The organism is Stieleria varia (genome assembly GCF_038443385.1).
In the GTDB taxonomy this organism is placed as follows: Bacteria; Planctomycetota; Planctomycetia; order Pirellulales; family Pirellulaceae; genus Stieleria; species Stieleria varia.
On the sequence record NZ_CP151726.1, the window covers coordinates 6,458,898 to 6,516,568 of the forward strand.

The following is a 57,671-nucleotide window of genomic DNA, read 5'->3' on the forward strand; positions in this document are numbered from 1 at the left end:
GGCTGCCTGATTGTTTGGCCTTGTCCAAGTCTCGGCGGAACTGAGCACGGTCTTCGCTATGGATGCACTGGATCAGATCCTGCAGCATCAGCTTGGAATCGCAATCGCAGCGAAATACTTGTTGGGCGCGATGATTGCAGAAAACCTTCGATTCGTCGCCGTTCCAGGCGACCGACCAAACAATCTCAGTGACACGGTCCAGGATCTGACGAACCGACTCCAGAGGCGCAAGAGGGCAATCTGCGTGTGGCTGTGAATCGCTCATGAACCCGGTTCCAACGGAGGAGTTGACGCCCTCCATTGTACTTCAGTCCCGAGGGTCGCTCACCACAGGCCTCAATGCTGCCGCAAAAACCCCGGACCACGACGGATTCTGCGGTTTGCAACGAGTCGATGACGCCAGAGTGAGCCGTGGGCCGTAAGTCATCGGGGGTGCGGTAGGCCCGGCCGCTTACGAGAGCGTCGCGGCTCACTCGATCAACAGGCCGCTAAGCGCGGATTGGCACGAAAACAGTCTGCACATATCAGCCGCCACGCGATAGCGTCCGGTTCTCACGCCTCTACTCGGGAACCGGACGCTATCGCGTGCCGGCTGATGAATATCCAGGCTAACACGCCAACTCGCATCGGTTGCAGCATCATCGCGCCCTCCGCCAACAAATGGTTCAGGCTACCGACCGTTCGCCCCTGACGAAATACCCAACTCGACTGCCCACCACTGCAGATAGTCATCGTCGGAGATCGCAGGGTTCAAGCCACGTTGTTTCATGGCCTTTTCGTAGTAGGCCGTCTTTTCTTTCATCAACGCAACCATGTCGACCGTCTTGCTTTCGTCAATTGCCCCCGTATCCCCGGTCTGGTCAATCCAGCGATCCAGCTCCTGACGTAATCGAGCTAGCGTCGCTTGATGGCGTTCCTCTCCAGCGAGATTGTGCATTTCGTTTGGATCGGCGTTCAAGTCATAGAGTTCCTCTGCAGGACGCGTCTCCGCCATGAACGGAGCGTCCCATTTGCCTTGCTCGTGCAGCACCTTCATCAACGTGACGACCGGATACGAGAGCTTTTTGTAGCTGCTGAGTTGTAAATACGGTCGATCGGGATAGTAATTGCGAATGTATTTGAAATCTCGTGTGCGAACACAACGGATTCGGTCCACCGCATCGCCACATCGATCACGCGCCGCAAACAGCTTCTCGTGACCAACACTGGACAACAGACTCAAACCCGGCAGTCCCGGTTGGGATATCCCTGCAGCCGCGAGCGTGGTGGGCATCAAATCCAGCAGCGAAGTAAGCCGGTCGTCAGATTTCCCCGCTGCGATCTTGCCCGGCCAACTCACGATCAACGGCGTATGCAGCCCGCCGTCGTAGAGCCATTGTTTACCACGCACGTGCGGGCGACCGTGGTCACCAAAGAAAAGCACGAGTGTGTTCTCACGAAGCCCTTCGGCCTCCAGTCGATCGAGTACTCGGCCGACCTTTCGATCCAATTCTTCGATCGATGCCAAGTAATCTGACCAGTCAGCCCGAGTGATGGGATGTTCGGGATAGTAAGGTGGGATCGGTGCGTCAGAGTGAATCCGATCGGACTTCACGAAGGGTCTGTGCGGCTCCTTGATTTGAATTTGAGCAAAGAACGGTTGTTCCGGTTGACGCTGCGACCAATCGTTGCCGTCAAAGAATTCTTTGGAGTCATAGACAAAGTTGAAATGCGACTTCGCAACCTTCTTGTCATTTGCCAGCCCATGACCGTTGCTGACGAAATACCCCGCTTGTCGCATCAAGCCCGTCACCGTGGGAACGGACTCTGGCAGCGGTTGCTTGTCACGGGTGTTGTGATGCTGGGCATTGATCTCGATCTGATAACGACCGGTCTGAAAAGCCGTTCGGGACGATGAGCAGACCGGAGCGGTAGAGAATGCGTGTGTGAAAAGGGTACCGTTGGCAGCGAGTCGATCGATATTGGGAGTAGAAACGGAGGGATAACCGCAACACCCCAGTTCCGGACCGAGGTCATCCGCAATGATCCAAACGACATTGGGTGGCGTCTCTGCAAAGGAGGTGTCTATCGCAGAGCTCAACGTCAGGAAGACCAGGGCGGAGAGAAGACAGAGGCTTTGAGTTTTCATGTAGCGGTTCCTTCTGTACGTCAGCCTTTCCAGGCTGACATGCGCTGAGTGTCAGCCTGGAAAGGCTGACGTACATTGAGGCTGACGTACATTGAGGCTGACGTACACAAATCTCACTCTGCGGTGGGGACGGTTTCCATGAAGCCGATCATCATCTCATCCCAGCTTTGGTCTCCCCAGCCGACTTCGCGTCCCGGGTCGGGGTTGCTGAGATTGGACCCAGAGTTGTCGTACCACGCGGTACACTCGACAACGGTACCACGCGGCAATTTCTTTGGTTCCGCCAAAACGTACTTGAGCTGCCAATTGAAATCGTAGCGAGGAATGTCCAGCAGGACTTCTCTCTCTCCGTTTGGAAAGCGTGCTTCGTAGCGAAATGCTTTGCCCCGCAGATGCATGTGCGGCGTCATGCTCAACAAGGCCTCATCTTCCTGGACTTTGTATTTCGCTCGGACTTCGTAGTCGTCGTCGTGCGCTGGAATCTGGAACTTTGTGTTGACCGCGATGCGTCCGATCAACGGTTTCTGGACCTTTTCTTTCTCCGTGAAACAAACGCCGACGTAGCTCAAATCGGTTTGTTCGGTTCCGTTGGGCGTGTAGTGCAGTTCAAACAACAGCTTACTGCCGGCTTTGACGTGAACTGCGACCCCGTCTGGGCAGACCACAGGCAGGCTGCCGGGGGCGTAACCCGCCAAGACTTGTTCCAAATCCACGTCTTTCTTTCCCGGCGGAATGACGAAAGCGAGAATGTGGTGGACGACCGCGACGTTCTGCGGTCGCGCTTCCGTCGCCACAATGTATTTGTCTTCGTCCCAACCGGGATCGACAACGAAGCGTTGGTAGTCCACGACGCCCTGAGCGGGAACGGTGAACGGTTCTTTCCGCATCTGAATGACTTGGTCAGGTTCGGGAATCTTCCATCCGGCAACAAACTGAGGTGGTTCAGGCAGATCCGCTGCGTCGCCTTCGGGCATCCCATTGTCGATCCAAGTCACGATCAGCTCTCGTTCACGCTCCGACAATCTTGCATCGTTGGCGAACCGCCCATGCTCAGGATTGGCAAACCACGGGGGCATGCGATTCTCATCGATGACTTCGATGATGGTATCCTCCCACCCCATGACGTCCTTGTAGGAGGTCAATGTAAAAGGAGCAATTTCGCCCTCGCGATGGCAGCTCACACATCTAGCGTTCAGGATCGGCGCGATGTGTTTGGTAAAAGTGATTTCGCCGGATGGCTCGATCGGTTTGACACGCCCGATATGGCAACCGACAACATCCGTTCGCGCACTGGAGATGTCCTTGCCTGCAAGCAATTCGTCGATCGCAATGGCCAAGTCATTTCGCATCGGAGCCTCGCGACTGTAGCCGACGCCATACTGATCGTCGATTCGACCGTGATAGCGAATCACACGCTGACGATCCAGCAAGAATACTTCGGGTGTTCGCGAGGCACCAAAGACGTCCGCGACTCGATTACCAACATCTTTGAGCATCGGAAACGGAATGTCGAATCGGTTCTGGTACGCCAGCAATTCCGTCATGCTGTCGTGCTTGTTGCTGTTGATGCCGATGATTGTGACGCCTTGCTCAGCGTACTTGGTTTGCAACTGGGCGAGACGACGACCGTACAGCTTTGCCAGGGGACATTCGGTGCCCAAGAAAACGACGGCGATCAACTCTCTGTCGTCAAAATCGCTCATTGCAACCGGTTTGCCATAACAGTTGTCCAGCGCGAAGGATTCGATTCGCTTGCCGATCGGCGACGGTCCTGCCTGCCAAGCCGTGCAGATGGAAGAACACACCAGCAACAAAAAGACGGCAACGAGCGAGCGGGCATACACAGAAAGGAACTCCGATTCGTGTTCAAGACGTCTGGTTTAGAGAAGATGAAATGATGATACCGGCAAACTTTTTCAGCAGTCGGTCGGCGTTGAAAAAACGCTGACAGCGTGCGGAAACCGCCCGTCTCCTTAACCGAATCTTAACAATCCGAGGTTTGATGCACAATGCTCGCGGGTGGTGCGGGTTATGCGGCGTCACATTGGCAATCTGGATGCATCACGCGGGTCGTAGTTGTTGGGTTCGGGTGATGGATGATGCTGCACAGGTGGGTGGGGACGATGCTATCAGACTCGAAACGAGAGGTTCGTCAAGTGAAATCTTCACATCTGGGTCGATGAAACGTTTGGATTAAGAAACCCGAGATTTCGGCGTTTTTAATATTGTTATTCCAAGAGTCAGTCTTCGGTGGGCGTCGAACGGATTCGACGCGGAACACTCTTGCTGAAACCATGGATGGTTCATCACGATGAAAGTATTTGAATTCTGGCGGTGGCGCAGTGTCGCTGCCGCACTCGCATTCACTGCAGTCGGTTCCGTAGCCGTTGGGGCGGACAACGATCTGTTGGGACTTGTCTCTGGGTCCAATGCGCCGATTTACGAAACGGCGTACTTGTTCGGCGAGGACACCGAGGAAAACTCGGACGGTGAAGCCGATGAGAAGGACGACGAGGATGATGAAGCCGTCGTGCCGTTGAAGGACTACCAGAAACTGCTCGAACGAGTCGATGGCTTGGAGGAGTCCTGGGAAGGCTACCAAGAAAAGCTCAAGGACGAAGCGGACGCGAAAAAGAAGAAACCGGAGTTCAAGATCAACGGCCGAGTTCACTTGGATAACTGGAATTTCCTGGACTCCGACGCTGGAATCAACTTCCTAGAGTCAGGAAACCCCGTTGATGACCCGGAGAATCGATGGGATTTCCGTCGTATCCGTCTGGAGATCGCTGGTACCGTCCCCGGAAACATGCTTTACCGGATCCAGATCGACTTTAACAATCCAAGCTCTGCCGAGATGAAGGACGTCTATCTCGGTTTCAACAACCTGCCGAACAACCAAACCTTCTTGATCGGGAACCAGAAACGACCGATCGGTTTGGATCACCTTAACAGCAGCCGTCACAACGTATTCGCCGAGCGTCCTTTGGCCGTTGAGACATTCAACGAAGACGCTCGTCGCTTGGGTGCCTGTATGTACGGGCACAACGATAGTGAGTCGATCAACTGGCGTTATGGCGGCTTCTTGCTGGAGAACATCAGCACCGACGGACGCTACCGCGGCGACTTCCACGAAGCCGGTTTGTACGGTCGATTGGCTGCCAGCCCCTGGTACGACGAAATCAGCGGCGGACGAGGCTATTACCACTGTGCGGTCGCCGGCTCTTTCAATGCTGTCGATGGAGACGGAACAACCGACCTGGATCAGAACTCCAACGAAAGTCGTTTCCGGACTCGTCCCTTGGCACGCAGTGACTCACGATGGTGGGACACCGGGCGAATTTTGGGCGCCAACAACTACGAGCAGCTCGCATTCGAATCGATGCTAAACATCGGCGCCTTGCAAATCACTGGCGAATACATCAGCACTTGGCTGCAGCGTGATGCCGTGGGCGGATTCAACGGCGAAGACTTGCACTTCCACGGAGGATACATCTTTGCCAACTACTACTTGACTGGCGAACACGTTCCGTTGGATCGTACTTCAGGTACGATTGACCGAGTCAAACCATTCGAGAACTTCTTTCTGGTGGATCGCTGCAACGGCGGTCGCGGTCGAGGCATGGGAGCTCTGTCGCTTGGTCTGCGAGCAGACTACCTGGACCTGAGTGACTCCGACATCCGTGGAGGTGATGGGTACGCTTTGACGGCAGGTGCCAACTGGTACTGGACCGCTTACTCCAAGGTGCAAGCAAACCTCATCACTGGCGAAATCAACAATGCCGGTCAAGGACGATCGGCGGTACCATTGGCAGCAGGGGTTGACGGCGATTTCTCCATCCTTGGCTTCCGCTACATGATTGATTTTTAACCCCAAATTGAACATCAATCGTACCCGAAATAGCAACTCACTCACGGAAGGTGAATAACCCATGTCTCTCAAAAAATTGACCCTGGCAAGCGCCCTGTTTGCTTTGACGCTCTGCATGGGCGTCGCTTCGACAGCCACGGCTGGCCAACTGCTCGATCAAACCGGTTGCCAATGCTGCCCCGTTTGCGACCATGTGTGCAAACTGGACGCGGAAGAAATCGAAGTGGAGAAGACCTGCTTTAAAGTCGAATCCAAGGCGATCTGTATCCCTCGCGTTGTGTTTCCTTGGCAGAAAGCCAAGAAGCAACAGTGTGCGTCGTGCGACTCCTGTAGCGGTCGCGGCTGCACCGCATGCGTTCACAACGGAGCCCGCGTCCGCAAGGTCTGCGTGCTGAAGACCGAAAAGTACAAGTGCCCCGCGTGCAAGTACACTTGGTCGGCTGAAAAGAAAGACACCTGCGGCGGTTGCTGTGGTAACGCATCGTGTGATGGTGACTGCGGACATGCGTGTGACAGCGGGTACAGCGTCCCAGTTGCCCCCGATTCGATCATGCAAGAGCCAACGATGGAGGCACCGGTTGCACCCGTTCCCGCCGTCGAACACCACGAGTACGGTCTGGAACCAGTCTCCCTTGAGCCGACGCCGGTAGCGACGCCATAGTATTCGTCGCAACCACGGTTGGCAGTTGTGCAGACCCTCGAACAGCCGAAGTGCACCAGCACTTCGGCTGTTTTCGTGATCGACATGTAGCCGCGTCTCTCCGAGACGCGCGGTAATCAATTGTCGCTCGACTTTCCAAGTCGATAGCGTTCTCCGCTGTACGTTGTCGACTCGGAGAGTCGAACGACAATCCGCAAGCGGCAACTTATTAATCGCACGTCCCGAGAGGCTCGGCTATGTGGGAACAGCGTGGAAATGACCGAGAACCAATATTCAGCCTCGTCACGTCAGCTTTCCACACCGCCGACGTGTAAGATAGCGGCGAAGTGATTCTCTTCGTTTCCAACAGGTGAACATCGCCATGTGCGGTCGTCATTGGCTACTGCTCGTCCTGCTTGTCTGCATCGTGATTGGAGGACAAGTCTGTAGTAACCAGTGGCCAACCACGGTTCGTGAGATTGCATCGACCGACAACGGGACGCTCTTTGCCGTCGTCATGGACGCGACGGAAAGCGTCCAAATCTGGCGTTTGGATAACGATCTGAGATCAAAAAAGAAGATTCTCAGTTTAAATGCTCTACCGCAATCCTTGCAGACAAATGCAGATGGCACCTATGTTGCTTGGCAGTATCGCCATTCACTGATCGTCTTTGACACCCAACTACTTCGACGGACCTGTGACATATCGGTGCCCCCGATCTCGAAGTGTCGCTTCACTCAGGACGGACGGCATTTGCTGGTGGTTTATCCAGTAGACAGTTCGACAGTTCAAGTAGCGATCCACTCCGCCAGTCGAGGAGAATTGACTCAGGGGCTTGCCGTCACTGTCAGTCCGCCTGGCAGCGCCATTCAGCAGGTCTATCTTGGCCACGATGAGTGCAGCATCCATTTCAGCAATGGCGACGTTAAAGAAGTCATATTCTCAGACGGAACGCTTGCCGAGTCGACGGGACCAACGCGTTTCAAATCTCGCCATGGGCTGGAGCCACTGTATGTCTACGGTCAACGAAGATACCGTACCCTCGCTGACACTCGGATGCGTGACCGGTGGTCCGATGGCAACGTGATCATCTTGTCGAAGCAGACTTACTGGGCTTCCCAAGAACTTCGCGTGATCGACCCTGTCAGTCAGGAAATCCTGCATGAAACCAGTATTGGATTGAAACCGATTGTCAGAAGCCTGCTTTTCGCTTCGGTGAGTTTTGCATCGGTGCTGTGGATCTCGATTTGGATGCGCACGCGTTTCAAATCGGGATCAAGAGTCTCGCAGGTTTACGACTACGCCCAACTCTGCGTCCTTTTTTCGCTCCCTGGATTTTCCAGTTGGGGAGCCTTTGTTCCTGATCAGGTAGCGACCGCAAAGATGTGGCAACTCGCGTTGTTTCCTGCTGCAACACTCACTTGGTTGGCATACTTGCGGCTGCTGGCAGGGAAAGGTCAAGCATTTCGGCGGGGAGTGTATCTCGCGTCAGGACTCTTGCCCTGCCTGATCCCTCTCTTTGGAACTTTGTTGCTCTTGCGTGTTTCTGGGGTGCGATCACCTTTGGATGACGATGGCCCAAGCGATCATGCAGGCGGGGAAGAACCGAGTGAACCCAAGATGCTTCGATTCGGTATCGGAGACTTGTTGATCGCGACCACCGCCATTGCGTTGTTTTTTGCATGTGGGCGAGCAACGCTTGAGGCGATACCACAAAGTACTTTTGTCTCAATAATACTGTTGTTACCGCTCGTGTTGAGTTTGTCCGATCGTTTCTCAGTACTGACGTTGCTTGTTCTCTGCCCTATCATCTTGTGGATCTCGTGTTCGCCTTCATTTGTTTACAAATGGCCACTCGTCTACATGTTGATGGTAGTAGCTTGCTTCTCGCTTGGGGCCTTTCGTGGATATGCGGCGCGGCTGGTTGTTGGACAGCTCTGAGTATACCTACCGAGGTGAATCTCCTGGTCAGGTCTCCTCCGTCGCGGACACTTCTGCATCTCGAGAATGTCCGGCGGCCGGAGTCTCTGATGGGGCTGTCGCTGTCATCAGATCGAGCCCCAATTCCGCTAGCTTGGATGCATGAGCCGTCCAGTCGACGACGTGGGGTGAACTAATAGGATTTTCGTCGGGGAAGATTCCGAGCGAAAGTTTTCGGACTCGGTCATGCCGCAGTTGAGCGTTCACCAGTGGCATGTCCGACTCGCCTCGTTGCGTCTTTTCCGACTCTTGCGTCTCCCAAAGACAGGCGATGCGGTGCAGTGCGACCACTCGAAACCAATGCCAAGGCGACTCCACACGGACTTTGGTTGTGCACCATTGCCAGTCGGAAAATCGCTGCAACTCTTCAGGCAGAATCAAAAAGCAGCGGATGCATTTTTTGCGGACGACCTGCCGATCCTCACAGGTCATCGCAAATAGCCATGTCCTACGTTCAAACGGCGTGATGGCCATCAATCCAGCGATATGCCCCGCTGCATCGTTGAGCACCTCAAATCCCAAGGTGCCTTCTGTTTTCAGGATCGGATCATGGAGTGTCGTGCCGTCGGCCAAAACCTTCATCTGATCGCGCGCGGCGGGATTGTCGTACAGCGACTCCAGCGTGGTTTTCGGTGCGATGTTTCGAAACACCAATGTCAGCGCGTCTTCATCGGCGATGGGACAAAGCCGATGCATTTGAAAGATCACATCGTCTGTATCACCGCTCTTCAATCGCTGTAGGGCATTGAGCCGCTTGCGGAACAACAGAAACCAGCTCGCAGCAAACCCGGCAAGAAACCCGAGCATCTTTCCCAAGAGTTCGGGCAACAATCGAGACCACTCCAGGGTCGAAAGCCATTCCAGTATTGCCTGCATGATGTGGGCCGAAATCGTGGGAGAAGAAGGTTACGGCCGTAATGTAAAGAGAATCGCCACCACTCGCTACACTGTCGATACCGTTACGTGGGGCAGGTATGCAACCTGCCGCCTGCAACATTGGCAGGTTGCAAACCTGCAGCACTTTCACTCTGACGTCTTATCAGTACGGCAGTTCTCTCAAGTACAAATTCTTGAAGAAGAGTTCGCTGCCGTGATGTTGCAACTCGATCTGGTCGCTACGGAACACCGGCGTCAGACCGGACTTGTCCCAATAGTTTTCCAGCGTCACACGATCAACGATCTGTTTTCCGTTGAGCCAGATACTGACTTTCTCTCCGACCATCCGAATGAAAAACGTGTTCCATTGACCGGGCGGGTTGTCGGCCAATATCGTGGGTGAATTCCGTGATCGCTTGTTGTTCCACAAACCGCCCGAACCGAGATTGCGTCCGTTCTTGTACGCCGCGACCCACTGCTGTGGCGTCTCGGGCAAGCTTTCGCCGTTCTTGACTCGCGCATCCCAGGGGTCCCAGATTTGAACTTGCGGGGTGCCACGCAAGTAGATCCCGGAGTCGGCACCTGGCGGTATTTTCCAGTCGACGTAGAACTCAAAGTCGCCGTAGTCACGCTCCGTACAGAGACTTTGTCCCTTGCCATCATAGGTCAGCAAGCCATCCACGACGGACCAGTGTTCGCGCATCTGCTCATCCGCCTTGGCTTGCGCTTGCTGCAGTGCCTCACCTGTTAGCGCCCGACGTTCGTTCGCATTCTTGTGCGCAAGTCCTTTCCAGCCGGTCAGATCAGCACCGTTGAACAGAGCTTTGAAACCGGGCGGCGGCGTATTGTCCGTTGCGTTCTTGATCAGTGGCTTGGCTTTGGACAAATCCGCTAGTTTTAACTCGCGAAACTCGACGCGATCACTGTGTCCGGCAAAACACAGATGACCACTGGTATTCTTCATTCCGGGATGCTTTCCCCCATCCACTGGCGTTGTGTTTTCCAGGAATGCATCGACGATGACGGCTCCGTTGAGAATCACCATCACGTGGTCGTCGACTGCGATGATCGTCTCGGTATTCCACTGTCCGACGGGTTTCAGGTATCCCGTTTTTGCCGGGACGATTCCGTAAATGGATCCATGATACTGCCACGGTTTCAGCCAACTGAGCCTGCGTGTTTGACCGTTCTCCATTTTGGCATCGCCCTGATAGCGGGTGCCGTCGTGGTCCAAGATCTGAATCTCCATCCCGTCTGTCGCCGCATGGCCGCCTTGAGGGACTCGGATTCCGATTCCATTGTTGCCGCTTTCCTCCAACTTGAACTCGAACTGAAAAGCAAAGTCGGAGTACTGTTTCTCAGAGAACAGCGTCTTGCCGCCTTTCTTGCATACCAGCGTTCCGTTTTCGACCGTGTATCCCTCGGTATCGCCGATCCAACCGCTCAAGTCTTGTCCGTTAAAAAGACTGGTCCAGGTGTGTTCGTTCTGCAAAATGGCGAGTGGACGTTCCGCCGCGACGAGGTTCGGGTCGGTGGGTTGGTTTTGAGCGGACACATTGGTCGCGAAGACGACCATGAGGACGATGAAGCGTAAGCAATGACTGGTCAATGGTTTCATGTTCAATCTCCGTGATATTCGCGATGCAGTTTCTCAGCAGTGGTTTTTAAACGTTCCAGGATGTCGGGTTTCGTACCGACAAGTTCAACGTTTTCGTTGGGGTCGGAGGCGAGATCAAAGACATGCTCGGTACCGTCCGGCTCGTGCACGTATTTCCAATCCCCCTCGCGTAGAGCGGACCAGTTTCCGCGTCCCAATTCGCTGTGACGCCCGGTTTCCCAGAAAAGTGTTCGTGATGCGATCGACTTTCCCTCCAGCAGGTGATCCGTCAAATCAATCCCATCTTGAATTTCACTCGGCGGGGTCGCTTTGGCGATTCGGCACAACGTCGGCGAAAGATCCAAGCTCGAGGTGACTTGATCGCTGGTGCTGCCGGCTTTAATCTTCCCCGGCCATCGCATCAGGCACGGAACCTTCAAGCCGCCGTCGAACAAAGTGGCTTTCTGACCACGCAGCGGATCATTGTTGCCACCGTATGTCGGGTCGCCTCCATGATCGGTCAAAAAGATCACGAGGGTGTCGCGATCCAACCCGGTCTGCTCCAGCGTCTGTAGGACTTTGCCCACACCGTCATCCAACGAAACCACCATCGCGGCAAACTCGCGTCGAATCTTATCGGTGATCGGACCGGTGCGTTTCAAATCCGCCGCTTGTGGTTGCATGAGATTGACGGTTTCCTGATCCGCAGGGCTCCAGCCTTTGCCGAAATGCGGCGCGTTGTAGGCGAGGTACAGAAAGAATGGCTCTGTTTCGGCTGAGCGAGCTTTCAAGTAATCGACCGCTGAGTCCGTGATCAGTTCCGTTGCATAGCCGACTTGGGAGACATGCTGCGTGCCCTGATACCAATCCGGAATGATTCCGTACGTCATCGTGAAATAGTCGATGCAACCACCTGTGTGGCCCGTGAAATGATTGAACCCATGATGAACGGGCAGGTACCGAGGATCACCGTGCCCTAAATGCCACTTGCCGATCAGTGCCGTGTCGTATCCGACATCACTGAGCGACGCGGCAATGGTTCGTTCGTCGTCGTGTAGTCCTCGCGATTTGTCTTTCTCGCTCATGAACATCAACGCCCCCAGCAGCCCATCGGCGGAGCGTGATGGATTCTTGCCCGTCATTAATCCGAATCGAGACGGCGTGCAGATCGACGATGCAGAATACCACTGCGTCATCTTGATCCCGTCGCGAGCGATGGAATCGATGTTGGGAGTCGGAATCTCGCTCCCGTAGCACCCCACATCGCCCACGCCCTGATCGTCGGTAAAGATCAGCAGGATATTGGGGCGCGAATCATCTGGGCTATTCGCGTCTTCTGCGGTGGACGCGGAGGCGTGGGAAAAGACGCACCAAAGCAGTGCGGTGACCAGGATCACTTTGGGCATGGACATGAGGCGGGTGCCGCGTCGGTGGGAGAGACAGGATTTGAGCGGTGCCCAAATTCTACTCGCTCCAACGGTGCCGTGCTCGCGACCGCCGTCGAATTCGGCATCACTGCGTCAGCGGGTCTCGGTCGATCGTGGCATCGACATCCTCTGCTGCTTCGTCAACCTCTTGTGTCGCAGAATTGATCGCGTCCTTAGACTTCTCCACCAAAGCCGACGTGTCGTCTTTCACTTTGTCTGTGTCCACCCGGATCGTAGGATCTCCATCTGGAGAACTGAATTGAATCCAGCCGATCACAACTGCGATCAACACCAACACTACTATCAGTAGAACAGCACGCATGGTTCCGACTCCGGGTTCGGGAAAGGGGGGGGCAGAGGAGGCGACAGTTTCATCGACCCTCGCGCTGCCGTCGACAAATGCAACTGTTGCGCCATTTCCCAAGACACGGCACAGGGTTTGCGATCCACAGCAACTGCGATCCGCGTAGACCAAGCCGCATTTCGTCCACGCGTTCCATTGACCATCCAATCAACGAACCATTGAATGCCCCGTACCAAGGCCGATCTTGCGACATTGACAGCAGTCGCCCAATTGCTCGCCGTCGTCCTGATCGTCGCTGCCCTTTTCTTCGCTCGCGACGTGTTCATCCCCCTCGCTTTGGGACTACTGCTCTCGTTTTTGCTGAGCCCGATCGTCAATCGACTGCAGAATCATGGAATCCCCAACGTGATGGCGGTGGTTGCGACAGCCGCGTTGGCCTTCGTGCTATTAGCCGGAGTGTTCACAATGATTGGCAGGGAATTGACCACGCTGGTCGGTGACCTGCCCAGGCACAAGCAAGAACTAGTCACAAAAGCCCGCGGGCTGGCAGGCATGACATCAGGTGTCGGGGGCAAGCTCGGCGAATTGGCGTCGGAGGTGACCGAGGCGATGGAAACCGAAACGGACTCCGCCGACTCCGAGACGAGCGAGCCGACGATTCTGCAAGAGTGGACGGACCGGCTGTTGCCTGAAACCACTCAAGCGGACAGCAGCGTCAACGACGGCAGATCGACGAAGACGCCGCTCTATGTCAAACAGGTGCAGGACGACCTGCCCTTGGCAAACTGGGCCACCACGGCTGGAACCGTCCTTGGGCCGCTCGCCACGGCAGGTTTGGTGACCGTGTTCGCTCTTTTCATGTTGATCCACCGAGAGGATCTGCGGGATCGTATCATCGCGGTCATCAGCAACGGCAACTACGTCACGACCACGGAAGCGCTCGATGAGGCCGCCAATCGAATCAGCCGCTACTTGATAGCTCAATCGATCATCAATACGAGTTACGGCATCGTTCTCTCGATCGGACTGGCGGTGATCGGAGCCACACTGACCGAATCCGGGACGTTTCCCAACGTGGTGTTGTGGGGAGTTCTCGCAGCCTGTCTGCGTTTCGTTCCGTATCTCGGTCCCACTGCGGCGGCTGTCTTTCCTGCTGCCATGGCATTGTCTGTCTTCCCAGGCTACAGCGTCTTTATCGCGGTGGTGGTTCTCATCACGTTCATGGAACTGATCAGCAACAACGTGCTTGAGCCCTGGTTGTACGGTAGCAGCACTGGAATCTCCGCCGTCGCCGTCATCGTGGCTGCGGTCTTTTGGGCATGGCTATGGGGGCCGGTTGGGCTTCTGCTCTCGACGCCACTGACCGTCTGCCTTGTGGTACTGGGGCACTATGTGCCACGGTTCAGGGTGATTGCGATCTTGCTCGGCGAAGAATTAGAGATCAAGACATCGATGCGATTCTATCAGCGTCTGCTAGCCGGCGATGAACGCCGCGCCCGAGAAATTCTGAAAGAGCACGCCAACGACCATGGTTTTGCCAAGACATGTGATCGAGTCCTGATCCCTGTCCTGAAGCGAATTCGTGTGGACCACGAGTCAGAACATCTCGATGAATCAGACACCCATCGGCTTTTTGCAATGGTCGGTGGCTTGATTGACGAGTTGAATCCTGACAAGCAACCCGACCAGCAATCCGATGCGTCACCCGAAACGCTACCTTCAGACGACGCGATCGATGCCAGGCCGACGGTCATCGGTTGCACTTCACATCATTTCAGCGAAACGATGGTGTTGAACATGTTGCGGATCGGTGGACAAGGCAATTTTCGTATCTCCGCGATCAGCGACGAGACATTACCTCAATCCATCGTGCAACATATTGCCGACAGCAATCCACCCGTGGTCGTGATTGTGGTCCTGCCCAAAGGAGGATTCGCACAAGCGAGGTATCTTTGTCAATCCATTCGCGACGGTGGTTATGCAGGTGAAATCGTCGTCGCCTGCATGGGGAGGTTCAAGAGATTTGACAGTCTGTTTGTCAAGTTCCGAAAACGGGGTGCGACTTGCATGACGACATCCTACGTGCAAACCAAATCAAAGATCGAATCTTTGCTCGCTCGCTCGCCAAGCCATCCTGACCAACTGGCATCATCTGATTTACAGTCTAGTGCTGCGATCGTGAATTGACCTTGACTGGAGACGATACAAATACCAGCACGAATCGCAAGCAAGTGAATAAAACACCGCGAATCACTCGCTTGCGCTTCGTGCAGGTGTCAAAGCTCAACTCGCGATTGTGACACTAGCCAGACTGCGTACAGTTTTCCTCATCGGCATTTCCCAAGGACGATTCCATGACCACCACCATCTTGGTCGTTGATGACCATGACGACATTCGCGATTTGATCACGCAGAAATTGCAACGTAATGGCTTCACCGTCGTGACGGCCAAGAATGGCCTCGAAGCTGTGCTGGTGACCGCACAAGCCGCTCCGGCGTTGATCCTGATGGATATCAACATGCCTGAACTCGACGGGCTAGCGGCAACCGCCCAGATTCGAACTGAGAATCCAGCAAAACGAACTCCCGTGATCGCCTTGACCGCGTACGCGATGGATGACGATGAAACCCGATCGCTGGCCGCAGGGTGCGATGCATTTCATCGAAAACCGGTGGATTTTGATCTGCTGTTGGATCAGATCAGCACGCTGATCGCGCAAACGTCCTCTGATGACGGAACGTTGCCGTCCACGTAGCCTGCTAATCACCTGATCGATCATCACGTAATGGATTTCGCAGAAATCCCGTGAGTCAGGAATTCTGGCGAATCCCATTACGAAGTGCATCGTTAAAGTTTTCTTCGCAAATTTCGCAATCGGCTTCATTGCAGCTCGGACTTGCTCTCGTCGTCCGTGATGGCCAGCACGTGCACAACGCCGGCTTGACTGATCAAGTCCAAACCGGAATCGCGACTCTCGTTTTTGATCGCTTTTGCGGGACGTTCGAAGCGGGCAAATGAGAATCGATCCTTTGACGGCGTCACAAACCCCGACCAGCTTCGAGCCGGTGAGCCGGTGGTGAAATCAACGTCGTCCAAAATCTCTCTCGGCAGATTGGTCTTGAGTTCACCACACTGCGTGTGAGCATAAATCGGCGTTTTGCTGAGCAACTCGCGGTCCCCGCGAACGGTAATCATTCCGCTGTGACTAACAATTCGCATCGGTTTCTCAAACGATTCCTGGCCTGAGAGCGTCCAATGGGTTGGACCGTAATCGTTCTGGACGTTCACGACGCCGGCCAGATCGCTTAAATGCAAATCCGCTCTCAAGAGCAGCGCATTGACGTTCCCTTGAACGTTCGAAATCACCGTCTTGGCCGGTTCTGGTCGGTAAGCGGTTCGGAATCCGCCGCTGTGACGCGTTCCCGAGTTGGTCATTTCGTCGGTCACAGTGAGTGTAACATCGCCGGTGACCCCATCGACCACACGAACGGGAGCCTGATGCACGACGACATTGCCATCGATTGAACGCACCTCGAATGATCCGTTGTAGTCTCGATCGTGAGAATCGGCCGTCGAAAGCAGCAGATCCGCTTTCAACCCTTCGATGTCCAATCGAACTTGACATCCCGCGACCAAGACATGATTGCAAGGAGGAACGAATACAGTCACGGCAGCGTGTCGTTTCCAAACACCGGTCAGCGATGCTCCGCCGTCGGGGGAATTGATCCGGTATGTCAAATGCTTGTTGCCTTGATCGCCGCGCAGTCCGACGATCGAGAAATCGTTGACCTCGAGTCCCTGGAAATCACGATAGACGTCGAATCCACCAAAGAGATCCTGCAAGAACTCCTTGCGTGATTCCAGTTGCTCCGGCGTCATCTCCTGCCCCTTAGGCGAACGGCGAAACTCCTGCTCGTCAGCGGCACGTTCCGCAGGCGTTTTTCCAACCAAGTCTGCCGCCACACCGATTTGATGAGAAATCCCGATGGCGTCGAACTCCTCATCGGTCGGTTGTTCCTCCGCCAAAATTGTTTTCTCCAGAACGACTTTGATCCCCGGCCCTGGCCAACCACGCATGACGATGTCGTCGCCGTGCATGATGATCCGTTTCGAATTGGCCAGCGGAATGACGAGTTCCTCCGTTTTCTTGTACGCGGTGAACGGTGAGACGAACGTTTTGGTGCTGTCGATCTTTTCCCGCAACTCGTTCGCTTCCTGTTCAATCTGCGAAATCTCGCGAAGCGCTTCTTCGGTCGATGGCTGCCCGCTGGCGATCTCGCGTTTGATCAACGCGAGCCTTTCTTTGAGCGTCTTGAATTGTTTTACGAGACTCTCGTCTGCATAGTAAGAACCGCCCAATCCAGTTGCATACTGCAGGGTTTTCTCTGGAGCTTGAGCGGTGAGTTCGCGAAATCTTTCCGCCGGTTCGTCGGCGTGCAGAAAACCGCTTGGCCCCTGCAGCATCAGGCACATGCAGAACAAAGTTGTGAAGGAGTGTCTTTGCATAACAACGTCTCATTTCAGGTGGTGATGGGGTTCAGTTGCCAACCGAAGCCAAAGTCAAGTGATCTTCGAGCTTGGCGATCAACTGCAGGATCGATTTCTGTTCATGACGGGCATCTAACTGTTGGGCCTCACGTTTGAGCTGTTGAATCTCGAGATCAAACTGGTCAAGCTCATCTGATAGCTCGGTGAAACTCAGGACTTGCATGACATCCAGCGTCGCGATGGCTGAAACGGCGTCATTTCTTGGCGGTGCGTTCGTACTCTCGATGGCGACTCTATCGCCTGGGGCACTTCTCTGACGCGTCAGCAAAGACCATGCGGCGGTTACGGCCACGACAAGTGTTGCGGCAACGGCCAGCAGTGCAAACTTGCGAGAATGTTTGGCCCACATCGACGCGTTGGGACGAACAATGTGGTGGAATTCTCGGACGCGCTGCGTCAGATGCGCAGGCATGGGAGGAATGGCTTGGTTTCGCAATTCGGACGTGATGCGATCAAGCAATTCTTCTGTGTTTTCTGCTGGCGAGTCATGCTTGTTCATTGGCTGTCTTCCGCTTGCTTGAAGAAGGACTCGGGGGCAAGATGCTTGAGTTGTTGTTGCAGATGTTGACGCGCTCGATAGACCAACACCCCGACATGGTTTCTTTCGATCTGCATTGATTCGGCAACTTCTGACTGAGTGCACTGTTCGACGCAGACCAACCAGAATGCTTCCGCTTGTGCAGGTGACAGATGGACCAACTCTTCACGAACCCTTTGCACCAGATCCTCGAACTCGATTGCTTGAAGGTCGTTGGATGGATCGGCAATGGCATGAGAATCTTTCAGAACGGATGCTGAGTGTTTTCGATGGCGTCGGCGAACGGTGTCGATTGCTCGACGCGTCGTCAGCCATCGTAGGTACGCACCCCAATCGCGGATCTCGCCTTTCTGTGAATCAGAGACGACTTCCAGGAACACGTCTTGAAAGCAGTCGACGGCATCCGTGTATTGGTTGGTGACTCGCATCGCGATGCTCCAGATCATGGGGCCATGTAGCTCGCGGATGGATTCCAGGTCAGGTTTCACCAACAGGGCTCTTCGATTCGGATTCGTTGAAGATGACGAAATGCTCGTGATCGAACGGTGTGTTCAATAAGTTTGGCGTCACGGACTGGGCCGGGATTACAGAAAGCACAGATTATTCTTAGGAGTGAGTAATAACGTGAGCCTCAGACGCTAGCCCGGATCATTTACGCGACTTCCTACAGTCTTCACAATACGTTTGCACGAAACGGCCTACGCGGATTGGCACGAAAACAGGCTGCGCATATTAGCCGCCACGCGATAGCGTCCGGTTCTCACGCCTGTAATCGGGAACCGGACGCTATCGCGTGCCGGCTGATGAATCATCCGCCCTAGTGCATCGTCCAGTCTTAGAACGTGGGTTCGGTAGATGAGCCGTTTTGGCGTTAGCCACGGTTTTCGTGACACAACCGTGGCTAGCGCCAAAACGGCTAACCCCAAAATCAAGACCGGACGATGCACTAGTGGTCTCTCTAATCTTGGTTGTTCCTAAGCGGCTTCCACAGCCATTTGGCGGGTCAGCATGGCGAGAGAGCGGCAGATGGTGAGCAGGCAGTCCTCGCGAATTTGGAGCGGTCGGGCGACCCAGGCTCGATTGAACCATACATCGATTCCCAGATACTCTTCAGCAGGAAACTCGCCACGCATCGCTTTGGTCAGACTGTCCACTGTGCCACGGCGTGGATAGTTTCGTCGGACTTTCAGGTTCGGACACATCCAATACAACTCATCCACCCAGTCGGCACAGAAATCCGCTTCCCAGTCCCTCGCCGAGTCGTACAGCAATCCGACATCCGTGCGACGGATGCGATCGCCCAGCTTGAGAGGAAAAGTTCGCAGCGACAGGTGGATCACGGGAGAGAAATGAATCGTCAAGTGTCGGATCGCTCGCCGCACGCGTTCGCGATACGCCGAGTGAACTTCGTTGATCAAGAACTGTTTGCTCTCGGGGGGCCAGTCGCGCGTTCGCTCAGTGAATAGTTTCGGATGACCAAGTGACTTCGTCACGTCGATCAGTTGGCTTGAGTATGGATTGAACAACAGGGGCGCAGTGAGTTGCTGTGAGAGCAGTCGTCCGATGTGCAACGACACCGCGTCCGATTTCCACTTTGCGGGGTTTGGACGATCCTCTACAAAATGCCCCGATTCGACCAGGTGATCCATTTGAGGCAAACCATCAGGGATCTGCTTTCCGGCAAACTCGCAGGTGATCAGCAGTGACATCCGATTTGCCTGCAAACGCGGCACTTGTGAAGTAAGAGGGGGAATTTACGCCACGCTAGCAATGAAAGTCGGGGGAATCACTTCATCACTTGTTTCTGTCGATTGACGCGTAGGTCAGTGTATAAGCAGCGGTGAGGCAGCGTAAACCGCGATTTCCATCTTGTCTCGCAGTACGTTGGTTCGGTATCGCAGAGCTAACAAATGGATTTTGCTTCACCGAGTTTCCGATTCCTTGAAAAACTGACACGGACGTTCTGATGATTCTGACCGCACTTTGCAGCCAGCTCCGCAGTGTCTACCACGCTTCGCCAAGCCTGAACTCCTTGTCGCCGGAGTCTGCGAGCGTTGATACCGCTCCCGTGCCCGTGATCAGATCGGCAACGAGCAAGCGGATCGTTTTTGCCGTGATCGCTTTGCTTGCAACCATCATCGATTTTTCGAGGGTTGCTGCTCAGGATGCTGATTCGGACGAGCTGACGCGGGAGCCGTACGTTGTTTTCGTTGCCCACGATTCGGCCTACACACGTTGTGGCCCCGGCAGCGATTACTATCGCACAGACCCTTTGCGACACGGTCAAGAACTGGACGTGTACGTGGAAACGGCCGACGGATGGCTGGGCGTTCGTCCACCGGAAAACAGCTTCTGTTGGATTCCAGCCTCAGCAACTCAGAGCAACTCCAATGGAGACACCGCAACGATCGTCGAAGACAAATCGGTGGCATGGATCGGCACTCATTTGGGTCGTGCTCGTCAGTATCAATGGCAAGTCCAACTTTCCAAAGGTGAATCGGTGACGATCATCGGAAAGAGTGAGCGAGACGGGCCTGACGGTCCGCAAACGTGGTACCGCATTGTGCCTCCCTCTGGTGAGTTTCGCTGGATCCACCAAGATCAAATCGTTCACTCGTCCGAGGAACTGGTCGCAAGCCTGCAACGCATTGCAGAGAAGGGCAAAACGCAAACGGTCAAGGAATCAAACGATCGACCCAAAGTCGCTGCTTACGACCGTGGTCCGGCGGAACTGCCGATCGCCGAAATTCAACCGGCATCGGTCAGCTCCGAAACGGACTCCTTTCAAGCGAAGGTATCACGCAGCGAACTGAGTGACGATGCGTCCTCACGACGTAGCGCTGATTCGGAATCTCGGTCAACCAGCGGATTGACGATCGCGGAGATTCCCACCTTGGCACCTGCCCCGATGCCGTCACGCCCCACGAGTGCATCCGCCGCGCCGACAGAGGTCATCGGCAGCGGCGTCGACCAGACATCGCTGACTCAGCCGCTCAGCGCTGCTCCCACGCCAGCACCTGTGCTCAGCCCACTCGCTAATGTCAACCTGCCTGCACCAGTACGTGACGCAGTCGACGCGGCGGCACGTTTCGTAGGTCAGCCCCGACTTTTTGAGATCGGCAACGAAAACTCCGTCGCACCCCACGGCAGCGAGATCGCAACCAACAACAACTGGACTCCCGCATCGCCACGCATGCCCGCTTCGTTGATCCCCGCCAGCTCGCCGCAGCAGTACGCGCAGGTTACGAATCACACCGAACCGCCACGACCGACGTCGGTTCCTCAGCGAACGCGTACCGTGGCTCAAGAAAACATTGTCCGCGTGGAAGATGCTATTCGCGGCGCGGACTTGGACCAATTGCAACTCGTGTTCTCCCGATTGATGGCGGAAGCCGCGTCGGCTGAGGAAGTCGCTCCGGTGGCTCGTGAAGTGAGCCGGATGGTCAACGGCGGCGATCCCGCGCAAGCCAACCGGGCTCGCGAAGTCGCTGAACGGATCACGCGATACCAACTCGTCGCCGCAAGACGCGACGGCAATACGGTGATCTTGCCGTCCAACCCGGCGATGAACCTGGTTCCCACGCCCCAGGTCCCAAGCAACAACTCTAGCGGAAACGTTCAATTGATGTCGGCGACATCCACGCCCGCAATCGTTCCGATCAACGACACAGCGGCCGAACGTGTTCCCCGAGTCGGCGAGGCGACCGGTTACTTGGTACAAGTTTATTCATCGCGAGCAAACAGTCCTCCCTACGCATTGACCGATGAATCCGGTGCCACATTGACCTACGTGACGCCGTACCCTGGCGTCAACTTGCGTCCGCACTTGAACAGCGAAATCACCGTGCGTGGAAACCAAGGATATTTGCAAGGCGTGAACACACCCCACGTGTTGGTCACCGAAGCCATGCGAAGCACCCGCCGCTAGCACCTACACTTGGCTCACGGCCACCAATGATCCAACGCGCGATTCAACTCGGCTGCGATCTGGCGGCCTCGTTGGGAGTCGATCAAGTTGTCCGATTCGTCTGGATCGGTCAAGACGTTGAACAACGCAGGTTTGAGCAGGTAGTTTCCCCACGGTCGTGTTGCGTCTCGGTGCCGTGGCACAATCAGCTTGAATTCACCCTGTCTGACCCAGCGGTACGCGACATCTCGTTCGGGATGGTCCAATGAAGTTGCGTCACCGGGATAGATTTCGCCAAAGACGCATCGCTGGGGATCGGGATTCTCTCTTCCCTGAACCACATTCCAAAGATTAACGCCGCTGAGTTGCAAACCGGCGGTGTCAACCCTGGCGGCGGCAAGGATCGTCGGCATCAAATCGACACTGCTGACCGGCGTTGAAAAGGTCGCTGGTTGAATGTGCCCGGGCCAGCAAAACAGTATCGGCGTCCGCAGGCCATCGTCAAAGGGCGCTCGTTTACTCGATCGGGTGTGATCCCACTGCGGGATCGCCGACTCACCCTGGATCGGCTTGAGTGACTTGCCAGGTTCAGGTACCCAACCGTTGTCCGAAACAAATACGATCAGCGTCGACTGCAGCTTGTCGGCTCGCCGCAATATTTCCATCAGTTGGCCGACGGTATCATCAAACTGTGCGATGGCGGCAAAATACGGCAACTCATGAGGATCAACGCCGTCATAACCTTTGGCGATGTCAAAGTACTTTTGCGGCGAATCATGCGGTACGTGTGGCAAAAACGGTGCGTACCAGAGAAAGAACGGGCGCCGATCATCGCTGTCCACGAAGCGTTCAATGGGCTGCATCGTCTCGCGACCGATCGACAAACCATGATCCCCGTTACCGTGTGCCACCCAATCGCCGTTGGCAAGTTGCTTGTCGCCGTATTTGCCGCCGGACGGCTCGGTCGTGGTCATCCCCTGAGTGAAGCCCGCGTTGCGAAAATGGCCTTCCCAGTATTTGCCGGTCTGTAAACTCCGATAACCATGAACGCCCAACACACGCGGAATCGTAGCAGCATGCTGGATGTACTTGTCTGCCCTTGCCCTCAGCCGATCAAACTCTGCTTTGTCGATCTCCTCTGATTTGGTCAATCGCGAAAATCCAGGCGGCGGATGATTGAAATGCACGCCATGCTCGTGTGGATATCGTCCCGTCAACATGCTGACCAGCGATGGCCGACAAACGCTTGACGGGACATAGCCGTGGGGAAACCGTGCCGAGTTAGCAGCCAGTTGATCGAGGTTGGGTGTGTGAACACGGGTGTTCCCCATGAACCCAAAATCACGATAGCACTGATCGTCAGCAACGATCATCACCACGTTTGGCGTTTGTGAATATGCTGTCCCCACAGAACCCAGGGCGATCGCAACGATACTCAACAACATCACGCTGGCGAGAATCTTCATTGGAGGAAAACTCCTGGCGGAATGGGAAGTCAGAACTCGTTCAAATCCAATCGATACAACACTTGGTTGTAGTCATGGCGAGGCGTCGGCGTCTTGGTTTTCGAGAACGTGTGCGTGAACGTGGCTTCGAACAGCAGGATCGGCGATTCGGGATCGGTGAACTCCGGATGCAACTGAGGGTTATAGAACGTGTACTTGTCGTGAGTGACCACTTTCACCGCATCTCGCCACGGCCCCGTCGGGCTGTCCGATTCGGCAAACCAAATTTCACCCAACGTCGATGACTCACCGCCCATTTGTGTGAACACCGTGATCCAACACTTGCGGTACTTGCTGAACGCGATCGCACCGCGATGGGGAACGACCGTGTCTGCGGAACCTTTTTGAGGCACATCGCGCTGCGGTGTCAGTACCTGCCAACGATTGGGATCCGACCAAGATTCCAGGTCCGCGTGACAACGCAGTGAAGGGAAAGGATCGCCAAACAATACCCACCGTTGCCCTGCCTGATCGGTCCAGAGCACAGCGTGCCCCTGAGGCGCCGCAAGCGGTTTGCGGTTTTGCTGAGTCCGCGACCACAGTGTCTTGGTTTTGACAAAGCGTTCTGCGTCCTCGTCCCACTGGCACAATCCTCGCTCGTACTCCTCCAGCGGCGGACGGATTTTGGAATACGTCGCGACCAAATGATTTTGTCCAGCCGCATCGGCCAAGCTCACGTAACCGCTCAGCCAAGTCGGACCGGCGCCAGGCATTTGAGCCACATTGTCGGGAACTCCCTTTTCATCCGTGACGTAGTCGTACCGCAGGCGTATGGATGGCTGAAGTGTTTCCAGGGGAGACAGTGACGTCGTCGCGCCGAGCATGTGAAATCGCCCCAGCGGATAATTTGGCAAGACCGTGTCGCCCCAACCCCAATACAGCTTGCCAGCGTGAATCGCGTTCTGAACACTGTCGCAACCCAATATTCCTTGTTCGGTCCAATCGAGTTGCTCACCCAGCTTTTGACTTTCAGCAAACAGGCCACCGCCCGTGATGCGTCCCAAACGTTTGGCAGGCAGCTCTCGTTTGACTTTTACCACCGCGGACTCACCAGGTCGCGGCGTCAGCTTGACTCCGCGATATCCAAAACCATCAGCGGCGACGCTGTAGCCATGCCCCACCACATGAAACCATGTTTCCACGCCCATCAGCTCGGGCAGATCAAACGCGATCACGCCAGCGTTGTCGGAAATGAAACGGACCGAGTGCGTGGTTCTCAACTCGACCAGCGGAACGGGCCACCCGTTGCTCTCATCGACAATGGAGATTCGAAAGGGCTTCTCGGCGTAGAGATGGCTTTCACCACAGACAACATGGCATGACAGAATCGCAAACACCACGGCAGTGAACCTGAACGCCAAACACTGCTTCGCCAAGTGAATCATTCCGGTGTCCGTATGGGAGTATTGGGTTGCGGCTTCATTCCATGGCCCAAAAAGAAACTGGGGTGCGCAGGTTGATTGTAGCCGACATTTTGCCAAGCGATCCCCAGTCGATACTGAGGGTCGTGCATCAAGGTGACCATCCGATGCTGGGTATCGATCGTGGACACATAGATCCTCAACTGACGACTGTCCGAGGTTCGAGCAATCAATTCTTCACGCCAGTCACCCAGGATATCGGCGCACAGACATGGGTTGGATTTGGAACCATTGTTGCTGGACAATCCGAAGCTTCGCCCGTCAAAAACTCGTTGCTCAACGCCTGACGCGTGATCCCATTTGATGATCGAAACACCATCCAGCAATTCTCGCAGCAGATCGCCATCCCACCAAATCGCCATGTTCTGGGAGCGAGGAGTGGGACCGATTCGCTCCCCACGTGCACTCAGCAGGCTCCGTGTGCCTCCCCAAAACTCAGCTCCTGGGAATCGGGGATCGATGTCGGCCATCATGCCTCGCCCAACATCACGTCCCTGGGCATCAGAAAAATAGATCTCGCCTGTACGCGTGTTTCGCAGTTCGATTCCCGGATCATCGCTGCCCGGTTTTTCGTGGATGCTCCATGTCTCCAGCCCAGGACGCTCGGGATCAATATCGGAAGTGTGTTGGGCATCACCGTGACCGAGTCCGGTGGAGTAAAGCGGCGAACCGTCGTCGTCGATGACCAACGAGCCAAAGATGATTTCGTCACGACCGTCGTCATCTACATCCGCCACGCTGATGCTGTGATTGCCTTGTCCAGCAAATTTCAAGGACGCGTCATGATCGTTGCTGTCGAACACCCAGCGTTGCTGAAGTTTCCCGTCACGCCAATCCCAGGCCGCCAGAACGGTACGCGTGTAGTAGCCCCGTGACATGATCACGCTGGGTCGTTCTCCATCCAAATAGGCGACGCAAGCGAGAAAGCGATCGACTCGGTTGCCATAGTCGTCACCCCAAACGTCTTTGAGCTGTCCCGGTGTAGGATCGTCTGTTTCTGGATGCCGACGAGGCACGTAGGGGACCGTTGCCAACGCCTCGCCCGTTTGGCCGGAAAAGACGGTCAGGTACTCGGGGCCTTTCAACACGTATCCTTCACGAGGGCCGCTGCCGCGACGACGAGAAAAGGGGGAACCGGTTTGCCGCGGTTGACTGCGATGATCCGCGTCGGCGTCACCGATCACTTTTCCGATTCCATCCACGGTTCCATCGCCGGTCTTGCAAACCACTTCTGCCTTGCCGTCGCAGTCCAAGTCATAGACCATGAATTGCGTGTAATGGGCACCTTCGCGAATGTTTCTACCTAAGTCGATCGACCAAAGAAGCGTGCCGTCGAGCTTGTAGGCGTGCAGGATCGGCTGAGAGGTCATCCCGCTTTGTGAATTGTCGCGCCCCCGCCCGGTCATGTGGACGACCAATTCGTACGCTCCATCGCCATCCAAGTCCCCGACCGATGCATCACCGGCGTAGTAACCTTCTGGAGGACGTAATGGAACAGACAGATAGCGTTGCTCCGGTGGCGACGCAGGCAGCTCAACCACGTCACCGGGACCGGCAGCAGCGCCGACCGTCTGAACCCAGTAGCGTGTCGGATGAGTCAAGTCAGCGTGTAGATCACGAAACTGTGTAGCGCCCGCAATCGGTTGCTCGTTCAGTTTCACCAGTGGGGAATCACCGGACTGGCGGAAGACATCAAACCCGACGTCACGTGGCTCCGTTCCCAGCAAACGCCAACTGAGAAAAACGCCTTCGTCGCCACAGTTCAACGCGACGACGCCTCGATCCAACGCTTCCATGCATCGTTGAGCCGACGCAGAATCTTGGCCGATCAGCAGGCATGCGAAAAAACAGGTCAGCAATCGAGACATCCGAAACGAGTGATGGGTATCCAGCATCTTGGGCATTACTCACGGAGTAAGCGAACTGAGGAAATCGAGCAAGGACGCGAATTCACGGGTGGTGAACTCGTTCATCAAGCCGGTCGGCATGACCGAAGTCTCGACCGTTTTTCGGGCTTCGATATCGTCCTTCAAAATCGTTCGCTCTTTGGCTTGTTGGTCACGGATCGTCACGCGGTCACTCTGTTCATCGGTAACGAATCCGGTCAGAACTTCGCCATCGACAGTCAAGATCGAGTTGGTCGCAAAGCCTTGTGCGATCGTCTTGCTGGGTTCCAAGACAGCGGCGGCCAACTCGTGCCGTTTGTAGGTCTTGGCGATGTTGCCCAAGAACGGTCCCTTTTGCACTTCGTCCTTGCTGAGCGAATGACAGGCGGTGCAATTGGCTTTCACGAACACTCGTTGCCCCAGTGCAACATCTCCCTGAGACGACATCACGGCCGCAGCGGCTTCGGCCAGCGACAGTGTGCCGATCTTAGGCGAGTCATCCACTTGCATCGGCTGGATTTTCAATTGCCTGACCGCGCTGCGTGCTAATTCAGAAATGCTGGTATCGGGATCATCCTGAGCCAGCCAGATTTGTTCGTCAATCGAATGGTTGTTGATTCGAACCGCGGCGCGGATCAGTTGCTTGCGTCGCGACTGTTCTTTCCAGCCGGCTGTGATCGACTGCTCTGCCATCGCCCGCATCTCCGGGCTAGCGTTGTTGCGTGATGCGATCACCAGCAGCGCGGCATCGGCCCAAACGGAAGCCTCAATGCCGGGAGCCTCCGCGTTTTCTACAAACACCGCCGTATGCTGCTCCAGGGTTCGCGATCCGGTAATCGCGTTGATGGCTGCCGACTGAATTGATCGACCGCTGTCGCGGGAATCCAAATGCGCCAACGCCACCAACATCAATTTAGCCGCCTCGGTTGACCTCGACTTGGTCAAAGCAATCACGCAATTGGACAGCGTCTCGGGAGTCGTTTGTCCGTCTCGGATAGCCAATGCGATGACGTGAATCCCGTGTTCGGAGATCCGTTGCGATGCGGCCAACTGAGCCACCGCGGGACCGAGCAGGCGAGGGTTCTTTTCCGCGAGTGTCAACAATCGTTCCACCGCATCGTCAGACTTGATCCGATTGAGATGCATGGTTTGCACCAAGGACGCAGCATTCTCTGGCGATGATGACTTCAGCGCGTCCTGCAAAGTGGCTGCGATTCGCGGTGTTTCGCTCCATGACTCGGGTTGATAGTACGGCCCACGAGTATCAGGACGCGTGCCCCAAGAGTCGCCTTTCCAATCACCCTCGATGAAATGCAATCGACAAAGCGCCTTGAGAATCTCACTGCGTCGTTCCACGCTTGCGTCCGACAATCGCGTGATCAATCCGTCCACGACGCTTGAGTCGTGCATCATGGCCAACGCTCGCAACAACGGTTTGGCTGGTGCATCGCCAGCATCCAACGCATCAAAGCAAGCTTGATACGCATTATTTTTCGCCAACACACGAATCGCCGTATGAACCAGCACGGGATCCTCATTGGACAACGCGGAGATGCATTCCGCGGTCTTGTCGGGTGTTTGAATCATCGCCAAACGATTGCGTGACTCGTTGCGACTCGCAACGGCCATCTCCAACAAACGCTCAAACGCTGGATTTCCGCGACGCATCAGTTCACGCTGCGCGGCCACCCGGCGTCGGTAACTCTGCGACGAAAGCAGCTCAACCAACTCGTCATCGGACGCCGATGCAAAATCCGGCATCGCTGGCGGTTGGTAGCCCTTTGGTTTGACGCAAACGATGTAGCCGACATCGGGGCCATTCCAATTGAAGGTCGCACCTCGCCAACTGGCGCAGTAGACACGACTGTTGCCATCGACATCGGCATCCGTCGGCCGTGTCATCTTGATGAATGATTCCGGCGGCGCCGTTTCCTGGAACGTGGCTCCCGTTGCCTCGACGGTGTGGCGATACAAAGCTCCCGTTCCCCAATCCGCTGTCAGTGGAGCATCGTTCCAGCGTCCGAAACCGGGTTCATCGATGTAGACCGCGCCGCACCCAGAACCTCCGCCGTAGTCCGCCAGCGGCTGGACGCATTCGTCGTTGAAATTCTTGTACAGCCGCGGGTATCCGTGATCTTCGTTGCCGGTGAAATGATGCAAGCGAACGTCCCAGCCGCCACCGTCGTTGGTGTTGTCTCGCGCGAACATGTCCATTTCCGGACTGATTGCAACCTCCAGAATATTGCGGGTCCCGGTCGAGTAGACTTCCAATCCGGTTCCGTCGGGTCGGACGCGGATCACGCCACCACCGCGATGCGTCAAAGTGCGACCGTCGGTTCCCGTTGCATTCATGAATCCGAAATCGCCGCCGGCGATGTACAGCCATCCGTCGGCACCCAAACTGACTCCGTTTGTGGTATGGTCTGCCGGTCGCTTGTCGTATCCAAACGCCAAGTTTCGAACGAGTGTTTTTTGTTCATCCGCCACGCCATCGTCGTCATGGTCGATAAAGACGCTCAGGTTCGGCGGGTGCATGAGATAGAGTCGATCGTGATCCCAAACCAATCCACGAGGCGCGTCGGCCGTGCAGAAGACTTTGGTTTCGTCCGCGCGTCCGTCGCCGTCGAGGTCTCTCAAACGGATCACACGTCCGCGTCCGGGATCTCGTCCCAGTGATCCGTTGCCGTCAGAACTGACGAACAAAGTCCCATCGACGCTTGCGGCAACAAACACGGGATAGTTGACGGCGGGCGGCGATGCAAAGACGGTCGCCTCAAACCCATCGGGCACTCGCACGTCACGCAGAATCTCCGCTTCCTCCCTTGGCGATAGTTTCACGATCTTGGGGACAACGTTGCCTTGTTTGGCATATCGGTCTGCTTGCATCGGTACAAATCCGTCGGCCTTGGGATCAGCTGGCCACAACGTGCCGATGTCTTTGCCCGATACCTTGATCTCACGAATGCTGCACCAACCTCCTTGCGCGGCCAACCCCGTGATACGAACGAACTTGCTCGCCATCGATTGAGTCAACGACTGCGGTTCCTTGTCTGGTTCAGAAACATCCGAACGGTCCAACAGCGTTGACCAATTCTGGCCGTCGAGTGATCCCGTGACCGTGTATCGATACCAGCGATTGGATTCCCACAGGATTGCAACGTCGTCACATGTCACGGGCTCGGCAAACTCCAACTGAATCCATTGGGGAAAACTGTCGCCATCGGCGCACCATCGGGTCTGCGGTTTACCATCGACGGCGTGATACGTCAGGTTTCCCGATTGCGTGCTCGACGCGGTCACCTTGACCAAAGTCGCATCGGCGGGCAACTCGCCCAAGTCGGTTGCATCGGGCGCCGGATACTTTTCTTTGTCGATGAAAGTCGTTTGTTGCTCTCCTTGGTACGGCGTCAAGTAATCCGGCGTCAGCTTGTCACAAGACCACAACAATCCACGTGTGATCAACTCCAAATAACGAGGGTCTCTAACCGTTTCCGTATTGTGGCCGATCGTCGTGCTGAAACTTCGAGCGCCTTGGCTCTCATTCGTCCAAGCCACGATCGCTTGATCGACCCTGGGATTGTTGCCTCCGATCGCCTGTTTCCCCACTGCCAGTGGATGCGCATCGAAAACTTTGACGTTGTTGTAGAGTTCCTCGCGAATGGTCGTCCAGTCACTCAGCGTTGACGTGATGGGATGCTGGGTGTCGACGAACGAGATCTCGATCGGTTCTTGTGGACCGTGGCCACTGGACTGAAGTCCCAGATGTTTGAACCAAGCGTCCGTGCCGGTGCGAAAGCTGTGCATCGCACAATGCAAGTGAACGGCCGGGAGCTTTTGATGTGTTTGCACAATGCGGTTGACGATCGCCGGATCTTTGATGTCCGCCGCGCATTCGTCGTGAATGATGACATCGTATTCTTCTGCCCAATTCAATTGAGTGTACAGAGGCAGCACCGGTGTGGTGGTCGAATTGTCCGTCCAGTAAACATCGATACGAACGTTGGCACGCGACTGGATACCGTCACGAATCGCTTGCTGCTGATTTGCGTAGTCATGGCAGCATCCGCCGGCGATCAGCAACGCGCGAATGGGTTTGAGGTTTGAATCCTGAGCTAGTACTGAACCGACCGGTGATAGCAGGACGCAGAGGAGTGCAAGCAGTTGCAGATATCGCATGGTGTGCAGAGGACTTGGTGATGAACAAAAGGTTGTGGAAAGAATGAAACATGAAACGACGACTCACGTAGCCCGAGCGTCACGCGAGTCTTGCTATTCGCCTATCCAATGGCGAAAACGTCAACGCGACCGAAGTCTGGGAAATTGCCATCCTTGAGTTTTTCCGGCTGACCTTGGCTGCCCACCAGGATCAACTCGCTGCCATCTTCGCGAAAGATAGCTTGCGTGACACGGCACCCGGTCTTCAAGACGGCTTGACGCGATCCGGTCGCCAGATCAAACAGTGCGACGTTCCATTCGCCGCCTCGCAGTCGGCCGCCCATCGCAAAATAGTCACCCGACGGGTGGATGGCCAATGTTTCCATCAACCCTTCGCCGGCGTCGCCCTCGTGAGTTTGATCGACGAGTTTCGGTTCGGTCTCCTGCCAAGCCCACTTTTGCCACAGTTGCTTGCCATTACCCGCCATCGGATCTTGCATCGGCCCCATCCCGGCAAGCAATAATTCTTTTCCATCGGGTGTGAATTGCATAGAAAAGATGCCGCCCAGGAAGCAGTGGCTCTTGATGATTCCCCAACTGGTGAAATCAGCCGTCGTCCACTTGGCCACCAACTCGCCATCCTGCAACCGATAAACACGGATGTCGCCCATCAGGTTTCCTGCAGCGACAAACTGATTATCGCTACTGACTGCGACCGATTGGACGGACGGCACGTGCGGCAGACTGTGCAGGATTTCGCCTGACAGTGCATCGACCACGCGGATGGACGGTTCGCTTTCGGGCTGGGGTTCGTACTTGTATCCGCCGGCCAAGTACTGACCGGTGACGGAGACGAGTTTGGTCCGATCCGGTGAAACCGCCATGTCCCACGACCAAAAATCATGCAGTTTGACGCGTCGGATTTCACGTTCTGCGTTCAAGTCAAACCAGCATGCGTTTCCGTCGTACGACGCAGAGACAATGACCCCATCATCGAGCGCGACAACGCTACTGACGTAGCTGTCGTGAGTGTACAGTCGTCGCGGCTGTTCTCTTTTGCTGAGCGATGACCGGTAGACTCCGTCCATGCATGCAGCGATCAGCGAGTCGTTGTCCGACAGCAAGGTTGCCGACAGGACGCCCATCGGCAACTTGTATCGACTTGATTCTTTGAGAGTGATCTTGTTCATGGTATGTGCTGGGTACGAATCGATGTTAGGTGGCGCCGTGAATGATCTCACGACAGCAGCTCGGCTAGTGGTGAGACGTTTTCCTCGACTCTCGAGAAAGTCGGCAAACCGGGCAGCACGTATTCTTCGTTGGGATCGATCCCCAGTGCGGCAAAGATGGTGGCAAACAATTGCCGATTGTCGACCGGCTTGTCCGCCACCTCTCGTCCCAATTCGTCCGTGCCGCCATAGACCACGCCGCCCTTGATGCCGCCTCCTGCCATCGCCATGCTCCAAGCCTTGGGATAGTGGTCTCGACCGCGGGCTTCGTTCAGCCAAGGCGTGCGTCCAAACTCACCCATCGCGATCACCAAGGTGTCGTCTAACATTTCGCGTTGCTCCAAATCGGTAATCAACTGAAACAAGACGTTGTCCAGCTCGGGGACCAGCATCTGATGCATTTCGTGTTGGAACACATGGTTGTCCCAAGGCATGCCATTGGCGACCATCACGAACGTCGACCCGTTCTCGATCAAATGTCGTGCCTGCAAAGCGTGTTGAGCAAACGCACCAGCACCGTAACGTTCGCGATCAGCAACGGGCAGTGTGTTCAAGTCAAACAGAGGCGCGCAGCTCATCAATCCATCGACACGATCAAATGCTGCATTGAGCGAACCTGCCGCTTCGCTACGTCGGTCATTCTCGTACTTGCGACTCAAGAATCCCCTCAACGCGTTGCGATCAGCGTGATCGATTTCAGAGATCGAGTCGAGCTTCTGCAAGTTCGGAATCGAGTATTCACCACCGGCGCGAACAGGACCATACTCGGCACCCAGCCAACCGGCCCAGTTTCCCGCCTTGAACGCTTTGAATTCATTTCCCTCGGGACACGGATCCAGCAAGATGAACTGGGGTACCGGACTGTCGAGTTGTCCGAGTTGTTGGGCAACGACAGAGCCGAGAATGGGACGCGTGAAGGGTGGTCGCGGCTTGTCACCCCGGGTCAACACATCGATCCCTTGAAAGTGTTCGCTCGGTTCGGTGCTCATGCTGCGGATCACCGCCAGCTTGTCCATGATCGTCGCGCACCGCGGCATCAACGAACTGATGTGGACGCCGGGCAAATTGGTGGGTATGGCTCCAAAGGGACCACTGGTGGGTGTTCCTGGCTTGGGATCCCAGGTTTCAAATTGACTCGGGGCACCGCACAACCACAGCAGGATGCATTTTTTTCCCTGCCGTTTCGTTTCGTCGGCAATAGCAGGAACGGAAAACAGACCGTTGAAACTGCCCACCGACGCGGCCCCCACAGCCATTGTGCCCTGCAAAAACAGGCGGCGATGCATCGAATGCTCAGGGCTACCGCAATTGGGTTTCGATCTTCGCATGAGGTTGCACAAATGGGTGAAAATGATTTCGGGAGGCGGGATGCACTAGCCCGGATACTGCTCAAAGCTTGGGGTTGACATTGTTTTTTCAGTCCATGTTTTCGTTCCATGCATCGCAATCAGAGTGAGCCTCAGGCGCTAGCCGTGGGCCGGCACCACAATCCGCCTCAGGCGCTAGCCGTGGGCCGGCACCACAATCCGCCTCAGGCGCTAGCCGTGGGCCGGCACCACAATCCGCCTCAGGCCCACGGCTAGCGTCTGAGGCTCACTGGGGCCACCAGCTGCGCCGGCAGTTTCTTCGGCAATCGCAGGAACGGAAAACAGACCGTTGAAACTGCCCACCGACGCGGCCCCCACTGCCATTGTGCCCTGCAAAAACAGGCGGCGATGCATCGAATGCTCAGGGCTACCGCAATTGGGTTTCGATCTTCGCATGAGGTTGCACAAATGGGTGAAAATGATTTCGGGAGGCGGGATGCACTAGCCCGGATACTGCTCAAAGCTTGGGGTTGACATTGTTTTTTCAGTCCATGTTTTCGTTCCATGCATCGCAATCAAAGTGAGCCTCAGGCGCTAGCCGTGGGCCGGCACCACAATCCGCCTCAGGCGCTAGCCGTGGGCCGGCACCACAATCCGCCTCAGGCGCTAGCCGTGGGCCGGCACCACAATCCGCCTCAGGCCCACGGCTAGCGCCTGAGGCTCACTGGGGCCACCAGCTGCGCCGGCAGGAACGTATTTCAAAGACTGTTGTGAGTCGCGTCAATAATCTGCCCTAGTGATTGAATTGAAATTCTGCCGCTGTGATCAGTGACCACAGTACGTGTGTGAGAGCAACCGGCAGCGAGTCGCTTCTTTCCTCCAAGAAGGAAACCACTGCCTCCCGTTCGTCATCGTCGGGGCTCCGACAGTATGCTGCCTGAAACAACGCGTCCACGCGATCGGCATTCGATGACATTTCACAAACCCGGTGAATCAGATGCTGGTCTTCGTTGCTGGCAGCCAGGTATTCAGCCAAACCGCTGCCGTTGGAGTAGAACAAGGCATCATCGACGCCGACGACTGTTTCATCCGGCAAGACATCGCCGATCTGTTGGCGGAATTGACCTACCAAGCCGGCATCATTCTGAAACGAGCCACGTGCAACCAATTGGATGGACCTCGCGAGTTGCTCACCCGTCAGAGGACGCTCCAGGTACCAAGCAAACGATGCAGGATCATCGACACCTTGAGGACGCAACGATTGCAACTGGTAGGCTTCACTGAGCACCATCATCCGCACCATACGTCGGATCGCGTATCCGTTTTCTGCAAAATCCTTTGCCAGCCAGTCCAGCAACTCGGGGTGACTCGGTAAATGAGTGCTGTCCATCTCATCATAGGGATGCACGATTCCGCGCCCCATCACGATCGCCCACAAGCGGTTGACCATCGCGCGGGCCAAGTTCGGATGGTCATTGAGCACTTCCTCGACAAAACGCTCTCGCCGCGAAAACTTTGGGATGCGAGGTGCACCGTCGACCGTTGACGCGAGATACAACTCGTCGGAGTCCTCTTGCTTTGCGTCAGCGGCCGGTCGGGGCTCGTCTACGGTCTCCGCCCCGAGAAACTTCAGCAGGTTGGGGCTGCTGCTGCCGTGGATATCTGCAAAATCGGAGAAGCCGCCGATCGCGGACTCTGCGATCGCCGGTCCTCGTTTGGAGTCAGTGTTCTTTCCGCGATTGAAGAATGCTACCAAGCCCCAATAGTGTGCTTGCTCGATCTCGTCCGCGGACATGTGATCATGGCACTGGGCGCACTCGATGCGAACACCAAAGAATGCTGGTGCCACGGCTTCGGCGATCGCTTGATGATTGTCCTTGCGTTCGTAGAGAAACCAAACCGAACCTTTCCGGTCTTGGTCGTTCGGGCGTGCCAGCAGAATCTCTGCGGCAACCTCGTTCCAAGCTCGATCGTCTCGAAAAACAGTTTCCAGGTAGGCTCGCCAACCGGTATCAACACGTCGACTGTACTTCCGCTCCTCCGTCCTGCCCATCAACAAGGTGTCAAAGACATCGGCAAAGTGTTGCACGTGGTCTTCACTGGCCAGCAGCACGTCCACCAAGGCCGACCGTTTGTCGTCACGACCGTCGGCGACAAAATTCTCGACCTCTGTCTGCGTGGGAACGCGACCGACCAAATCCAGGTGAACACGGCGAACGAATTCTAGATCGTTGCACTTTCCCGCTGGCTGGATCTCGTGCTGCGTCCAACCATCGGCGATGAAGCGGTTGACTTGAGCGACTGCATCGTCCGGCGTTGATATCGTGTCACCAGCGACAAGTGTCGTCGCAAACAGGCACGCAATGAGTGTGACCGAGCAAAACGGGATTGGAGAGGTCGGCATAGGCGGGCGTTTTCTGACAGGCGGGGCACTGATTGAAATCAGCAAGTGCGGTCAACAGTATAATCGATTCTTGAGTTTGGATCGACAATCCATTTACTGACGCACCCGGTAGTGGGATTCGCCAGAATTCCGCTCGGACAGGATTTCTGGCGAAATCCACTACGCCACCTATTGATGAGGCGTCTCTTACGTGAGCAGCGTATGTCTCGTGCTGTGAGCATGAATGGACATTGATTGGAAACGATGCAAATACCAGCACGAAGCGCAAGCGAGTGAATAAAACGCCTGAGGCTCTCCCGGCGCAGCTGGTTGCCCCCAGTGAGCCTCAGGCGCTAGCCGTGGGCCTGAGGCGGATTGAGGTGCCGGCCCACGGCTAGCGCCTGAGGCTCACTCTGATTGCGATGCATGGGACAAAAACATGGACTGAAAAAACAATGTCAACGCCAAATTTTAAACAGCCCAGGCTAACGCTGGACGGCTAACCCCAAAATCAAGAATGGACGGTACTAGGCGATCACGTCGTGAATCGTATTTCCGCCGATCACCAACGGTCGGTCGTTGCGGTCGTAGATTTCAGTGCCCGGATCGATCCCCAGCAACTGAAAGATCGTGGCCGCCAAGTCTTCGGGCTTGACCGGTTTCTCTTCGGGAAACTTCGCCCGCTCGTCCGATTTTCCGTAGACGTAGCCGCCTTTGACGCCGCCGCCGGCAAGCAAGGCCGTGTAGCACTGGGGCCAGTGGTCGCGACTGAGATTCTTGTTGATCTCCGGAGTCCGCCCAAACTCGCCCATCCAAACGACCAGCGTTTCGTCCAACAGGCCACGCTCCTCCAAATCATCCAGCAATGTCGGCAAGGTTTGATCCGTGATCGGCAACTGATAATTGTTGACGATCTCGTACATCCGCGTGTTGTCGAATCCGTGAGTATCCCAACCGCCGTCGTTGACGCGTCGCCCGCCGATGCTGTCAGAAAAGTACACCGTGACGAACTTCACCCCCGATTCGACCAATCGGCGAGCCATCAAACAACTCTGTCCGTACGATGTTCGTCCATACCGGTCACGTACCGAATCGGGTTCCGAGGACAAATCGAACGCGTTGCGAACACGATCGGATGTCAACATGGAGATCGCTCGGTCGTAATAGTCGTCGAACCCGCGTGCTTCTGCCGAATACTCCAGCAGCCTTGATTGCTGATCGACTAATCTTTGCATCTCACGACGCCGATGCAATCGATCGATACTCAAGCCTTGTGGCAAACTCAATTCGGGCAGTCGAAAATTCGCGTCATTGGGATCTTCCAAAAACAGCAGTGGATCATGCCGCTTGCCCAGAAAGCTTGCGTGCTGAGCGGGGACGATCGATCCGTCGCGGATCACATGGGGATACGCCACGGAGGTCGGCATGCCATTGGTGCTCGGAGCCAAATGATCCACCACGCTGCCGTAGGCGGGAAACAGATCCAGCGAATCTCGCAAACGTTGATCATCACTGGGAGGCGCATGACCGCTCAACGCGTAGTAGCCGGCCGACGCGTGATTCTTCATGTTGTGCGTCATCGTCCGGATCAGCGAAACATGATGCATTCGCTTTGCCATCTCAGGCAACAACTCACAAACCTGGATTCCATCTGCGCTCGATGAGATCGGCCGATAGGGACTTCGCACCGTATCGGGTGCGTTGGGTTTCATGTCGAAAGTATCGAGTTGGCTCGGGCCGCCCCACTGAAACAAAAAGATCACGGACTTGGCGTGTGGCTTGATCGTCCCTGCAGCGTCTTGGCCTGCCAAAATACGCGGCATGGTCAATCCGAGCATGCCGGCGCCACCGACACGCAAGGCGGAGCGACGGTTCAGCGAGAATGCGTTCATTGGACATGCTTCTTTCATCGGCGGAACAAGAACTCCTTCGCATTGAGCAACGCCCATGCGATGTCTTCGATTGCGACTCGACGGTTTCCGCTGGACGCTGAAATGACTCCCAACGATGCGGACTCCTCCGACGCATTGGGAGGACGCGAGAGCGCGGACCAGTACAACTCCTGGACGACTTCCACATCCGTCATCGAAGACTCGGCCAACGTTGCCAATCGATTCTCCGGTGCAGTGATCCGCTCGTTCAGTCCTTCACCGATCAGTGCAAAGACTTGCTTGAGTGTCGTTTCGTTGGACCGTTCGCAATCGCACGCCATGATTCGGTCGGGCTTGCCAAACGTTTTCAAAAAGCGGTCGCCGGACCCCAGCGGTTTCTTCCTGGCTTGCTTGCTCAGTACGCCCGGAATCTCGACCGCTCGTGTTCCATCGGGATATCCAAGGAAACCAGCAGAGGCTCCCAGCACGTCGCCTTGCATGTCCAACAGCACCTCCGCTGGCAACCGCCTGACGTAGGCCCTGGAATAGCACGTTTGATCGTTCACATTGCTCTCGTTGGGCTCGGCGGAAAGTTGATAGGCTCGCGATTTCATGATCGTCGCGACCAAGTGACGGACATCGAAACCGCCACGAACCAGCTCGTGGGAAACAAACTGCATCAGCTCCGGATTGCTGGGCGGATTGGTCAAGCGAAAATCGTCGATCGGATCGACGATTCCCAACCCCATCAACTGGTACCAGATGAAGTTGGCTTGCGATTGAACAAACAATTCGTTTTCTGGAGACGTCAACCAATCGGCCAAGGCTGACAATCGGTCTCCCTTGGCTTCGTCGGGCAATATATCCCCACCGAGAAACTTAGGCGGGGCGACTTCGTTGGTGGTCGGATTGCGAACTTCCTTTTGCTTGGAAACCATCACCGTTTGGTCGCCGGCAAACTCGTTCTTGTCGAGCCCATCCTGGCGTTTGTTCTCGCCGATTTCATAATCGAGCTGAGAGAACAGCGATGACCACTCGTAGTAATCGTCTTGCGTCCAGCGATCGAACGGATGATTGTGACACTTCGCGCACTGCAATCGCGTTCCCAAAAAGAGCCTCGCGGTGGTTTCGCCACGTGTCGATGGATCACGATTGGCGCGGTAGTAGTTTGCCGCGGGATCATTGAAGGTGCTGCCGGTTCCCGTGACCAGTTCGCGGACAAATTGATCGATCGGCCTGCCCGATGCGAGCCCATCGCGAATCCACTCGTGGAAGACCTGAACGCCCTGGGTGTCCAATACCTTCTCTTCCGCACGCAGTACATCGGCCCACTTCAACGCCCAGTAGTCAGCAAACTCCGGACGAGCCAGCAGTGAATCGATCAGTTGATCGCGTTTGTCGGGATCGGGGTCCGCGACGAACTCGCGAGATTCCGCTGCGAGGGGCAAGCGTCCGATCGCGTCCAGGTAGGCTCGACGAACAAAAGTCGAATCGTCACAGAGTGGTGACGGGTTGATGCGCAATCGTTTCAGCTTTGCAAACACGTGATCATCGATTTCATTGAACGAATCGGGATCGTCCCAAACGAAATCTTGCCGTTTCTCAGTGAAAGCGATCGAGACCGGCAATTGCAAGTGCAAGTAGCGAACGATCAAAGTCGTCTCGCCATATTTCAATCGTGAAACAACGCCGTGGGCATCCACTTCCGCATTCAAGTTCGATAATTCATAGCACGCCGTGTCGGTCACATCCCGGAGAGAGCCATCGGAAAAGAGGGCTTCGACATGCACGCGGACTTGATCATCGGGCTCGACCACAATCGCTTCGGTCGGCGTCACTCTCAGCTGTGTCAACTTGATCGCCTCGGGTGACGGGGCAGATGCGCCGTCTGCGATCCACCGGATCAGCAATGCGTAGGCGTCTGACCCGGTATCAATACGAATGCCGCCTCGATGGGCGACGTTGCCGGTGGCTTTCTGCAGAATCAGACTCTGTTCGGGGGCCGCCAAGTTGACTCGGCGTCCTCGCGCGGAAACGACGAGGGAGTGATAGTCAAACTCCGGGTCTTGACCTCGCAGAGAAAGCTTCAGTCCGCCCTTGCCGTTGAGATTACCGTGGCAAGTCCCCAGGTTGCAGCCGGCTTTGGAAATCACCGGCATCACATCGACGGTGAATTCAGGCGACGCTGCCCGTACAGCACGGCAGCACCAACCACTCACGACGAGAGACGACGCGACGAGCATCAATACGATGAAGCGTGATTTCATGAGGCGGGCGGGAAAGGCGGGCGAAGAAGGCGGGCAGGCGAGGTCGTCGGATGCCTCCAGTGTAACGTAGTGGACGAGGTCACGAGTCCCTGAAGCGAAAACCGCGTCGTGCAATCGCAACCTCTCGCCCTACGGGAATTCTGGCGAATCCCATGACGAGGGCTTGGTCATCGGGATGCTTTGAGAGTCGCGATTGTTTCGGCCAGCTTGGTTTGCTCTGCCGGATTATCGTCCAGCGGTGATTCAGCCATCGCGGGCAGCAGATGGTCCCAGACGAGATTCAACACGCCTTGCAAATCTCGCGTGTTGGCGGTGAGCGCGACCACTGCGTCCTGCTCCGGCATGACGACGCAGAACTGGCCGTCTTTGCCGTCCCCCCGGAACGCTCCGTGACGACAACGCCAAAACTGAAATCCGTATCCTTGATCCCAATCTCGACTCGGATCGCTGCCGTTGGAAACCTGTTTGGTCGTCGCCAGATCGATCCAGGATTCGGGGATCAGCTGCTGACCGTTCCATTGGCCGCGTTGCAGGTACAACTGGCCAAACTTGGCGATGTCCTCCGTTCGCAAAAACAGACCGTATCCACCGATCGAGATTCCTTGCGGGCTCATGTCCCACTTTGGTTGTTCTATTCCCAGCGGTTGAAACAAACGCGTACTGAGGTAGTCATTGACTGTTTGTCCGGTGACCTTCTGAACGATCGCCGACAACATGTACGTCGCGGGCGTGTTGTATCGAAAATGGGTGCCCGGTTTGTGAGGCACGGGATGTGCCAGGAAGGTCTTGACCCAATGGACTTCCGGCGACAACTTGGGTTCATCCTGGTGTCCCGTCGACATGGTCAGCAAGTCACGCACCCGCATCGACTTGAGGTAATTGGATGGCTCCGCGGGTGCGTCATCGGGAAAGAAACTCAAAACAAAGTCATCCACGCTCAGCTTGCCTTCAGCAACGGCAAGCCCGACTGCGGTCGACGTAAAACTCTTGCTGAGCGACCAAAGAATGTGCGGCTTCTCTGCGGACTCCGGTGACCACCACGCTTCCGCGATCACTTTGCCATGGCGGACGAGCATGAAACTGTGCATCGAATCGACTTTTGCGTCCGCCGCAACCACGAACTCGTGGATCGCCGACGTCGAAACACCTTGTGCCTCCGGCGTGCTGCGTGGCAACGCCGGCTCCTGGGCACAGGAGTGCGACGCAAACGCAGCCAGCGAGCAAACAACAAACGCAACGATCAAGGAGCTTTTCATGGGACGTCAACCGGAGTGCGGGGCGTGAGATGCGAGGTAGGGTAAAGCAATCATAGCCGAACAGGAACGCAACGATTGGATCGTGTGTTTGGCCACCGGAATGCGGCATCGTCAGTGACTCGACACCCGGTCGCAACCACCCGGTCGTGTGTTCGGTTACGATATCCATTGTTTTTCCGCCACGATTCTACAAGAAATTCAAATGAAGTCATTGCGGTTCGTTCCCTCCAAGGCCATTTGCTTCGCGGTTGTCGCACAGTCTCTGATTGTTTTTCTGTCGCCAGGAATCGCAAGTTCCCAAGAAGCTGAGCAGCCCAACATCGTGTTCATCATGACGGATGATCAAGGCTACTGGGATACCGGCGTGACCGGCAATCCGCACATCGACACGCCGAACATGGATCGGATCGCGACGTCGGGCGTGCAGCTCGATCGGTACTACGCCGCACCGGTCTGCGCTCCGACGCGTGCGGGAATCATGACGGGTAGGTACTACTTGCGGACCGGACTCTACAACACTCGCTTTGGTGGGGATTCGCTGGGACTGGAGGAGATCACCGTTGCTCAGTTGCTGCATTCATCCGGTTACCGTACCGGATTGTTCGGCAAGTGGCACTTGGGCAAATACCCCGGCTATCAACCACAGGATCGTGGCTTTGACGAATTCTTTGGTCACTACCATGGGCACATCGAACGATACGAATTTCCCAACCAGGTGTACCACAACGGGCGACCGGTGGAAGCAAGAGGATACGTGAGTGATCTCTTTACCGATGCAGCAATCGACTTCATCGACCACGCTCACCAAAAACAGGATGGACCGTTTTTTTGTGCGTTGATGTACAACGCACCGCACTCACCGTTCTTGCTGGACACCTCACACTTCGGGCAACCCGAAGGGGACGTGACGCTGACGAAGTACTTAGAACGTGGATTGCCGATTCGAGAGGCACGCATCTACGCGTTGGTTGAACGGGTGGATCAGAACATCGGCAGACTGTTGCAGCGACTGGATGAACTTGGCATTTCCAATGACACGCTGGTTGTTTTCACGAGTGACAACGGCGGCGTGAGCAAGTTTTGGAAAGGCGGGATGAAGGGCAACAAGTCGGGCTCCTACGAGGGCGGTGTGCGGGCACCGTGTTTTGTCCGTTGGCCGAAACGCATCGCCCCCGGTCGCGTCGTCAACGCGCAGACTTCTCACGTCGATTGGCTGCCGACATTTTGCGAGCTCGCCGGCGCTGAGCCGCCAAGTGACCGTCCCATTGATGGAAAAAGCCTCGTGTCGTTGTTCCGCGGCGAAGCGACCGAGACACATCATCGATACGTCTATCACACCTGGGATCGTTACGTCCCCAATCCAGACAAACGTTGGGGGATCAGCGACGACCGATGGAAACTGTTGTGTCAATTGCCGTCAGGTGTGGAGCCTTCCAGGCTACGATGGCAACTCTATGATCTATCGGTCGATCCGGGAGAAACGAACAACCTGATCAAGGACCATCCCGCGGTCGTCGAGCGGTTGCGAAACGAGTTCGTACGTTGGTTTGAGGAAGTCACCCAAGGCCAAACTTATCAGCCCATCGCGATTCCGGTCGGAGCAGAGGAGCCAACCGAGATGGAGCCGAGTTGGGCAACCACATCGGGCGACAACATCGAGTACGTCTTTGACGGCTACGACTGGGACACGATCGAAAGCTGGCGATCTCCCGGCGAAACCGCTACTTGGCGTCTGCAAGTCAGCGAAGCGGGCAATTACCGCGTGCATCTGATCTACGGTTGTCGACCGGTTGATGCAGGAGGCCACGTGGAGTTGCGAGCCGGTGAGAGCAGCATTCGGCACCAAGTGATCGCGACAGCAACCGCGGATCAGTTCGAATCCCGTGATGTGGGCGAAATCGAGTTGTCGCGGGGACCGGTCGAATTCGCCGCCTCGGTAATCGATTGTCCGGGGACCGAGTTGATGCGACTGAATCGAGTCCGGCTGACGCGAGTGACTGAACCAACGCGATGATGGTTTCTCACATAGCCGCGTCTCTCCGAGACGCGAAATGGATTTCGTTGTGAACACGCAAGTCGTTGGCAGGCGATGCGGTTGCGCCGGCCATCGACGTGGAACGTCGAGCGACTATCGCTCGCCCTTCGATTTCGATAGCGTAAACCGCGGTGCTCGTCAGGAGAGCCGATTCACTTACGGCTCAATAAAAAACGCCTCGTTGACCGGGGCCAACGAGGCGATGAGAGTTTGACGCAGAAGCGTGCGGCTGTCTTACCAGTTGAAGTCAGCTCCGACGTATCCACCGTGCAAGACCAAGCAGTCATCCGCGCGAACTTGACCGGCCGAATATGCCGAGGTGTACTCGTCCGGGATCGAGCCCGGTGCTGTTGCGATGCCGCAAGCTGCCAGCAATCGATAGCCGCCGCGAATGGTCCAGCGGCAGTTGACGCGATAGCCAAGCCCCAGATCCAATTCGCCCAAACCTGCCAGCACAGCGTCTGACGTGTCCGAGTACAGGTTACCCGCACCGGCTCCTTCGGAGTTGGTGTAGGCCAGCAGGGTTTGAGTGCCCAAGCGTTGACGTACGTTGACGTCGTTTCCGTAGATACCGACTTTGCCGCCAGCGTTCAACAGGAACCGATGCCCGACACAGTAGGAAACCATGCTGCCGAATTGATAACCGTACAAGTTGTTTTCGACATCGATGTTGTGGTACAGGTCTGCACCACTATAACCTGGCATACCATCGACGTTGGCTGCCAGTTCGTACTCGTCGGTGAACTGGAACCAGCGGAAACCATGCATCGCTTGGAACTGGACTCGGCCGCTGCAAGCACGTGCCAAAGGTCCGCCTGCACCTCCGAAGTATCCGACTGCTGGCCGAGCGGGAGCACACTGGTTTCCGCATGAGTTGTATCCGCCGCACGGATCGGTACCACATGCATTGGGGCCGCAAGCATTTGGGCCGCATCCGGCACCGTAGTACCCACCGCCGCCCAAGCCGAGTCCACCGAGACGGCTGCCGAGAGCCGGACCACAATGCCCCATGCGGCGTGCACCACCGAGACCAAATCCGACCAAGTTCGCTTCGATGCCTTGGATGTTGACGTCGCGTCGCACACGAATGTCCGTTGCGTACGTGTCGACTTGATCGTAGACCGTTTGCGGACCCGCGGGAAACGGAGCGGGTGGTGCAGCACCACGATCAATGGATACGTCACGCCAAGCCGGCATCGTCACACGATAACCGCCTGCCGCAGCAGAAATGATTGCCATTTCACTTGCGGGATTGAAACTCATGTACCGGAAATCCAGTCCGTAGTTTCCACATCCCAAGTAGCGACCAGCATGCACGTCGAACCCGACACCACTGGATGGATCGACTTGATCGAGGTACAGACGCGGCATCGCAGCATCGGTCGTCGCAAGAACACGGTTTGAGTTCGTGTTGAGCGAATAGAACAGGACGTTGCCGCCAGCAAACCATGGCGAAATCGGGCCGATCGACGAAACCTGTGGAGCGAACACCGCTTCTTGACCACACACCGGTTGGTCACCGCTGGGCCATGGCGCGTTCACTGCTTCGCTGAACGCGCTGCTGTAGGTCGGTGTCGCATTGCAATTGGCGCAATCTCCCGCCGGCGATGAATGAATCACCGAGTGGCCTTCCGGAATCGGCTGCTGCATCATCGGAGCGTGCTGATGGACCATAGGAGCCGACATCTGTGGCTCCATCACGGGAGCACCATAGGTCTCCATCTCGGGTGCGCCCGTCGACGCAGGCCGAAACACGTTCTGCGTTTGCTTGCTGGGCGATCCCGCATTGGGATTGAACAAATTCCACGCGGCGGGCGGCTGATAGGCTGCTTGGTCGCTCGTCGGTGCTTGTTGGTTTGGTTGATAGCTGGACTGATAGCCGGGCTGATTTCCCGCTACAGGATACACTGGTTGGCCAGCGGGAGCCTGCTGAGCTGGAGCGGGATTCGCTGGGGCGTATCCTTGCGGCTGCTGTGCATAACCCTGTGGCTGTTGGGAGTAACCCTGGGGCTGCTGCTGTCGGCTTTGATAAACCGGCACTTGGTAACCGGATACCGTTTGTCCGGCTTGTTGCTGCGGTGCGGCCTGCTGTGGCGGCGCCTGGTAACCGGGCGACTTATAACCGGGAGCCTGATAGCCGGATGCTTGGTAAGGCGACTGCTGATAGGTCGCCGTTTGCGCATGGGCGACGCCACATGCCGTCATACCAAGTGCAATGGCGACGTGACGCAGAAGGTTGATTCTCACTGCTGGACTCCTTTTCAGTGATTAAGTCGTCGCGTCCGTGCGACGTTCTGCGATCCTTCGCAGGTGACTTTTGCTCACGGTTGAATGTGCCGGTGAGCGATCCGGCGTGCCGCTGGGCATCCGATGCCCGACACATTGAGCCGTCTGTCACTCGCGGGTCGAAATCACATCGTCTGCGAGCGAGCGGGGGGCCTGATCTGAAGAATCGACCCGACGGTAACCGGCTGAAGAATCGGACCACGGAAAATCGGCACGATCGTCCCAACCCTGGTCTCACAAACGGAACAAACCGCCATTCGGCACAACATGCTCCGTTTACTCAATCGTCAAGAATTCGCTATTGCTAGCGTCATGTTGCGGTGCTCTGACAAACCACTAGTGCATCGTCCAGTCTTAGAACGTGGGTTCGGTAGATGAGCCGTTTTGGCGTTAGCCACGGTTTTCGTGCCACAACCGTGCCTAACGCCAAAACGGCTAACCCCAAAATCAAGTAGATGAGCCGTTTTGGCGTTAGCCACGGTTTTCGTGCCACAACCGTGGCTAACGCCAAAACGGCTAGCCCCAAAATCAAGACCGGACGCTATCGCGTGGCGGCTGATATGCGCAGACTGTTTTCGTGCCATTCCTCGTAAGCCGTTTCACGCAAACGTGTTGCGATGACTGTAGTGAGCCAGCGTGAATAATCCGGGCTAGCGTCTGGACTGCTCAAAGTTTGGTGTTGACATTGTTTTTTCAGTCCATGTTTTTGTTCCATGCATGGCAATCAAAGTGAGCCTCAGGCGCTAGCCGTGGGCCGGCACCACAATCCGCCTCAGGCCCACGGCTAGCGCCTGAGGCTCACTGGGGGCCACCAGCTGCGCCGGCCTTGCTGAATTGGCCCTTGCTGAATTGGCCGCTGTACATCGGGGGATTCTCTGTGTCGATCCGCTTTCCTTCCCAATACCATCCGTCAGACCGTTTGTCCAAGACACGGGCAGCGCTGTCGGGGGCCAAGGGCTCGGGATCCGCGATCACAAACTTCCTCAATCGCTCCGCCGCCTCGGTGTACTGTGGATCGGCGATCACGTTGTTGAATTCATTGGGATCCCTCTCGACATCGTACAGTTCTTCGCTGCCGTCCGCGTAGCGAATGAATCGAAAGCGGCGATCACGTATCCCCATGTTGCCCGGGTTGTGTTCTGTGATCGCAGGACGTGACCGAGGTGTGGTCACGTCAGCGATTTGAGGTGTCAAGCTGATTCCGTCGATGTCTGCTGGCGCGTTCAAGCCTGCGAGATCAGCCAACGTCGGATAGACGTCCAACAGTTCTGCAGGTTCATCGCAGGTACCAGGCTGGATTCCCGGTCCGGCAAAGATCAATGGCACACGCGTGGACGGCTCCCATAAAGTATTCTTGCCGGTCATTTCTTTCTCCCCCAAGTGCCAACCGTGGTCGCTCCACAATACTATGATCGTGTTGTCTTTGAAGGGAGAACTTTCGAGCGCATCAAGAACGCGGCCGACCTGCGCATCGACGAAACTGATGCTGGCCAGATACGATCGTACGAGCGAACGGTGTTGCTGGTGATGTTCCAACCAAGTCAATCGTGGTTCGGGCAGATTCCAATGCAGAAACCAACTGAAGGGTGAGCAATCGTCGCGATCGTTCGGTTTCATCACCGGCATGACGAGGGATTCATCAGGGTACATGTCCCACCATTTTTGCGTCACGATGCAGGGAACGTGCGGCAAAAAGAAACCGACGGACAAAAAGAACGGTTTGCCATCATCGGGCAAGTCCGCGATCGCCTGCTCCGCCCAAGACGCGACGATGTAATCACCTTTCTGATTGTCTTCGTGAGGAAACACACCCCAGTCGACCAAGCGTAGGTTGCCCGCCGGAGTCTCAGGCACCAGTTTTTCTTTGGGCATGATCCCCGGTCCACCCCGCGGCCCCCATTCGTCGAACTCAGGCTCTGCCCCCGCCGGCGGTTTGCGTCCCAAGCTGTTGTGGTAGACCTTGCCAGCGGTCAACGTGCGGTAGCCGGCATTGGAAAAGTGCTGGGGCAACGAGACAACCTTTTGCAGCTCAGGCAAATCGCGAAACCAGGGTTTCAGTCCGTAGATGCCTGTGGAGGAGGGGCGTCGCGAAGTCATCAGGCTGGTGCGTGATGGGTTGCACAAAGGCGACTGGCAATGCGCGTTGCGAAAGTTGACCCCACGCTCTGCCAATCGTTTCATCGCCGGCGTTTTGGCTTGTGGATGCCCGCCCAATGGCTCGACCCAATCGTTCAAGTCATCGATGCAAATCATCAGCACGTTGGGACGTGAAGCGGTTTCGGTCTCGGCCGAATGCACAAATGTCACGTGCAACGCAAGCATCGCCGCGGCCAAACAGAATCTTGAAAACAACATCGAGCGGTACCACACGCAGGGGGGACGAATTCGGAGGATCTGACATCACTTGCCCATGATCCTAACCGCTCGAAAAGCCGACGGCATCCTGCGGCGGGGACATTCGAGAAGATTCTGGATTTGGGGACAGAGCACCTTGGCTGGGAGCTTGGCAAAGGTCCTGTTGGCTTTTCTCGCCCGTTAGTACCAGGCCACCTCAGGACACTGTTTAACGACGACATGGCGTGCGTAGGTGACTTCGATTATTCAAGGCTTAGGGAAAGGCTCAGGGAATTGGAACGCACCGTTGTGTCGATTAAGATCTCTAGATGCCTAAAATCTTTGTGTCGTACCGACGTGCCGACAATCCACACGCTGCTGGACGGATCTGCGACCGATTGATCGACGTATTCGGAAGAGAATCGGTCTTTTATGACATTGATTCCGTTCCTCTGGGCACCAGGGCGATTGCGCCACACTGGGTAATTTGCGAAGATGAGCGAAGATTCGTGTTTGGGTCGCTGAGATGCAGTGGCTGGGCGAATCGACTCGCTCAGGATTGGCTTGATGGAACGCTCTGCTTCACTGATTGAAAAACTTAATACCGTTTCCGATCCACGACCGGGCGAGCCGATTTATCCGCTTGTCAATATTCTCTTTATGACGATCTGTGCGGTGATCGCTGGTGCGGATGATTTCGTTGCGATCGCTAAGTTTGCCAACACAAAGAAAGAATGGTTCTCCAAGTTCCTGGATATGACCGCAGGAGTTCCATCGCACGATCGTTTCAACGCCATCCTCAATGCGGTCAAACCTGAAGAGTTTGAACCGATGCTGCTCGAATGGATCACTCAGCTTCACAAGATCACCGATGGCCAAGTCATTGCGATCGACGGCAAGACTCTTCGCAGAAGCTACGACACTGCGACCGGCAAAGCTGCCATCCACATGGTCAGTGCATGGGCGACGGCTAACCACATCAGCCTTGGACAAACGGTGGTCGATGCGAAGAGCAACGAGATCACAGCGATTCCTAAATTGCTGGAAATCATCGACGTTTCCGGAGGTTTGGTAACGATTGATGCAATGGGCTGCCAAACAGAGATCGCTGCAAAGATCGTTGACGAAGGTGCGGACTATTGCTTGGCAGTGAAAGGGAACCAACCGACACTTCACGAGGGAATCAAGGCCTTCTTCTTGGATCATCTTGAGGATGACTTTGCCCGAATCGAGGTGTTTGAACATCACACGAAGGAGACCGATCACGGACGTGTGGATGAGCGTAGCTACTACTTGTGCAAGGTTCCCAGCGATCTTCCAGACGCCAGTCGTTGGAAAAATCTCAGTGCCATCGGTATGTCGATCAACAACACGGAACGTCGAAAGGGCGACGAGATCGCAGTGCGTTATTACATACTCAGCAAAACACTTGAAGGAGAATCGTTTGCCTGTGCTGTGCGTAACCACTGGGGCATCGAGAACAGCTGTCATTGGCAGTTGGACGTGACGTTTGGCGAAGACCAATGTCGCATTCGCAAAGGTCATGGTGACGAGAACTTCAGCACGCTTAGACGGACGGCCTTAAGCTTGCTCAAGCAAGAGAAAACTGCGAAGTGTGGAGTCAAGAACAGGCGGCTCACCGCCGGGTGGGACGATGACTACATGGAAAAGGTCGTTTTCAGTCGGTAAATCGCCGTGCAATCGCCCTGCTCTGGGCACGGACTTTCGCAAACATATTGAACGCGCTGTGTCGCAATGTGACGTCCTATTGGTCGTGATCGGCGACAAATGGCTTTCGATTTGCGATGACCACGGACGGCAGCGTCTATTTGATGAGAAAGACATGGTCAGGCTCGAGATTGAGACTGCGCTGAAGCGAGACATCAAGGTCATCCCTGTACTTGTGGGATGCAAGGAGACGCCGAAGGTCGATGAAGTTCCGCCGAGCCTCTCTGACCTGACTTTTCGTAATGCAGTGGTTGTTGTAGCGGGGGAAACATTTCGTGCCCAGCTAGATCGTTTGATCGAGGGAATCCAAGGACTTAGCGCATTAGCAGCAGATGAGCGATCGACAGACGATCGAAGCAACGAATCAAAATCCGGCAAGTTTCTCTGGCTGCTTGGCGGTGCCACGATCCTGTTTTTGGCATTGATCCTCTGGCTACGCCCCTGGCATTGGCGTTTTGATAAGCAGGATGTCGAGCAACCTCCCACAGCGGTAGCAAGCGATGCCATCGAGGAAGAGTTACCTGAGGTTCAGTCGCTCCAAGATTCAGAGGAGATCTTACTGGCATTGCAGGACGGAATTGATCGCCAGGCAACCTTGATCGCGACCTATTTGGCTTCTGAGAATGTTCAAGCGATTTCCGTTGATCAGAATGATCGCGATCCAAGAACGCTGTCGGAAACACTGATGGCCAATCAGATCTTTGCGTTGATGTCGGACAGCCTCAACGCACGAGAGATTCAGGTCCAAGATGACTGTTCATTTCAGTTGGCAATGAACGTCACGATGTTGCAGGATCGCCTGCTGTTCAACACAAAGATTTTCAATCGAGAGAATTCGTCTCAGCAGGATTTCTCGTTGACCCGGAGGGTCGGCCCACAACAGAAGGTGGCAGATCCCATTGCACAGTCTCTCAGTTCAGACACAAGCGGACGCATGTTGGCATTGGTCGTGGGAATCAATGATTTCAAGTTTTCAGAGCAGATGGGTCTGATGTATTCCAAGCAAGATGCAATTGAGTTTTCAAAACAACTTCGGCAATCGGGATATACCACAGTTACCACGTTGACAAGCGATGAGGCTAGTCTCGCCAATATCCAGGTCGCTATTGACCAATTGGCCCGTTCGGCAAACGACAACGATACTCTCTTATTCTTCTACTCGGGCCATGGATTCCAGATCGATGACCAGAGATTTGTGATGCCTCAAGACGGACAGGTTGATGACCCGAGATCTCTACTCCCCATTACTGACATTAATGACCGCATGGCATCGTCCAAGGCGAAGAACAAACTGTTGATGTTAGATGCATGTGCGGTGGGGTCGTTCGAAAGAAATACCAGAGGCATTTCTGTGAAACGTTCCGCGAGCAAACCAGATTTGTCTAGTCAGCTCGGCTTATCGATGCTGCTTGCATGTAGTGAAATGCAGGTCAGTTACGAGGCAGCGGAACTCGGGCACGGTGTGTTCACGTATTTCATCGTTCAGGCATTCGATGGTAGCGGCGATTCAAACCGAGATGGCAAGCTGTCTCTCTACGAATTGGGCAGTTTCGTTTCAGACCGGGTTGAGTCTTATACGCAATCAAAGTTTTCCGCGAGCCAAACACCCTACTTTCGACATGACGGAGGCGATTTCATTGTCGGAAAGTTAGGCTCCAGTGAATGAACAACTTCCGGGGAGGAACAACTTCCGGGGACAACTTCCGGGGACACTGCACTTTATCGAGGGCTGACGGTGCCACCTCAGGTGATAAAGAGAACATTCGCCCAAAACCATTGGCGAATGAGTCCCATCACGTCAATCAACACAAGCAAAGCCCCACCCGTGAGAGCCCAGGATTGCGCCCCCCTTGTTGATGATCAGTAGACGTCGCGGACGTAGCGTTTTTCTTTCCCAAGATTTGCAACGTAGGCTCTGGCGTCCGATTCAGAAAAGCCGCCCTGTTGGGCGACGATCTGATGCAGCGACCGATCTACATCCAACGCCATTCTGGACGCGTCTCCACACACATAGAAGTACGCTCCCTCTGACAGCCACCGCCATAACTCAGCCGCCTGTTCCTTCATCCGATCTTGGACATAGACCTTGTGTTCTCCGTCGCGACTGAAGGCCGTGTCGAGACGATTGAGTACCCCCGACTGGGCGAATTGGTTCAGCTCGTCTTGGTACAAGAAATCAAATTCACTTCTTTGGTCGCCAAAGAACAGCCAATTGTTTCCCGATGCTTTGGTCGCCGCACGTTCTTGCAGGAACGCCATAAAGGGAGCGATGCCCGTTCCGGGGCCGACCATGATCATTGCCGCGGTCGGGTCGCTGGGAACCGTGAATCCCCCATGGTTGGCTTGACGAAAGACACGAATCTCTCCACCACCGTCCAAACGATCAGCCAACAATGTGCTTGCCACACCCTTGCGTTCACGACCGTCCTTTTCAAACGCGACTCGACCGACGGTGAGGTGAACCGTGTCACCGACCGTTTTCTGGCTGCTGGCGATGGAATACAGACGTGGGTTCAAGACCGCCAGCGTGGCTACGAATTCTGTCGCACTGATGGTGACTCCGCGAGCCAAACGCAGCGCATCGAGCACGTCAAATCCACCGGGAACACCGTCCTCCAAGTACCCCGTCAGGATAGGCAAAAGGCTTGAATCTTGAGCCCGACTGATGATCAACTCAATCAATTCATCGCTCGGGTCCTTCAAGCAACGGTCCTGGACAAGGGTGTCGAGCAACGATTTGGAATCACCTTGCGGGCTGGACACCAGCATCTGCGGTTCAGCGCCAATCTCCTCGATGATCTCCGTGACAAGGTCACGGCAGTTCGTCGGATAGATTCCCAGGGCGTCACCAACATCGTATCGTATGCCAGAACCGGACAAATCGATCACGACGTGCCGAGTATCTTTCGCAGAACCTGGCTTGTTCAGGCGACGAGATTCAACCAGCTTGGCTGTAAAGGGGTTCTGACGCGACCAAGATGCGGCCCCCTTTCCGTTGACGGTCGCTCCATTCTTTGTCGGGGCACTGGCTGTCTGGGCACTGGCTGTCTGGGCGATGGCTCGTTGAGCAGAATCCTGGCCGGTAGATTCTTTCAAGACCAGTTTGACCATCTTTGCGGTTTCCTTGCCACCTGGACTGCAGAGCGTCAAGTTCTTTTCGTCGCCGGCGGCGATTGCTTCCGCGTAGGTCTGGCACAGGTAGCCACACGAACCGCAATCAAGCTGTGCCATGGCGGCCATCAACTTTCGCTCGATCGGTTTATCCTCGGCAAGACTCATTCGATCCACGATCGGTAGAGATGCGTCATGCCACGGGAATTCCTCCTGCTCTGGTTCGGGTTCGAGTCCGGGAGCAACTGACGGCGTCACCATTCCGGCCGCGGACAACACCGCAGCAGCATCCGCATTGAGCTGGATGCCTGCCAAGCCAGAAAAAAAACCGTTGAGCCAAGCTCGCTGCTCTGTAGTAAATGGTGCATGCTCTGGAATGAAGCTACTCATCGGACTTGCAATGTTTTTATCAAGAGGACTAAACGGAACGGAAATTCTCAATCGCGAATTGACTCAGGCGGTCGACGTTTTTTGAAGAGATGTCTGATCAAGCTTTGGCGTCGCGGGTTTCGGCAGAAATTCTGTGCGAGGGGAATTCTGGCGAGTCCCATTACGAGATTCGTTGGTAAATGAGTTTTTCTTTCTAGGACGCATGGCTGGTCATCGCTCCAGCGACGCAACGAAGCTCATCGTCGCTGTGCCGGGAAACAAATGTGACGAAAGCTTCCTGCTCCGAACGGTTGTCTAAGTAAAACTGGATCACTTCGGCGACCAGATTCGGTACCTCATCAAAAGCAATGCTGGAGAAAATCAGCCGCGCGATCCCTTGTCGATCTCCCCAGCCTCCGCCTAAGTGAACGTGGTAACCGTCCACCATGTCTTCGTCACGTTCGACTTTGCAACCAAGCAGCCCGATGTCTCCGATGTAGTGTTGAGCGCAGCTATGGTGACAACCGGTCAGATGAATGTTGATCGGTTGATCCAAGTCAAATCGTGCTTCCAACGCTTCGGCGAGGATCATCGCGTGCGTCTTCGTCTCCGACGCGGCGAATTTGCAGCCGCCCCTACCGGTGCACGCAACCAAACCCGCGCGCACGTTGCTGGCATCGTGGTGCAGTCCCATTTCGACCAACGCCGTTTTGACGTTTTCGATATCCGCCTCTCGAACATTGGGGATCAACAGGTTTTGCCAGACGGTCAGACGCAATTCGCCATTGCCGTAGATTTCGGCCAAATCACTCAGTCCACGTGCTTGATCGGCAGTGATCCGACCGACGGGCAGCACGACGCCCACGTAGTGGAGTCCAGGCTGTTTTTGCGGATGAACGCCGATGTGTGCGAGGCGATTCTCGTTGTGCGGCAAATCCGTCGGATCGATCTCTCCACGGCGTAGATTCGTTCCAAGCTCAGATTCGACGGCTTGGATGAATCGCTCAAAGCCCCATTCGTCGAGGACGTACTTTAAGCGAGCTTTCTTTCGATCGGTGCGATCACCATTCTTGACAAAGACTCGAACAATGGCACCAGCGACGGCGATGCACTCATCCGGCGTCAAAATGATTCCCGTCGGGCGTGCGAAGTCCTTGTGACCTGTGATTCCACCCAGCGTGAGCTGAAAATAGATGCCCGGTGCAATCGTCTCAGACGATGTCTCTTTCGTGATCTGGACGGCATGAAAGCCGATGTCGTTGGTGTCGTCCAAGGCACTGACGGATCCACCTCCGTCGAACGCGATATTGAACTTCCGAGGCAGACCATACATCTCTCGATGGTTGAGAATGTAGTGGTGCATTCGCTTGGCAAGCGGAATGGTTTCGATCAGTTCACAAGGGTCCAACCCGGAAAGGGGACTGGCGGTACAGTTTCGGATATTGTCACCCCCTGATCCCAAGCTCACGATGTCCAGTTCTCGCAATCCGTACAGAATATTCATCGCCTGATCGGCAGGGATCTCACGGTATTGCAAGTTTGCCCGAGTGGTCACATCGATGAATCCACCCGCAGAACGTTCGCTCAAATCCGCCAGCCCACGCATCTGCCAGGCGCGTAGGGAACCGCCGGGAATTCTCATACGGCACATGTAGCTGTCTTGCGCTGGGGCGACATAGAACAGCCCGTGAAATTTTTGCAAGAACACGTCCGTACCTTTGGGGAACTCACCCGCATCGCTTCGCAACTGCATTTCATCCCACATGTCCAAAGGATTCTTTTGCCGCTTGGCCTCCTCTTCTTTGCACAGTTGCTTGCCCTCGTCCAAGACACGTTGCTGTGCTTCCCACGCGATACGTTCAGGCACCGGCAGCTTTTCAGTCGCGTCTGCGGTATTTCTTCCCACAGAAATCGACGTGCTTTTGGACACGCTGTTCGAAATGATGGGTAAACCGCTCACTGCCCGAGCAACATCGCTTCCAAATGCGAATCCGCTTAGGAACTGTTTTTGTTCTTCGGTAAAGGAATGATCGTTGGACATCGGTCTGGTATTGAGTGAACTTGGGGATGGTCACGGGTGCCATATCACGATTTGCTCATGCGAACCGCGCAATTCTTGTAGCTGGGCTGTCGCGAATAAGGATCAAAGTGCGACAGTGTCAGCAGATTGGTCACGTCATAGTGCATGGGCATGAACAATTGCCCAACGGAAACAGTCGCAGTGACGCAGGCTCGTACAGAAATGCTGCCTCGTCTCGACTGGACGATGACGTACTGTCCGTTGGCAACATTCAGTGCATCCGCGTCATCAGGATGAATTTCGACGTACGGGTCTTTGGGATAAAGTTTTCTCAAGACGGGGCTTTTCCCTGTTCTGGTCTGAGTGTGCCATTGGCTGACGGTGCCACGACCGCTCATCAACAGGAACGGGTAATCCGCATCCGGAGGTTCGGGCATGCCGCGATCCTCCTCGACGATCAATCGCGCCTTGCCGTCGTCGAAATAGAACCTGCCATCGGCAAAGAGCCTGCGTTGCTGCCTGGGGGGCTTTCCCTGGGAGGCTTGCTCGCTTGTCCAAGGCCATTGAATGCCTCCACACTCGTCGAGCTGCCGATAGCCTTCAATGCCTGAAATGTCACAAGGTGTGCCCACGCTTGCCGCCTGCATCAAGCGAAATACGGCTTCGGGGTCCGTCCATGATTGGAATCGATCGGCGACGCCCCAGTAGTGTGCGATGGCTCGAAAGATTTGAAAGTCCGCCAAGGCGACACCCGGCGCGCGGCATACTTTTTTCAGTAAACCGTATCGACGTTCACTGTTGATAAACGTCCCCTCCTTCTCACCCCACCCCGCCGCCGGCAGCAACAAATCAGCGTGCTTCGCCGTTTCGGTGGTGTGATACATATCCTGAACGACAAGAAAATCAAGTTTCCCGAGCAGCTCCTCGAAATCGCCGCGATGAATCCAACTGTGCGCAGGATTGGTCGCGATCACCCACAAACCCTTGATCTCATCATTGCGGATCCCTTCGACGATACGATCGTACGACCAACTGTTATCACGGGGAATGTTCGCTTCGTCGATCTGCAAGATGTCCGCGATCTTTCTCCGATCGGCTTCACTGTCAAAGCGATGGTGTCCGAATAGATTCGTGGTGTTGCTCCAGAGCCGCGATCCCATCGCATTACATTGCCCGGTGATGCTGTTGGCTCCTGTTCCGGGACGACCGATGTTTCCAGTCAGCAGAGCGATGTTGATGATCGCTTGAGCCGTGCGTGTTCCTTGGTAACTTTGATTGACACCCATCGTCCACCACAGCGAAACCGCTTTGCGAGACGCGATCGTGTCGGCAGCACGACGAATCTGTTCCGCGCTGACGCCAGCTGTCTCGGCAACCCTGTCGGGGCAGTAGTCGTCGACGTGTTGTCGGAGCTGATCGAAGCCCCAGGTGTGGTCATGAACGAAATTCCAATCGATGGCGTTGGTATCGATCAGGTGTTTGGTGATGGCGTAGAGGACTTGCAAGTCTGCTTTGGGGGCGATTTGCAGGTGCTGCGTCGCCGCCATGGCGGTCTCGGTGCGACGCGGGTCCAAGACAATGATCTCGGGTTGATTCGCGTTACGTAGGACACGTTCCCACATGATGGGGTGACCGATACAGGGGTTGGCCCCGATGAAGACCAGACAATCGCTTTCTTCAAAATCCTGATAGGTGAAGGGCGGGGCATCAAAGCCAAAGGACTCTTTATATGCGGTCGCGGCCGTGGCCATGCACTGACGGGTGTTTCCATCACCATGCTTGATGTTCATTCCAAATTTAGCGAGAGCCCCCAAGAAAGCCATTTCCTCGGATGGAATCTGCCCGGTGCTGATGAATGCAACCGAGTCGTTGCCATACCGACTCTGAATGGATTTCAGCCGATCAGTAAACTCGGTCAACGCGCGGTCCCAACTGACCGATTGCATTTCGCCGCTTTTGGATCGCAACAAGGGCTCGGTTGCGCGATCCTCCGAGTCAAGCACCCGCAGTGCCTCCCAGCCTTTGGGACATGCCATTCCCAGGTTGACCGGGTAATTGGTTTCCGGAGTCAAGCCGACTGCTTTTCCGTCTCGAATATGGAGTCTGAGTCCGCATCCGGTCGAACAGAAACCGCAAGTTGCCGTCGTCGTGGTGTCTGCCTGCAGCGATTGCGGGGTCATGCCCAATCCGTGGCGTCCTGGCTCGAGAACCAGTTCCCGGGTCATCGGTCCAGACCGAGCTTGCAGCACCGTGGGCAACTGAAAACGCTTTGAACGTGAATCCTGTGCGTTGGTCAGCGACTTCGTTTCGGATCGTTGTCCGACGGGCGCGTCCGCTTTGGGTGATTCAGCGATGCTCATTTGCTTTCCTATAACGTTCCTGGCATCCGGTCATGAACCACGCTGCTGAAGTACAGCAATCGCTCACACAGTTCCCCTGCGATGACACAGGCGGCCGCCAGACAGCCCAACGCCGTCGAGACGGTGAGCCAGGGACTCGCCACGATCGTCAACACCAGGAGTGCGATTCCGAGTGCCCCAGTGGCAAGCCGCAGTTTGGTGAGTTGCGAGAGTTGCCCCCAAACGAGTCGCCGACAGCGGTTGTCCAAAGAGTCGAAATGTGTTGTTGAGTCCACATCGCGTGGTGATAGTTGAACCCTCCACTCCCACACGAGCTTCAGGCCTGCCGCGACG

At 55.6% G+C, this 57,671-nt stretch carries 36 protein-coding genes (2 of these 36 cut by a window edge); 9 read left to right on the forward strand and 27 right to left on the reverse strand.

Annotated features, from left to right (window positions below; genetic code table 11):
- The 3 genes from Pla52nx_RS21940 to Pla52nx_RS21950 all read right to left on the reverse strand — a co-directional run.
- Positions 1–265, reverse strand: partial view of a PAS domain-containing protein gene (locus tag Pla52nx_RS21940; protein WP_197455108.1) — the start only. Its footprint begins 3,368 nt before the window's first position; only the first 265 of its 3,633 coding nucleotides appear in the window; the start codon lies at positions 263–265; the stop codon falls past the left edge of the window.
- Between the two features lie 405 nt (positions 266–670).
- Entirely contained in the window at positions 671–2,128 is a 1,458-nt protein-coding gene (locus Pla52nx_RS21945) for a sulfatase family protein (protein ID WP_146523482.1), read from the reverse strand.
- A gap of 113 nt (positions 2,129–2,241) precedes the next feature.
- A complete protein-coding gene (locus Pla52nx_RS21950; protein ID WP_231742812.1) occupies positions 2,242–3,933 on the reverse strand; it encodes a redoxin domain-containing protein in 1,692 nt (563 codons plus the stop codon).
- A 506-nt stretch (positions 3,934–4,439) separates the two neighbouring features.
- Between Pla52nx_RS21950 and Pla52nx_RS21955 the strand changes: the two genes are divergently transcribed.
- The 3 genes from Pla52nx_RS21955 (at position 4,440) to Pla52nx_RS21965 (ending at position 8,578) form a co-directional block, all read left to right on the forward strand.
- Positions 4,440–5,996 (forward strand): OprO/OprP family phosphate-selective porin, encoded by a 1,557-nt coding sequence (locus tag Pla52nx_RS21955; RefSeq protein ID WP_146523484.1) that lies wholly within the window; start codon positions 4,440–4,442, stop codon positions 5,994–5,996.
- A 61-nt stretch (positions 5,997–6,057) separates the two neighbouring features.
- Positions 6,058–6,657 (forward strand): hypothetical protein, encoded by a 600-nt coding sequence (locus tag Pla52nx_RS21960; RefSeq protein WP_146523485.1) that lies wholly within the window; start codon positions 6,058–6,060, stop codon positions 6,655–6,657.
- A gap of 361 nt (positions 6,658–7,018) precedes the next feature.
- Positions 7,019–8,578, forward strand: coding sequence for a hypothetical protein (locus Pla52nx_RS21965; protein WP_146523486.1), 1,560 nt, complete (start codon positions 7,019–7,021; stop codon positions 8,576–8,578).
- A 27-nt stretch (positions 8,579–8,605) separates the two neighbouring features.
- Here Pla52nx_RS21965 and Pla52nx_RS21970 read toward each other — a convergent pair whose 3' ends face one another.
- The 4 genes from Pla52nx_RS21970 to Pla52nx_RS21985 form a co-directional block, all read right to left on the reverse strand.
- On the reverse strand, positions 8,606–9,493 hold the full coding sequence (locus Pla52nx_RS21970; RefSeq protein ID WP_146523487.1) for a hypothetical protein: 888 nt from the start codon (positions 9,491–9,493) through the stop codon (positions 8,606–8,608).
- Between the two features lie 163 nt (positions 9,494–9,656).
- A complete protein-coding gene (locus Pla52nx_RS21975) occupies positions 9,657–11,111 on the reverse strand; it encodes a 3-keto-disaccharide hydrolase (RefSeq protein ID WP_231742813.1) in 1,455 nt (484 codons plus the stop codon).
- A gap of 2 nt (positions 11,112–11,113) precedes the next feature.
- A complete protein-coding gene (locus tag Pla52nx_RS21980; protein ID WP_146523488.1) occupies positions 11,114–12,502 on the reverse strand; it encodes a sulfatase family protein in 1,389 nt (462 codons plus the stop codon).
- A gap of 100 nt (positions 12,503–12,602) precedes the next feature.
- Positions 12,603–12,839, reverse strand: a complete 237-nt coding sequence (locus Pla52nx_RS21985) for a hypothetical protein (RefSeq protein ID WP_146523489.1) — start codon at positions 12,837–12,839, stop codon at positions 12,603–12,605.
- Between the two features lie 204 nt (positions 12,840–13,043).
- Here Pla52nx_RS21985 and Pla52nx_RS21990 point away from each other — a divergent pair, with 204 nt between their 5' ends.
- Positions 13,044–15,008: an AI-2E family transporter gene (locus tag Pla52nx_RS21990; RefSeq protein ID WP_146523490.1), complete on the forward strand. Its 1,965-nt coding sequence runs from the start codon at positions 13,044–13,046 to the stop codon at positions 15,006–15,008.
- A 167-nt stretch (positions 15,009–15,175) separates the two neighbouring features.
- A complete protein-coding gene (locus tag Pla52nx_RS21995; protein ID WP_146523491.1) occupies positions 15,176–15,577 on the forward strand; it encodes a response regulator in 402 nt (133 codons plus the stop codon).
- Between the two features lie 125 nt (positions 15,578–15,702).
- Here the strand turns inward: Pla52nx_RS21995 and Pla52nx_RS22000 are convergent, their stop codons facing one another.
- The 4 genes from Pla52nx_RS22000 to Pla52nx_RS22015 all read right to left on the reverse strand — a co-directional run bounded on the left by Pla52nx_RS22000 (position 15,703) and on the right by Pla52nx_RS22015 (position 19,617).
- Positions 15,703–17,328 carry a hypothetical protein gene (locus Pla52nx_RS22000; RefSeq protein WP_146523492.1) on the reverse strand — a complete coding sequence of 542 codons (1,626 nt, stop codon included), beginning with the start codon at positions 17,326–17,328 and terminating at the stop codon, positions 15,703–15,705.
- A 31-nt stretch (positions 17,329–17,359) separates the two neighbouring features.
- A complete protein-coding gene (locus tag Pla52nx_RS22005; RefSeq protein WP_146523493.1) occupies positions 17,360–17,869 on the reverse strand; it encodes a hypothetical protein in 510 nt (169 codons plus the stop codon).
- Positions 17,866–18,396, reverse strand: a complete 531-nt coding sequence (locus Pla52nx_RS22010) for an RNA polymerase sigma factor (protein WP_146523494.1) — start codon at positions 18,394–18,396, stop codon at positions 17,866–17,868. The genes Pla52nx_RS22005 and Pla52nx_RS22010 overlap by 4 nt, the downstream gene beginning before the upstream one ends.
- 486 nt (positions 18,397–18,882) lie before the next feature.
- Positions 18,883–19,617 carry an N-formylglutamate amidohydrolase gene (locus Pla52nx_RS22015; RefSeq protein WP_146523495.1) on the reverse strand — a complete coding sequence of 245 codons (735 nt, stop codon included), beginning with the start codon at positions 19,615–19,617 and terminating at the stop codon, positions 18,883–18,885.
- A gap of 257 nt (positions 19,618–19,874) precedes the next feature.
- Here Pla52nx_RS22015 and Pla52nx_RS22020 point away from each other — a divergent pair, with 257 nt between their 5' ends.
- Positions 19,875–21,836: a hypothetical protein gene (locus tag Pla52nx_RS22020; RefSeq protein ID WP_146523496.1), complete on the forward strand. Its 1,962-nt coding sequence runs from the start codon at positions 19,875–19,877 to the stop codon at positions 21,834–21,836.
- Between the two features lie 14 nt (positions 21,837–21,850).
- On the opposite strand, the gene Pla52nx_RS22025 is transcribed toward Pla52nx_RS22020, so the two are convergent.
- The 10 genes from Pla52nx_RS22025 to Pla52nx_RS22070 all read right to left on the reverse strand — a co-directional run bounded on the left by Pla52nx_RS22025 (position 21,851) and on the right by Pla52nx_RS22070 (position 41,095).
- A complete protein-coding gene (locus Pla52nx_RS22025; RefSeq protein ID WP_146523497.1) occupies positions 21,851–23,281 on the reverse strand; it encodes a sulfatase family protein in 1,431 nt (476 codons plus the stop codon).
- Between the two features lie 29 nt (positions 23,282–23,310).
- Positions 23,311–24,705 (reverse strand): hypothetical protein, encoded by a 1,395-nt coding sequence (locus Pla52nx_RS22030; RefSeq protein ID WP_197455109.1) that lies wholly within the window; start codon positions 24,703–24,705, stop codon positions 23,311–23,313.
- Positions 24,702–26,645 (reverse strand): rhamnogalacturonan lyase, encoded by a 1,944-nt coding sequence (locus tag Pla52nx_RS22035; protein ID WP_197455110.1) that lies wholly within the window; start codon positions 26,643–26,645, stop codon positions 24,702–24,704. The genes Pla52nx_RS22030 and Pla52nx_RS22035 overlap by 4 nt, the downstream gene beginning before the upstream one ends.
- A 3-nt stretch (positions 26,646–26,648) precedes the next feature.
- Entirely contained in the window at positions 26,649–30,803 is a 4,155-nt protein-coding gene (locus Pla52nx_RS22040; RefSeq protein WP_146523498.1) for a DUF7133 domain-containing protein, read from the reverse strand.
- A 101-nt stretch (positions 30,804–30,904) separates the two neighbouring features.
- Positions 30,905–31,972, reverse strand: a complete 1,068-nt coding sequence (locus Pla52nx_RS22045) for a WD40 repeat domain-containing protein (RefSeq protein WP_146523499.1) — start codon at positions 31,970–31,972, stop codon at positions 30,905–30,907.
- Positions 31,973–32,019: 47 nt separating this feature from the next.
- Entirely contained in the window at positions 32,020–33,339 is a 1,320-nt protein-coding gene (locus tag Pla52nx_RS22050) for a DUF1501 domain-containing protein (RefSeq protein WP_146523500.1), read from the reverse strand.
- A 772-nt stretch (positions 33,340–34,111) separates the two neighbouring features.
- Complete coding sequence (locus Pla52nx_RS22055) at positions 34,112–35,722, reverse strand: DUF1549 domain-containing protein (protein ID WP_146523501.1); 1,611 nt, start codon at positions 35,720–35,722, stop codon at positions 34,112–34,114.
- Between the two features lie 506 nt (positions 35,723–36,228).
- Positions 36,229–37,593, reverse strand: a complete 1,365-nt coding sequence (locus Pla52nx_RS22060) for a DUF1501 domain-containing protein (RefSeq protein ID WP_231742815.1) — start codon at positions 37,591–37,593, stop codon at positions 36,229–36,231.
- Positions 37,594–37,607: 14 nt separating this feature from the next.
- Positions 37,608–39,839, reverse strand: coding sequence for a DUF1549 and DUF1553 domain-containing protein (locus Pla52nx_RS22065; protein WP_146523502.1), 2,232 nt, complete (start codon positions 39,837–39,839; stop codon positions 37,608–37,610).
- 167 nt (positions 39,840–40,006) lie between these two features.
- On the reverse strand, positions 40,007–41,095 hold the full coding sequence (locus Pla52nx_RS22070) for a serine hydrolase domain-containing protein (protein ID WP_146523503.1): 1,089 nt from the start codon (positions 41,093–41,095) through the stop codon (positions 40,007–40,009).
- A 202-nt stretch (positions 41,096–41,297) separates the two neighbouring features.
- On the opposite strand from Pla52nx_RS22070, the gene Pla52nx_RS22075 reads away from it, so the two are divergent.
- Entirely contained in the window at positions 41,298–43,109 is a 1,812-nt protein-coding gene (locus Pla52nx_RS22075; protein WP_146523504.1) for an arylsulfatase, read from the forward strand.
- Positions 43,110–43,364: 255 nt separating this feature from the next.
- Here the strand turns inward: Pla52nx_RS22075 and Pla52nx_RS22080 are convergent, their stop codons facing one another.
- Together Pla52nx_RS22080 and Pla52nx_RS22085 are read right to left on the reverse strand one after the other, a co-directional pair.
- Complete coding sequence (locus Pla52nx_RS22080) at positions 43,365–45,377, reverse strand: BBP7 family outer membrane beta-barrel protein (RefSeq protein ID WP_146523505.1); 2,013 nt, start codon at positions 45,375–45,377, stop codon at positions 43,365–43,367.
- Between the two features lie 837 nt (positions 45,378–46,214).
- Positions 46,215–47,771: a sulfatase gene (locus Pla52nx_RS22085; RefSeq protein ID WP_146523506.1), complete on the reverse strand. Its 1,557-nt coding sequence runs from the start codon at positions 47,769–47,771 to the stop codon at positions 46,215–46,217.
- Positions 47,772–48,317: 546 nt separating this feature from the next.
- Between Pla52nx_RS22085 and Pla52nx_RS22090 the strand changes: the two genes are divergently transcribed.
- Both Pla52nx_RS22090 and Pla52nx_RS22095 read left to right on the forward strand, forming a co-directional pair.
- Entirely contained in the window at positions 48,318–49,439 is a 1,122-nt protein-coding gene (locus tag Pla52nx_RS22090) for an ISAs1 family transposase (protein WP_342190214.1), read from the forward strand.
- A 58-nt stretch (positions 49,440–49,497) separates the two neighbouring features.
- Positions 49,498–51,144 (forward strand): caspase family protein, encoded by a 1,647-nt coding sequence (locus Pla52nx_RS22095; protein WP_197455150.1) that lies wholly within the window; start codon positions 49,498–49,500, stop codon positions 51,142–51,144.
- 194 nt (positions 51,145–51,338) lie between these two features.
- Here the strand turns inward: Pla52nx_RS22095 and Pla52nx_RS22100 are convergent, their stop codons facing one another.
- The 4 genes from Pla52nx_RS22100 to Pla52nx_RS22115 form a co-directional block, all read right to left on the reverse strand.
- Positions 51,339–52,991 carry a sulfite reductase subunit alpha gene (locus Pla52nx_RS22100; protein WP_146523713.1) on the reverse strand — a complete coding sequence of 551 codons (1,653 nt, stop codon included), beginning with the start codon at positions 52,989–52,991 and terminating at the stop codon, positions 51,339–51,341.
- Between the two features lie 181 nt (positions 52,992–53,172).
- Positions 53,173–54,999, reverse strand: a complete 1,827-nt coding sequence (locus Pla52nx_RS22105) for a NirA family protein (RefSeq protein ID WP_146523698.1) — start codon at positions 54,997–54,999, stop codon at positions 53,173–53,175.
- A 44-nt stretch (positions 55,000–55,043) separates the two neighbouring features.
- Complete coding sequence (locus tag Pla52nx_RS22110) at positions 55,044–57,338, reverse strand: molybdopterin oxidoreductase family protein (RefSeq protein WP_146523699.1); 2,295 nt, start codon at positions 57,336–57,338, stop codon at positions 55,044–55,046.
- An 8-nt stretch (positions 57,339–57,346) separates the two neighbouring features.
- Positions 57,347–57,671, reverse strand: partial view of a DmsC/YnfH family molybdoenzyme membrane anchor subunit gene (locus Pla52nx_RS22115; protein ID WP_231742854.1) — the 3' portion only. 1,403 nt of this gene lie beyond the right edge of the window; only the last 325 of its 1,728 coding nucleotides appear in the window; its start codon lies off the right edge, out of view; it ends in the stop codon at positions 57,347–57,349.

Coding starts and splice junctions, on each gene's coding strand:
- Pla52nx_RS22090 (WP_342190214.1), top strand. CDS start 48,318: ATGGAACGCTCTGCTTCACTGATTGAAAAACTTAATACCGTTTCCGAT.
- Pla52nx_RS22020 (WP_146523496.1), top strand. CDS start 19,875: ATGATTCTGACCGCACTTTGCAGCCAGCTCCGCAGTGTCTACCACGCT.
- Pla52nx_RS22070 (WP_146523503.1), bottom strand. CDS start 41,095: ATGAAAAGCTCCTTGATCGTTGCGTTTGTTGTTTGCTCGCTGGCTGCG.
- Pla52nx_RS21990 (WP_146523490.1), top strand. CDS start 13,044: ATGCCCCGTACCAAGGCCGATCTTGCGACATTGACAGCAGTCGCCCAA.
- Pla52nx_RS22055 (WP_146523501.1), bottom strand. CDS start 35,722: ATGCCGACCTCTCCAATCCCGTTTTGCTCGGTCACACTCATTGCGTGC.
- Pla52nx_RS22075 (WP_146523504.1), top strand. CDS start 41,298: ATGAAGTCATTGCGGTTCGTTCCCTCCAAGGCCATTTGCTTCGCGGTT.
- Pla52nx_RS21960 (WP_146523485.1), top strand. CDS start 6,058: ATGTCTCTCAAAAAATTGACCCTGGCAAGCGCCCTGTTTGCTTTGACG.
- Pla52nx_RS21975 (WP_231742813.1), bottom strand. CDS start 11,111: ATGAAACCATTGACCAGTCATTGCTTACGCTTCATCGTCCTCATGGTC.
- Pla52nx_RS22060 (WP_231742815.1), bottom strand. CDS start 37,593: ATGAACGCATTCTCGCTGAACCGTCGCTCCGCCTTGCGTGTCGGTGGC.
- Pla52nx_RS22015 (WP_146523495.1), bottom strand. CDS start 19,617: ATGTCACTGCTGATCACCTGCGAGTTTGCCGGAAAGCAGATCCCTGAT.
- Pla52nx_RS21995 (WP_146523491.1), top strand. CDS start 15,176: ATGACCACCACCATCTTGGTCGTTGATGACCATGACGACATTCGCGAT.
- Pla52nx_RS21985 (WP_146523489.1), bottom strand. CDS start 12,839: ATGCGTGCTGTTCTACTGATAGTAGTGTTGGTGTTGATCGCAGTTGTG.
- Pla52nx_RS22050 (WP_146523500.1), bottom strand. CDS start 33,339: ATGCGAAGATCGAAACCCAATTGCGGTAGCCCTGAGCATTCGATGCAT.
- Pla52nx_RS22005 (WP_146523493.1), bottom strand. CDS start 17,869: ATGAACAAGCATGACTCGCCAGCAGAAAACACAGAAGAATTGCTTGAT.
- Pla52nx_RS22110 (WP_146523699.1), bottom strand. CDS start 57,338: ATGAGCATCGCTGAATCACCCAAAGCGGACGCGCCCGTCGGACAACGA.
- Pla52nx_RS22065 (WP_146523502.1), bottom strand. CDS start 39,839: ATGAAATCACGCTTCATCGTATTGATGCTCGTCGCGTCGTCTCTCGTC.
- Pla52nx_RS21970 (WP_146523487.1), bottom strand. CDS start 9,493: ATGCAGGCAATACTGGAATGGCTTTCGACCCTGGAGTGGTCTCGATTG.
- Pla52nx_RS22035 (WP_197455110.1), bottom strand. CDS start 26,645: ATGCCCAAGATGCTGGATACCCATCACTCGTTTCGGATGTCTCGATTG.
- Pla52nx_RS22045 (WP_146523499.1), bottom strand. CDS start 31,972: ATGAACAAGATCACTCTCAAAGAATCAAGTCGATACAAGTTGCCGATG.
- Pla52nx_RS21955 (WP_146523484.1), top strand. CDS start 4,440: ATGAAAGTATTTGAATTCTGGCGGTGGCGCAGTGTCGCTGCCGCACTC.
- Pla52nx_RS22040 (WP_146523498.1), bottom strand. CDS start 30,803: ATGCGATATCTGCAACTGCTTGCACTCCTCTGCGTCCTGCTATCACCG.
- Pla52nx_RS21980 (WP_146523488.1), bottom strand. CDS start 12,502: ATGTCCATGCCCAAAGTGATCCTGGTCACCGCACTGCTTTGGTGCGTC.
- Pla52nx_RS22105 (WP_146523698.1), bottom strand. CDS start 54,999: ATGTCCAACGATCATTCCTTTACCGAAGAACAAAAACAGTTCCTAAGC.
- Pla52nx_RS22085 (WP_146523506.1), bottom strand. CDS start 47,771: ATGTTGTTTTCAAGATTCTGTTTGGCCGCGGCGATGCTTGCGTTGCAC.
- Pla52nx_RS21945 (WP_146523482.1), bottom strand. CDS start 2,128: ATGAAAACTCAAAGCCTCTGTCTTCTCTCCGCCCTGGTCTTCCTGACG.
- Pla52nx_RS22025 (WP_146523497.1), bottom strand. CDS start 23,281: ATGAAGATTCTCGCCAGCGTGATGTTGTTGAGTATCGTTGCGATCGCC.
- Pla52nx_RS22000 (WP_146523492.1), bottom strand. CDS start 17,328: ATGCAAAGACACTCCTTCACAACTTTGTTCTGCATGTGCCTGATGCTG.
- Pla52nx_RS22030 (WP_197455109.1), bottom strand. CDS start 24,705: ATGATTCACTTGGCGAAGCAGTGTTTGGCGTTCAGGTTCACTGCCGTG.
- Pla52nx_RS21965 (WP_146523486.1), top strand. CDS start 7,019: ATGTGCGGTCGTCATTGGCTACTGCTCGTCCTGCTTGTCTGCATCGTG.